Origin of the sequence: Anaerococcus tetradius (genome assembly GCF_947087635.1) — a bacterium.
Lineage (GTDB): Bacteria > Bacillota > Clostridia > Tissierellales > Peptoniphilaceae > Anaerococcus > Anaerococcus tetradius.
This window is the reverse complement of record NZ_CAMUDP010000001.1, coordinates 57,672-115,342: the sequence shown is the minus strand read 5'-3', so window position 1 is coordinate 115,342 and position 57,671 is coordinate 57,672. Positions and strand designations below refer to the sequence as shown.

General features: G+C 35.2%; 53 protein-coding genes (2 of these 53 cut by a window edge). 23 read left to right on the top strand and 30 right to left on the bottom strand.

Translation table 11 applies throughout. The annotated features are described in order from the left end of the window. A protein-coding gene (locus P6936_RS00550) for a hypothetical protein (RefSeq protein WP_276880548.1) crosses the window boundary here: on the bottom strand, positions 1 to 1,115 show its 5' portion. Its footprint begins 49 nt before the window's first position; 1,115 of the gene's 1,164 nt are visible here — the first part of the coding sequence; it begins with the start codon at positions 1,113 to 1,115; its stop codon lies beyond the left edge, outside the window. Between the two features lie 254 nt (positions 1,116 to 1,369). Between P6936_RS00550 and P6936_RS00545 the strand changes: the two genes are divergently transcribed. Further along, entirely contained in the window at positions 1,370 to 1,609 is a 240-nt protein-coding gene (locus P6936_RS00545; protein WP_004836527.1) for a YkvA family protein, read from the top strand. Between the two features lie 226 nt (positions 1,610 to 1,835). On the opposite strand, the gene P6936_RS00540 is transcribed toward P6936_RS00545, so the two are convergent. The 10 genes from P6936_RS00540 to P6936_RS00495 form a co-directional block, all read right to left on the bottom strand. Beyond that, positions 1,836 to 2,123 (bottom strand): hypothetical protein, encoded by a 288-nt coding sequence (locus P6936_RS00540; RefSeq protein ID WP_004836528.1) that lies wholly within the window; start codon positions 2,121 to 2,123, stop codon positions 1,836 to 1,838. 167 nt (positions 2,124 to 2,290) lie between these two features. Then, the gene (glmS, locus tag P6936_RS00535; protein ID WP_276880547.1) at positions 2,291 to 4,114 is read right to left on the bottom strand and encodes a glutamine--fructose-6-phosphate transaminase (isomerizing); all 1,824 of its coding nucleotides are present in this window, start codon (positions 4,112 to 4,114) and stop codon (positions 2,291 to 2,293) included. A 237-nt stretch (positions 4,115 to 4,351) separates the two neighbouring features. Beyond that, positions 4,352 to 4,540 (bottom strand): hypothetical protein, encoded by a 189-nt coding sequence (locus P6936_RS00530; RefSeq protein ID WP_004836530.1) that lies wholly within the window; start codon positions 4,538 to 4,540, stop codon positions 4,352 to 4,354. Continuing rightward, on the bottom strand, positions 4,537 to 6,156 hold the full coding sequence (locus P6936_RS00525; protein ID WP_276880546.1) for an oligopeptide/dipeptide ABC transporter ATP-binding protein: 1,620 nt from the start codon (positions 6,154 to 6,156) through the stop codon (positions 4,537 to 4,539). The genes P6936_RS00530 and P6936_RS00525 overlap by 4 nt, the downstream gene beginning before the upstream one ends. After that, positions 6,149 to 7,147: an ABC transporter ATP-binding protein gene (locus tag P6936_RS00520; protein WP_004836534.1), complete on the bottom strand. Its 999-nt coding sequence runs from the start codon at positions 7,145 to 7,147 to the stop codon at positions 6,149 to 6,151. Before P6936_RS00520 ends, P6936_RS00525 begins: the two co-directional genes overlap by 8 nt. An 8-nt stretch (positions 7,148 to 7,155) precedes the next feature. Beyond that, positions 7,156 to 9,120, bottom strand: coding sequence for an ABC transporter permease subunit (locus P6936_RS00515; RefSeq protein WP_276880545.1), 1,965 nt, complete (start codon positions 9,118 to 9,120; stop codon positions 7,156 to 7,158). A 1-nt stretch (position 9,121) separates the two neighbouring features. Next, on the bottom strand, positions 9,122 to 10,084 hold the full coding sequence (locus P6936_RS00510; protein ID WP_004836536.1) for an ABC transporter permease: 963 nt from the start codon (positions 10,082 to 10,084) through the stop codon (positions 9,122 to 9,124). A gap of 334 nt (positions 10,085 to 10,418) precedes the next feature. Continuing rightward, the gene (locus P6936_RS00505; protein ID WP_276880544.1) at positions 10,419 to 12,584 is read right to left on the bottom strand and encodes an ABC transporter substrate-binding protein; all 2,166 of its coding nucleotides are present in this window, start codon (positions 12,582 to 12,584) and stop codon (positions 10,419 to 10,421) included. A 375-nt stretch (positions 12,585 to 12,959) separates the two neighbouring features. Further along, positions 12,960 to 15,101 (bottom strand): ABC transporter substrate-binding protein, encoded by a 2,142-nt coding sequence (locus P6936_RS00500; RefSeq protein WP_004836539.1) that lies wholly within the window; start codon positions 15,099 to 15,101, stop codon positions 12,960 to 12,962. 324 nt (positions 15,102 to 15,425) lie between these two features. Then, a complete protein-coding gene (locus P6936_RS00495) occupies positions 15,426 to 17,180 on the bottom strand; it encodes a peptidoglycan amidohydrolase family protein (protein ID WP_276880543.1) in 1,755 nt (584 codons plus the stop codon). A 236-nt stretch (positions 17,181 to 17,416) separates the two neighbouring features. Here P6936_RS00495 and P6936_RS00490 point away from each other — a divergent pair, with 236 nt between their 5' ends. After that, entirely contained in the window at positions 17,417 to 18,325 is a 909-nt protein-coding gene (locus tag P6936_RS00490) for a hypothetical protein (RefSeq protein ID WP_276880542.1), read from the top strand. Positions 18,326 to 18,365: 40 nt separating this feature from the next. Here the strand turns inward: P6936_RS00490 and P6936_RS00485 are convergent, their stop codons facing one another. The 15 genes from P6936_RS00485 to dnaA all read right to left on the bottom strand — a co-directional run bounded on the left by P6936_RS00485 (position 18,366) and on the right by dnaA (position 34,554). Further along, entirely contained in the window at positions 18,366 to 19,661 is a 1,296-nt protein-coding gene (locus tag P6936_RS00485; RefSeq protein WP_276880541.1) for a type IV secretory system conjugative DNA transfer family protein, read from the bottom strand. A 13-nt stretch (positions 19,662 to 19,674) separates the two neighbouring features. Further along, positions 19,675 to 20,427 (bottom strand): hypothetical protein, encoded by a 753-nt coding sequence (locus P6936_RS00480; protein WP_276880540.1) that lies wholly within the window; start codon positions 20,425 to 20,427, stop codon positions 19,675 to 19,677. Beyond that, positions 20,412 to 21,539, bottom strand: a complete 1,128-nt coding sequence (locus P6936_RS00475; protein WP_276880539.1) for a hypothetical protein — start codon at positions 21,537 to 21,539, stop codon at positions 20,412 to 20,414. The genes P6936_RS00480 and P6936_RS00475 overlap by 16 nt, the downstream gene beginning before the upstream one ends. A gap of 9 nt (positions 21,540 to 21,548) precedes the next feature. Further along, complete coding sequence (locus P6936_RS00470) at positions 21,549 to 22,622, bottom strand: zinc-ribbon domain-containing protein (RefSeq protein WP_004836547.1); 1,074 nt, start codon at positions 22,620 to 22,622, stop codon at positions 21,549 to 21,551. Between the two features lie 144 nt (positions 22,623 to 22,766). After that, positions 22,767 to 23,066 carry a cupin domain-containing protein gene (locus P6936_RS00465; RefSeq protein WP_276880538.1) on the bottom strand — a complete coding sequence of 100 codons (300 nt, stop codon included), beginning with the start codon at positions 23,064 to 23,066 and terminating at the stop codon, positions 22,767 to 22,769. A gap of 179 nt (positions 23,067 to 23,245) precedes the next feature. Beyond that, positions 23,246 to 24,550: a DUF438 domain-containing protein gene (locus P6936_RS00460; protein WP_276880537.1), complete on the bottom strand. Its 1,305-nt coding sequence runs from the start codon at positions 24,548 to 24,550 to the stop codon at positions 23,246 to 23,248. A gap of 236 nt (positions 24,551 to 24,786) precedes the next feature. Beyond that, the gene (locus tag P6936_RS00455) at positions 24,787 to 25,554 is read right to left on the bottom strand and encodes a SigB/SigF/SigG family RNA polymerase sigma factor (RefSeq protein ID WP_060928923.1); all 768 of its coding nucleotides are present in this window, start codon (positions 25,552 to 25,554) and stop codon (positions 24,787 to 24,789) included. Then, positions 25,554 to 25,889, bottom strand: coding sequence for an ATP-binding protein (locus P6936_RS00450; RefSeq protein WP_004836555.1), 336 nt, complete (start codon positions 25,887 to 25,889; stop codon positions 25,554 to 25,556). Before P6936_RS00450 ends, P6936_RS00455 begins: the two co-directional genes overlap by 1 nt. Before the next feature lies 1 nt (position 25,890). Further along, positions 25,891 to 26,196, bottom strand: a complete 306-nt coding sequence (locus P6936_RS00445; protein ID WP_004836556.1) for an STAS domain-containing protein — start codon at positions 26,194 to 26,196, stop codon at positions 25,891 to 25,893. Beyond that, on the bottom strand, positions 26,189 to 28,633 hold the full coding sequence (gyrA, locus tag P6936_RS00440; RefSeq protein ID WP_276880536.1) for a DNA gyrase subunit A: 2,445 nt from the start codon (positions 28,631 to 28,633) through the stop codon (positions 26,189 to 26,191). The genes P6936_RS00445 and gyrA overlap by 8 nt, the downstream gene beginning before the upstream one ends. Before the next feature lie 8 nt (positions 28,634 to 28,641). Continuing rightward, positions 28,642 to 30,543 carry a DNA topoisomerase (ATP-hydrolyzing) subunit B gene (gene gyrB / locus P6936_RS00435; protein ID WP_060928920.1) on the bottom strand — a complete coding sequence of 634 codons (1,902 nt, stop codon included), beginning with the start codon at positions 30,541 to 30,543 and terminating at the stop codon, positions 28,642 to 28,644. A gap of 1 nt (position 30,544) precedes the next feature. Then, the gene (gene recF / locus P6936_RS00430) at positions 30,545 to 31,624 is read right to left on the bottom strand and encodes a DNA replication/repair protein RecF (RefSeq protein ID WP_004836559.1); all 1,080 of its coding nucleotides are present in this window, start codon (positions 31,622 to 31,624) and stop codon (positions 30,545 to 30,547) included. Further along, entirely contained in the window at positions 31,624 to 31,830 is a 207-nt protein-coding gene (locus P6936_RS00425) for an RNA-binding S4 domain-containing protein (RefSeq protein WP_004836560.1), read from the bottom strand. The genes recF and P6936_RS00425 overlap by 1 nt, the downstream gene beginning before the upstream one ends. An 8-nt stretch (positions 31,831 to 31,838) precedes the next feature. After that, positions 31,839 to 32,951: a DNA polymerase III subunit beta gene (dnaN, locus tag P6936_RS00420; protein WP_276862078.1), complete on the bottom strand. Its 1,113-nt coding sequence runs from the start codon at positions 32,949 to 32,951 to the stop codon at positions 31,839 to 31,841. 223 nt (positions 32,952 to 33,174) lie between these two features. Beyond that, positions 33,175 to 34,554 (bottom strand): chromosomal replication initiator protein DnaA, encoded by a 1,380-nt coding sequence (dnaA, locus tag P6936_RS00415; RefSeq protein ID WP_060928918.1) that lies wholly within the window; start codon positions 34,552 to 34,554, stop codon positions 33,175 to 33,177. Positions 34,555 to 35,267: 713 nt separating this feature from the next. On the opposite strand from dnaA, the gene rpmH reads away from it, so the two are divergent. The 5 genes from rpmH to jag all read left to right on the top strand — a co-directional run bounded on the left by rpmH (position 35,268) and on the right by jag (position 37,698). Continuing rightward, complete coding sequence (rpmH, locus tag P6936_RS00410) at positions 35,268 to 35,402, top strand: 50S ribosomal protein L34 (protein WP_004836563.1); 135 nt, start codon at positions 35,268 to 35,270, stop codon at positions 35,400 to 35,402. A 96-nt stretch (positions 35,403 to 35,498) separates the two neighbouring features. After that, positions 35,499 to 35,849 carry a ribonuclease P protein component gene (gene rnpA / locus P6936_RS00405; protein ID WP_004836564.1) on the top strand — a complete coding sequence of 117 codons (351 nt, stop codon included), beginning with the start codon at positions 35,499 to 35,501 and terminating at the stop codon, positions 35,847 to 35,849. After that, a complete protein-coding gene (gene yidD / locus P6936_RS00400; protein WP_004836565.1) occupies positions 35,839 to 36,054 on the top strand; it encodes a membrane protein insertion efficiency factor YidD in 216 nt (71 codons plus the stop codon). The genes rnpA and yidD overlap by 11 nt, the downstream gene beginning before the upstream one ends. A 47-nt stretch (positions 36,055 to 36,101) precedes the next feature. After that, complete coding sequence (locus P6936_RS00395; RefSeq protein WP_004836566.1) at positions 36,102 to 36,836, top strand: YidC/Oxa1 family membrane protein insertase; 735 nt, start codon at positions 36,102 to 36,104, stop codon at positions 36,834 to 36,836. Then, on the top strand, positions 36,817 to 37,698 hold the full coding sequence (gene jag / locus P6936_RS00390; protein ID WP_276880535.1) for an RNA-binding cell elongation regulator Jag/EloR: 882 nt from the start codon (positions 36,817 to 36,819) through the stop codon (positions 37,696 to 37,698). Before P6936_RS00395 ends, jag begins: the two co-directional genes overlap by 20 nt. Positions 37,699 to 37,938: 240 nt before the next feature. Here jag and P6936_RS00385 read toward each other — a convergent pair whose 3' ends face one another. Further along, a complete protein-coding gene (locus P6936_RS00385; RefSeq protein WP_004836568.1) occupies positions 37,939 to 39,669 on the bottom strand; it encodes a Na/Pi cotransporter family protein in 1,731 nt (576 codons plus the stop codon). 184 nt (positions 39,670 to 39,853) lie between these two features. On the opposite strand from P6936_RS00385, the gene mnmE reads away from it, so the two are divergent. The 16 genes from mnmE to P6936_RS00305 all read left to right on the top strand — a co-directional run bounded on the left by mnmE (position 39,854) and on the right by P6936_RS00305 (position 55,559). Next, the gene (gene mnmE, locus P6936_RS00380) at positions 39,854 to 41,221 is read left to right on the top strand and encodes a tRNA uridine-5-carboxymethylaminomethyl(34) synthesis GTPase MnmE (protein ID WP_040349376.1); all 1,368 of its coding nucleotides are present in this window, start codon (positions 39,854 to 39,856) and stop codon (positions 41,219 to 41,221) included. Next, complete coding sequence (gene mnmG, locus P6936_RS00375; RefSeq protein ID WP_040349378.1) at positions 41,211 to 43,097, top strand: tRNA uridine-5-carboxymethylaminomethyl(34) synthesis enzyme MnmG; 1,887 nt, start codon at positions 41,211 to 41,213, stop codon at positions 43,095 to 43,097. Before mnmE ends, mnmG begins: the two co-directional genes overlap by 11 nt. Further along, on the top strand, positions 43,090 to 43,722 hold the full coding sequence (gene rsmG, locus P6936_RS00370; RefSeq protein ID WP_004836571.1) for a 16S rRNA (guanine(527)-N(7))-methyltransferase RsmG: 633 nt from the start codon (positions 43,090 to 43,092) through the stop codon (positions 43,720 to 43,722). The genes mnmG and rsmG overlap by 8 nt, the downstream gene beginning before the upstream one ends. A 146-nt stretch (positions 43,723 to 43,868) precedes the next feature. Beyond that, positions 43,869 to 45,077, top strand: coding sequence for a CinA family nicotinamide mononucleotide deamidase-related protein (locus P6936_RS00365; protein WP_276880534.1), 1,209 nt, complete (start codon positions 43,869 to 43,871; stop codon positions 45,075 to 45,077). Continuing rightward, on the top strand, positions 45,055 to 45,921 hold the full coding sequence (locus P6936_RS00360; protein WP_004836573.1) for a ParA family protein: 867 nt from the start codon (positions 45,055 to 45,057) through the stop codon (positions 45,919 to 45,921). Before P6936_RS00365 ends, P6936_RS00360 begins: the two co-directional genes overlap by 23 nt. Position 45,922: 1 nt before the next feature. Continuing rightward, the gene (locus tag P6936_RS00355) at positions 45,923 to 46,780 is read left to right on the top strand and encodes a ParB/RepB/Spo0J family partition protein (RefSeq protein WP_040349380.1); all 858 of its coding nucleotides are present in this window, start codon (positions 45,923 to 45,925) and stop codon (positions 46,778 to 46,780) included. Further along, positions 46,773 to 47,312, top strand: a complete 540-nt coding sequence (locus P6936_RS00350) for a cyclodeaminase/cyclohydrolase family protein (RefSeq protein WP_004836575.1) — start codon at positions 46,773 to 46,775, stop codon at positions 47,310 to 47,312. Before P6936_RS00355 ends, P6936_RS00350 begins: the two co-directional genes overlap by 8 nt. Beyond that, complete coding sequence (locus P6936_RS00345) at positions 47,312 to 47,782, top strand: DUF4446 family protein (protein ID WP_004836576.1); 471 nt, start codon at positions 47,312 to 47,314, stop codon at positions 47,780 to 47,782. The genes P6936_RS00350 and P6936_RS00345 overlap by 1 nt, the downstream gene beginning before the upstream one ends. A gap of 77 nt (positions 47,783 to 47,859) precedes the next feature. Further along, entirely contained in the window at positions 47,860 to 48,846 is a 987-nt protein-coding gene (gene pta / locus P6936_RS00340; RefSeq protein ID WP_276880533.1) for a phosphate acetyltransferase, read from the top strand. 394 nt (positions 48,847 to 49,240) lie between these two features. Beyond that, positions 49,241 to 49,732, top strand: coding sequence for a DUF1538 domain-containing protein (locus P6936_RS00335; protein WP_004836578.1), 492 nt, complete (start codon positions 49,241 to 49,243; stop codon positions 49,730 to 49,732). Positions 49,733 to 50,192: 460 nt separating this feature from the next. Further along, positions 50,193 to 50,330 carry a hypothetical protein gene (locus P6936_RS00330; RefSeq protein WP_248596431.1) on the top strand — a complete coding sequence of 46 codons (138 nt, stop codon included), beginning with the start codon at positions 50,193 to 50,195 and terminating at the stop codon, positions 50,328 to 50,330. 8 nt (positions 50,331 to 50,338) lie between these two features. Then, positions 50,339 to 50,641, top strand: coding sequence for a thioredoxin (gene trxA / locus P6936_RS00325; protein WP_004836580.1), 303 nt, complete (start codon positions 50,339 to 50,341; stop codon positions 50,639 to 50,641). Between the two features lie 11 nt (positions 50,642 to 50,652). After that, complete coding sequence (locus P6936_RS00320) at positions 50,653 to 51,510, top strand: NAD(P)/FAD-dependent oxidoreductase (protein WP_338079159.1); 858 nt, start codon at positions 50,653 to 50,655, stop codon at positions 51,508 to 51,510. 227 nt (positions 51,511 to 51,737) lie between these two features. Beyond that, a complete protein-coding gene (locus P6936_RS00315; RefSeq protein WP_004836582.1) occupies positions 51,738 to 52,217 on the top strand; it encodes a MarR family winged helix-turn-helix transcriptional regulator in 480 nt (159 codons plus the stop codon). Beyond that, complete coding sequence (gene ftsH, locus P6936_RS00310; protein WP_276880532.1) at positions 52,210 to 54,177, top strand: ATP-dependent zinc metalloprotease FtsH; 1,968 nt, start codon at positions 52,210 to 52,212, stop codon at positions 54,175 to 54,177. The genes P6936_RS00315 and ftsH overlap by 8 nt, the downstream gene beginning before the upstream one ends. 242 nt (positions 54,178 to 54,419) lie before the next feature. Next, entirely contained in the window at positions 54,420 to 55,559 is a 1,140-nt protein-coding gene (locus tag P6936_RS00305; protein ID WP_004836584.1) for a CD0519/CD1768 family membrane protein, read from the top strand. Between the two features lie 205 nt (positions 55,560 to 55,764). On the opposite strand, the gene P6936_RS00300 is transcribed toward P6936_RS00305, so the two are convergent. The 3 genes in view from P6936_RS00300 to P6936_RS00290 are tightly spaced (each overlapping or abutting the next) and all read right to left on the bottom strand, a layout consistent with a single transcriptional unit that may run on beyond the window. Then, a complete protein-coding gene (locus P6936_RS00300; protein WP_276880531.1) occupies positions 55,765 to 56,475 on the bottom strand; it encodes an ABC transporter ATP-binding protein in 711 nt (236 codons plus the stop codon). After that, a complete protein-coding gene (locus P6936_RS00295; protein WP_276880530.1) occupies positions 56,468 to 57,427 on the bottom strand; it encodes a FecCD family ABC transporter permease in 960 nt (319 codons plus the stop codon). Before P6936_RS00295 ends, P6936_RS00300 begins: the two co-directional genes overlap by 8 nt. Next, positions 57,420 to 57,671, bottom strand: partial view of an ABC transporter substrate-binding protein gene (locus P6936_RS00290; RefSeq protein ID WP_276880529.1) — the end only. Its footprint extends 972 nt past the window's final position; the window shows 252 of its 1,224 coding nt (coding positions 973–1,224); its start codon lies off the right edge, out of view — the gene reads right to left on this strand; it ends in the stop codon at positions 57,420 to 57,422. The genes P6936_RS00295 and P6936_RS00290 overlap by 8 nt, the downstream gene beginning before the upstream one ends.

Sequence of the window (57,671 nt, the reverse complement as noted above, 5' to 3'; positions counted from 1 at the left end):
TTGCCATCCCGTAAGTGTTTTTCATCATAGGATTGGTAATCGCCTGCAATAAGCTCCTTTTCTAGATTTACCACGAAGTCTTGGACATTGGTCACAAGGCTTCTTACAGCTATTTTGTCTCTAGCACTAGATACCTTTCTTACAGCATTTTCTGTAACATCTACTGTAAATAAGAACACTGGGATTAGCTTGCCATTTTCATCTATCTTATAGCTTGAAGCTGTTTCAGCAGTTGATGCTGAATGAAGAGTCGTTGCCAGACATATGATTAAATCAGCCTCATCAGTTTGTCTTTTAACATTATCCAAAGACTCATAAACATTTCCTGTAACCTCTGGAAGGGGTCCATCATCTCTAATTGATCCTGCAAGAGTTATAGGAACACCTAGCCTCTTTAGGGTCTTAACAAAACCATCACGGACCTTGCCCCTATTTATAAATTCATCAATGGAGCCAAGCTTTCTTATAGCATTTAAGGTATCCAGATGATTGTAATGACCTAAGGGATCAGAAATTTGTGTATATATATCTTGACCCAAGGCAGTATTTAAGTAACCTCCCTCTAGGTCGTGGGTTGCCATGGCATTTCCACCAAGAAGAGAATTAACATAACCATTCTCAGCAAGTTTTGATAGAGCATTTCTAGTATCATAATCAAAAACTACTGCAGGGCCTAAGACCCAGCAAATATTTCCCTTATTAGCCCTTTTTTTCTTCATTAACTCATAAAGAAGTTTGTAATTAGAAGTATTAGAAGCTTCGACAAAATCACCACCATGATTTATAACTTCATCAGAAAAACCTTCTGGGTATTTTAATACCCCTTCTGAACCATCGCTAGACCTTGCTACAACGACCCTATCTCCCTTCCTAAGATTTCTAAATTCTCTTATACGAATCTTTCCTTCTTCAACAACTGCTAGGCAATCTTGGGAGCTTCTATCAGGAATTTGCCACTTACCATCTACTTTGTAGTAGGTTGGCATATGGCTTGTCAAATAAAATCCTTGTGGGCTTACCCCGTCCTTCTTAACTTCTACTGTCGAAACATCTTTAGAAGAAGCGTATTTCTCATCTGAAAAATCAGGTGGGGTAAATAGTAAGTCTTCTCTCATTTCTTCCTCCTGCTTATTAAACAAAAAACTCTTTATATTATGATAGTGGATAATAATTAATAAGTCAATATCCTTAATATTCTTATTAATTTTGTGACTTTTCCTTTATCTTCTTTCACTTTTGTAATCTTAATTAAAAACATTTCATGAACTTATTTTAAGTATAATTTTATATAATTAATTTGACATAGTAATATTTCAAGTATAATTAAGATACACATAAAGATATGTGAACTTTCTACAAGGAGTTTATAATGAATAAATTGATAAAGATTAAAAATTTCATACCAAGATATCTAAGAGCTATGAAAGATAAAGATACACCTCTTTTAGCAAAGCTACTAGGCTTATTTGCCATAGCCTATGCCATAACACCTTCGGATATGATTCCCGACTTTATTCCCTTCCTAGGAATTTTAGACGATGCCGTAGTTCTTCCTTTTCTAATCTATCTAACAAGCAAGATGATTCCTGAAAAAGTCTATCCTAATTAAGGATAGGAAATTAAAATAAGTAAAATCAAAAAAATGATAGGTTTTCTCCTTCTTAGAGAAACTATCATTTTTTTCTTAATGAAAATCTAAGTCTTTGTATTTTTCCTTTGATCTTTGGGTAAATAAAAAACCTAGATTTCTGCAAGAATCGCTTAATAATTTTTAAGTCTCACTTAACATTCATAGCTTCATCTTCTAATAAAGCTTAGTTAAGTCCAATAAGCGATTAGAGCCAACCTAGGTTAGTCAATACATCAGAGACCATATCTTTATTTACTCCTAAATTAATATTTTCATCAAAGACCATGTGTCCATCTCTATTCAATTTTAATCTATCCCCACAAGCTAGCTTGCCAATTGCATCCTTCATAGCTAATCTTTGCCTAAAAGTAATCTCTGAGTCTAAGTGAGATTCAAAATCGGATGAGAGCCTATCCATTCTTCCTTTACATAGATAATAAACTCTAGGACAAGTATCGTATGGGGTTTTTCTAAACGATTCGAAATCACCCATCGGACCTTCCTCCTTGATTGTATTAGAATGATTAATCTTTCTTGTTATTTTATTACCCCCATATTTATTTTCTAAACATCTTTTTTAGTTTTTTATGGATATTTTCCAAAAAAATATCGCCATCTACAAAATAAATGACGATATCTTATTAATATTTACAAATTTTCTTATTCAACAGTTACAGATTTAGCTAAGTTTCTTGGCTTATCTACATCAATGCCCTTGGCAAGAGATGTGTAGTAGGCCATAAGCTGGCAAGGTAGGGCTGTTAGGAGAGGATAGAGTATATCCAAGGTCTTTGGAACTACTAGGATATTTTCAGTAATTTTTTCCATTCTTGTGTCTTTGTGGGATGCGATTATAAAGACATTAGCTCCTCTTGCTACAACTTCTTCTACATTAGATAGGCACTTGCCGATTAAATTTTCTTGGGTCATTATAGCTATTACTGGGGTTTTATCTTCTATTAGAGAGATTGTTCCATGCTTTAGCTCGCCTGCTGCGAAGGCTTCTGTGTGAATGTATGAAACTTCCTTGAGTTTGAGGGCTGCTTCAATAGCTGTTGCGTAGTCAATACCACGACCTATATAAAATAGACTCTTTTGATTTTTAATCTCTTCGGCAAAGCCTTTTATAAGTTCATCGCAAGCTAGGATTTGATCGATCTTTCCTGGAATTTCCCTCAAATTTTCTATGATGTTTTTATGGTAGTTATCATCAATTCTTCCTAGTTTCTTAGAAAAATCTAGAGCTAGGAGATAGAGATTTAGAACTTGGCTGGTATAGGCCTTAGTGCTTGCTACGGCAATTTCTGGGCCTGCATAGCAATAAATAGACCTATCAGCTTCCCTATCCATAGATGATGCCAAGGTGTTTGTTATAAGAAGAGTCTTAGCCTTTTTCTCCTTGGCAAGTCTTAGGGCCTTGAGGCTATCAGCTGTTTCTCCTGATTGAGAGATAAAGATAACTAGGCTGTCCTCATCAAGAAAAGGATCATTATATCTAAATTCTGATGCTAGATCACAAATAACAGGAATCTTGGCTAGCTTTTCTATGGCTACCTTTCCTATAAGACCAGCATGGTAGGCTGTTCCACAAGCTACTATATAGATTCTTTTGAATTTTTCTATTTCTTCTTTACTAAAAGAGTCTCCATCAAAAACGACATCATTATTTTTGATATTTAACCTTATAAGCTCATTAATTACTGAAGCTTGTTCGTTAATTTCCTTAATCATAAAATGATCGTAGCCAGCCCTAGTTGCTGCATCAACTGACCATTGAATCTTTTTAATCTCCCTTTCAACCTTCTTGTCATTTTCATCATAGATAGTGTAGCCATCATCAGAAAAGTCGATTATATCTCCATTTTCAAGATAGATTACATCCCTAGTATATTTTAAGATTGAAGGAATGTCGCTTGCCATGATATAAGAATCATCCATAATTCCTGCAACAAGTGGACTTTCAACCCTAATTCCTATAAGTCTATTTGGTTCATCAGATGAAATTATTCCACAAGCAAAGGCTCCTTCTAGTCTTTTTCTTACTTCTTTTACAGCCTCTAAGAGATCTCCATCATAATATTTTTCTAGCATTACAGCTATAACTTCTGTATCTGTTGATGATTTAAAGCTATAGCCTTCTTCTTCCAACTCCATCCTAAGTTGTCTGTAGTTTTCTATAATTCCATTATGAACTACAGCAATCTTGCCATTATTTGAAAGATGAGGATGGCTGTTTACATCGTTAGCTTCCCCATGAGTTGCCCATCTGATATGGCCTATACCAATATTTCCATCTATAGGATTTTCCTTCAAAGCCTCTTCTAAGTTCTTGAGTTTTCCTGCTCTTTTTACACAAGAAATCTTACCATCTTCAATCACAGCTATACCTGCTGAGTCATAACCACGATATTCTAATTTTTCTAGACCATCGACAATTACATCTCTTGCATCAAGCTTTCCCTTATACGATACTATTCCGCACATAGTAACCTCCTATTTATTTTTATGAGGCCACTGTATCTTCTCTGTCCATAGGATTACTCCCATGTTTTGTTAGATACTAGGGCTGTGAACCCAGACAGCACCCGCCGAATTTTCGATAACTGTCTTCCTCGTCATCCCCTAAGGGATCTGGCGCTTCTTATTTTTTTGCCTCATCTATTTATTATACTTCTTAAATTAGGCTAAAACAAAATCCCCTACAATTGCAGGGGATTTAAGTCATATTAGTAAAGCAAAGATTATCAGTGGTGAAAGTATTAGTAAGAGCCAAGGCAAAAACACCTTCATCGCTGCAAGAAACATGGCTAATTGATCGTTCTTATCGAGATTATCCCTATCTAGGAGTCTCTCTTTTTTATAGATTTCTTCCAGACTTTTTCCCTTAAATCTATCTATAGGAGCTTTCATATAGCACTCATTTCTTCCAATTCTTCTTCTTTTTTAGCTTTTTCTGCTTTATTTTTTTCGTAAGCCTTTTGTTTTTCCTCTTCGCTTACATCAAGTAAGTGGCAGGCAACAAAATGGCCTTCTTCTCTTTCTTTAAGCTCTGGCTCAAAGTGGGCACAGATATCCATAGCATATTCACATCTAGTATGGAACCTACATCCCTTAGGTGGTTTTACTGCTGATGGTATATCTCCCTCAATTATTTGAAGCTCTTGACCTTGATCTACGTCCGTTCTAGGAATAGCACGAAGTAGGGCACTTGTGTAAGGATGGAGAGGGTTCTCAAAGATTCTTTCTGATTCGCAAAGTTCTACCAGCACACCCAAGTACATTACACCGATTCTATCAGATATATATTTTACTACTGACAAATCGTGGGTGATGAAAAGATAGGTTAGGTTGTTTTCATCCTTTAGGTCTTGGAGAAGGTTAATGATTTGCGATTGGATAGATACATCTAGAGCACTTACTGCCTCATCACAAACTATAAAGCTTGGCTTTAAGGCAAGGGCCCTTGCTATACCAATTCTTTGTCTTTGTCCACCAGAAAATTGGTGAGGATACCTATGGAGGAAGTATGGAGCAAGTCCACATTTTTCCATAGTTTCTCTTATATATTCGTTATAGCCCTCTTCTTTTCTACTCTTAAAGAGCTCATGACCCAAAACTCCTTCGCCGATTATATTTCCAACAGTCATCTTAGTATCAAGAGATCCATATGGGTCTTGGAAGATCATCTGTAGGTCTTTACGAAGGGATCTCATCTCCTCGTTGTTAAGTTCTGAAAGGTCAATTCCATCATCACGAAGAGCTTCTAGCTCATCAAATTTATCCTTAGACTCAAGAGTTTTTCTAAAGTCTTCAATAATAGCATCCTTCGCTTCAATTTCTTTACTTTTAGCTTCTTTTTGATTTTGAAGCTCCTTGTATTTTGGATTTTTTTCTAGATAAGCATAGTATTCATCCCAAGTTCTAGATCTCATCTGAGTTTTTTGCTCAATTTCTTCTAGGCTTGTTAGGACAGCTGCTCTTTGCTTTAGGATGTCATATTTTTCTTTTAGCATTGAAGAAACCTTGTTTAGATCATCGCTTGCCAAAAGACCTCCAGCAATTCTTATCATATTTAGGTAGTCTTCTTCTATCTCACGACGCTTAAACATAGCTTTTTCATTTAGCTCTGCTCTTTTTTCGTCTGTATCAGCTTCTTCCAAGCCCTTGTAGATTTCATTAAGTTCGTCAAGTTCCTTGTGGTATTTAGGAAACTGGCTAGGGATTTTCTTAATCATATCAGCCATGTAGGCAGGAGCTGTTTGTTCGATTGTCTTGCCATAATAAAGGGTAGTTCCTTCTGTTTGGTCATAAATTTGTAGAAGGGTTCTACCAAAGGTAGACTTACCACAACCAGATTCTCCTACTAGACCAAGGGTCTCACCTTGATAGATATCTAGGCTTATAGACTCGTTGGCGTGAACATACTCACCAGGTCCCCTATCAAATAAGGATTTTTTCTTGAGAGGGAAATATTTCTTTAGATTTCTAATCTTAAATAAGACTTTTTTCTCTTCTTTATTACTCATTTTCCTCCCTCTCCTTTCTATTTGGATAATGACATCTAATCTTTTGATTTTCGTTAATTTCAACAAGATCAGGCATTACTTCTATACATTTTTTTGTAGCATACTTACACCTGTCGGCAAACTTACAACCCTTTGGTAGGTTAAGTGGATGTGGCACGCTTCCAGGTATGATATCAAGTCTTTCATTTCTATCTGAAGTTATAGATGGAATTGAGTTAAGAAGGGCTACTGTATATGGATGGTTATAATCTGTAATATCGTGTTTGAAGATAAACTCTACTGGAGATTGCTCAACAATTTGACCACAATACATAACCGCAACTTCATCTGCCATTTGGTTGATTACACCAAGGTCGTGGGTGATAAAGAGGATGGATGTCCCAGCTTTTTCCTTTAGGTCATTCATAAGCCTTAGGATTTGGGCTTGGATTGTTACGTCTAAGGCTGTTGTAGGCTCATCAGCTATTAGTAGCTTTGGCTCACAAGCAAGGGCCATGGCAATCATCACTCTTTGGTTCATTCCTCCAGAAAGCTCGAAAGGATATTGCTTAGTTACAACATGTGGGTTAGGGATTTTTACAGCAGCTAAAAGCTCTTCGCACCTGTGGGCTGCTTCTTTCTTGTTCATTCCCTTATGGAGCATAAGAACTTCTGAAATCTGTTTTTCTACAGTAAAGACTGGGTTAAGGGAGCTCATTGGCTCTTGGAAAATCATAGAAATCTTATTCCCTCTGATTTTTTCCATTTGGCTAGTCTTGTAGGAAGAAATCTTTTCTCCATCAAATATTATTTCACCTTCGTAAATCTTTTGGTTAGCTTCAAACAACTGAAGGATACTCATAGCTGTTTGGCTCTTACCTGATCCACTCTCTCCAACAAGACCCAAGGTCTTACCAGCATCGACTGTAAAAGAAACATCATTTACAGCCTTGATAAGACCACGTCTTGTTTCGAAGTAGGTGTGTAGATTTTTTATTTCTAATAAACTCATATTATCACCTATCTCTCATTTGCTCTTGGGTCGATGGCATCTCTTAATGCATCACCGATTAGGTTTACAGAAAATGATGTCAAAAATACTGCAAGTGCTGGGAATACCCATCTCCACCAGTATGTATTAAGTACATCTGATGATTGAGCAGCAGTTAGCATATTACCCCAAGAAGGAGTTGGTTCTTGAACACCAAAACCTAGGAAGGATAGACCTGACTCTGTTAATAAGTTTCCTGCATAGCCTATTGTAGCATTTACTATAACTATTGATAAGATATTTGGGAAAATATGCTTGATCATTATTGACCAGTTCTTAACTCCCAAGGCCCTAGCAGCTGTAATGTAGTCACGTTCTCTTTCTGCTAAGATTTGACCACGAACAAGTCTTGCCAGACCCGTCCATCCCAAAAGACCTAATAAAATCATTACCATAGTAATTCTTTGCTCTTGGCTTGCCCCTGGTGGCAAGAGGGCAGATAGAGAGATAAGCATTGGGTAGAATGGGAATGAGGATACAATCTCAGAAAATCTCATCAATACGTTATCAATCTTTCCTCCAGCAAAACCAGATATCATACCAATTAGTACACCAAGGACAATTTGTATAACAGTAGAAATCAAGGAGATAACCATAGTCATCTTTCCACCATGGATAAGCCTTGTAAAGATATCACGACCTTGATCATCTGATCCAAATCTAAATCCATTAAGACCCCAAGTTTCTACTTTTCCTTCTTTATTTACTGCGTAATTGTTAAAGTATGAAGAATAAATTTGATCAAATTCTCCTTCAGGAGTCTTTAGCTCGCCGTAGTTTTCCTTACCCCATTGATAAATTTTTCCTTTTTCATCAAGGGCAGTGAAAACTGAATCACTCGCTTTGATATCTACAATATTTGCATCGAATTTTGGTAGATATTCTCCAGAGACTTGATCTCTTGATGGGCCCCATACATAAAGCTTGCCATCTTCTGAAAGAGCTGCTGCAGATGAGCTCGTTAGGGCAACCTTCTTAACCTTAACCTTGCCGCTTTTAAGCTCGGCAGGCATTTGGGTATCAATTTCTGCCCCCATAACTCCTAATAATCTTATTGAGCCATCTTTCATGATAGCTAAGATATTGATAGGATTTGTAGCAAAATCAACAACCTTTCCCTTAATATCTGAAGGAAGAAGGTTTAGTCTACTTGCAAGAGTAGAACCCCAAACTACCAAATTATCTTTGTTAGTTAGAATTACAGAATATTGCACTCCTGCACCAAGTTTCTTGATTCCCTCTTCTTTAATCTTAGATTCTTCCATTGGAGGAGTTTGGGTTTGTTGGAAGGAATTATTTCCCCAACCATATATTTGATTATCTTCAGTAGCAACAATAATGTGTCTATCACCTGCTGCTATATCCTTAACTTTGCTATTTTTGAAGGCTTCCTTTGCCTTATCTGGTATTTGTAAAACTTTATCCTCATTGTCTGAGCCCCAAACATAGATATTGCCTTCTTTGGTAAGGCCAGCTGAGAAAGTATTACCGATAGCAATTTTTTCAACTCCTTCTTTTTCAATAGCAGAAGGATAATTCATATATGCCCCACCTGGAGCTACATTTGTTAAGTTACCTTGTGAGTAATATTGATTAAAAGGAAGAACCTTGCTTCCTACAAAAACTACAAGAACAATAGCTAGGAAAAGAACAAGTCCAATTATACCTAGAGGGTTTCTAAAGTAGTTTCTTATAGCAACCCTACCAGGTGACATGATAGCTTCTTCTTTAAACTTGTCATTCTCATCTTCTTTTCTTGGTCCATTGTCTATGTTCTTGTTATCTGAGTGAAGAAGTTCATCTTCTCCTAAATTTCTATTAGAATCAAAATCTCCTTCAAACTCCTCTCCCTTAGAGAAAGTAAAGGCCTTAAAGAAGAAATTTTTCAAGAAATTTCCATATGATTTAAAAGATTTTTTAACTATTGCATTCATCTTAGGCCTCCAATTGTACTCTTGGGTCTACTAGGGCATAAGCCACATCCATAAGTAGGTTTCCGAGAAGTGTTAGGACTGCGTAAAACATTGAAAGAGCAAGGATTACATTGTAATCTTGAGCCATTACTGCAAGTATCAACTCATTACCAATTCCCCTAAAAGAGAATATTCTCTCTGTTATAGCTGATCCTGAAAACATACCAAGAATAGCCCATGTGAGGGCGGTAACTACAGGAATTAACGCATTTCTAAAGGCATGTGAATAGACAACAGTCTTCTCCTTTAGACCCTTGCTTCTTGCAGTTCTAATATAATCTTGGTCTAGGGCATCTAGCATAGAGTTTCTTACATATCTTGATAAGGATGCAAGAGAACCTATGGTAAGAGTTGCCGTTGGAAGCACCAAATATCTTACCCATTCAGAGAAAGTATTTTCTCTAGGCATACCATTGGCAGGGAATAATCCTAGCCTAAAGGCAAAAACAAATATCAATATAAGTCCAATAAAGAATACTGGAATTGATAAACCAACTAGGGTTAAAGTCTGGAAGGTCTTATCAAAAAATCCTCCCTTGTGCGTAGCCGACCTAATTCCTATCAAGACCGAAAGGACAAATGATAAGATAGTAGAGCCTATATTTAGAAAAATTGTATTTTTCAAAGGTTCTGCAAGGTATTCAGACACAGGTCTTCTAACCCTTGTAGACTCTCCCAAATCTCCCTTGAGAGTTCTTCCTAACCATCTTACATATTGCTCTGGCAAAGATTTATCAAGCCCATATCTTGCTTGAAGAGTGTGGTATAACTCTTCTTGCTCTGCTTTAGTCATTCGCCCTGTAGTTGGCATCATGGCTTTGATTGGATCTCCAGGCATAGCCTTTGAGAAAGCAAAAAGCATAACAGATATAATTAGAGCAACTGGTATTAGATTTATTATTCTCTTAACTATATAACGAAACATATTTTCCCTTCCTATTTTGTGACTTGAAACTGATTATCTAGCTAAAGTGCACTGATAATTATGTAGTATTTTTAAAAAAGATTAAACAATCCCAAGTTAATAATTTTTATAAGTTATATGTTATAATATTAGTCGCCTTTTGTCAACCATGACCATTACTTAATTTGTAAATAAAAATCATATAAAGATTTAAGGCTCGGCGAAATTACGACATTATTATTCAATATTTTTTAATATTTTTATGATTATTCAGTATTTCATCTAATAATTAATGTATATATTTATATCAAATAAAAAGGCTCACTCACGTGAGCCCCAAATTATTTGTTAATTATTATTTGTTTTCTAGTTTGATAGCATTGATTTGATCTTCTGATTGCCATACTGGTGTGTTAACATCAAATCCTTTAACTCTCTTTGTATAACCTGTGTGATATTGGTTAGAGTAGAGTGGGATTTCTGGTAGATAATCATTGTACCAAATTTCGAATTCTTCCCAAGCGTCTAGGTATTCTTCCTTCTTATCTGGTGCTACTCTACGAAGTTTTGTTGTTAACTCATCAGCCTTTGGATCTTTAACTTTTGAGTAGTTGTAAGGTCCTTGTGAGTTGTATTGATACCATGGATCAAATGGTGTACCGAAGTTTGTACCCATGTTGAATGCTGTATATTGTGGGTTTTCTTCTGGGTAGTAGTAGTAGTTTAGTAGGGTTGCGAATGAACCAGCTGTTACATTGTATTCCATACCAACTTGTTTAGCATTGTTTGGTACTTGGTTAGAAATTAATGTAGTAATTGGTGATTCATCTGAACCATATTGGTTAACTACAAGTTTTTCACCTTTTTCGTTGTATCTATAGTAGTCGAAACTATCAGCATTTGCCTTGAATGCTTCATCAGCTTTCTTCTTATCCCATGGAGTCTTACCATCTTTTTCGAACTTGTAAGGTGTTTTGTCAAGAAGGGCGTTAGCTTGGTCAAGGTTCATTTGATAGTTGATTAGCTTACCTTCTAGGTCTGCTCCTCTTTCCTTATACATCCATTGGCTTGTACCATACATACCATTTGTTACTACACCGTAACCACCAGCGAATGATTGTACGAAGCTGTTTCTATCCATCAAGTGAGCGATAGCTTGTCTTACTTCTTTGTATTTTGTTGTTCCTCTGTCTGTTAGGAATTGAACGTTACCATAACCATTTCTTTCGAATGTGTTATAGCCACCGATTTTTCCCTTATCTTTAGCTGCTCTGATTCTGTCAATTGCAGCACCATCAGATTCTTGTTCCCAAATATCGATGTCTCCATTTTCTAGTAGGTCAGCAGCAATCTTGTTGTTTACAGTTTGAAGAATTACATGTGGGATAGTAGCTTTATCACCCTTGAAGTTTCCAGCGTAATTTTCATTTAGGCTTAGTTTAACCATGTTGTTTTCGAAAGAATCGAACTTGTAAGGTCCTGTAACAACTTCTGGTTTAAGTCTGTATTCATTTACTTCTTTAAGCATAGCTTCATCGATAAGTTGTTGAGTAGGATCTACATCACCGCTCTTACGAGATTCAAGGTCTTTGATTGCTTCTTCGTGAGCTTTCTTAGCTTCTTCGTAAGCCTTCTTGTCTTGTTCATTAGCCTTATCATCTGGAGCTGGGTTGTTAGCTTTGAAGTCTTCGTTTTGCTTTTTGATTTGAGCATCAATTCCTTCAACGTATTTCTTCTTTTCTTCATCACTTGGCTTATATCCATCTTTAGCAACAAGTTTGTTACCTTCTTTAGAAACAGCTAAGTTTTCGTTTAGATAGTGCATTGGGTGTGGAGTAAATGCTAGTAGAGATGCTTCTTCGAAGTATGGAAGGAATGATTTATCTATAGTAATCTTAAATGTATAGTCATCAACCTTTTGGAGTCCTTCGAATACATCCTTATCACCCTTCTTATAAGCTTCATAGCCTTTAAGTGAATCAGAACCTGGGTTTGTTGAAGCTGTTAGCTTAGCATATTCTGGATGAGTGTGAAGTAGTGCACCAAATAGGTAGTCATCTGCTGTTACAGGCTTACCATCAGACCATTTAAGATCTTTTTTGATTTTGAAAGTAACAGTCTTAGAACCATCTGCATTATTTTCAGATACAGGATCACCATCAAGAACTACTGGGTTGTTTACCCAAGCACCAGATTCATCTTGAACTACTGTTTGGTAACCGTTGTTTCCTTCGATACCAAGATATCTTCTTACCTTAACATCTCCAGCGTTGTTGGTCCAACCAGTGTAGAAGTCTCCATTAAGCTCACCAAGACCTACTACTAGAGTATCGTCTGAGGTTTGTTTTTGGAAATTTTCAGCAGTTTGTTCACCTTCTTTGGCTTCGCCTTTATCTTCCGCTTTTTTATCAGCTGATTTGTCATCGGCTTTCTTGTCTTTGTTTTCTCCACCGCCACAAGCAACTAGTGTACTAGCTAGTCCAAGTGCCATCAATGAAGAAAAAACTCTTTTCATTTTCATTGGTTTTCCCCCTAAAAAAATTAAGTAACTTTTATATTTATATATTTTAACTTAATAAATGGATTTTGTCAAGCTTCCTCATTTATTTTATACATCATTAGGTATTTTTATTCTTTAAATATCCTCAATTTTGGCTATTGTTGCAAGGGTCTTTGCAATATAATTCAGACTTTTAAGCCCCAATAAAGCGATGATATCCTAAATTTCAACGTTTTCCCACATTCGAAAAAAATATAAATGTTTTTAGAATAAATAATACTTGTATTTTTATTTTTTTATTGATAAGGCCTATATCTTGCAAAATATAAAATATTCAAAAAAACTGGATTAGTTTGTTAACTAGTCCAGTTTTTGTAATAAGTTGAATAACAATATTTATTTTTCAAGAGTCATAGCGTTAATTTGATCACTTGCTTGCCATACTGGTGTAATAACATCAAAACCTTTAATCCTGTTTGAATATCCTGTGTGGAAGACATTTGAATATAGTGGGATTTCTGGTAGGTAGTCGTTGTACCATTTTTGGAATTCTTCCCATTTGTCTAGGTAGCCTTTTTTGTCAGATGGATCGGTTTTTCTTAGCTTTGCTGTTACTTCATCAGCCTTTGGATCGTTGACCTTGCTTCTGTTAAATGGCCCTTGTGATGAATAGTAAAACCATGGGTCAAATGGTGTTGAAAAGTCTGAAGCCATTGAGAAGGCTGTGTATTGGGCATCATCTTTTGGGAAACTTAATAGATCCATTAGGGTTGAGAAGGAACCTGCTGTTACGTTATATTCCAAACCAGCTTGTTTAGCATTTGGAGGAAGTTGATTGGATATTAGACTTGTTATTGGAGATTGTTCTGCTCCATATTGGTTAACAACAAGTTTATTTCCCTTATCGTCATATCTATAATAGTCAAAGCCTTCTTGGTTTTTGCTAAATTCATCCAAGGCTTTCTTCTTATCCCAGGCAGTCTTACCATCTTTTTCGAACTTGTAAGGGGTCTTGTCTAATAACTCGTTTGCCTTGTCAATATTTAAAACCCAGTTTGTAAGTTTTCCTTCTAGGTCTGCTCCTCTTTCCTTATACATCCATTGGCTCGTGCCATACATACCATTTGTTACAACTCCATAACCACCGAGGAAGGCTTGAACAAACTCATTTCTATCCATTAGACTTGCTATAGCTTGTCTTACTTCTTTGTATTTAGTAGCTCCCCTATCTGTTAAGAAGATTATATTTCCATAACCATTTCTTTCATAAGAAGATAATTGGATTTTCCCTGCCTCTTTCGCTTTTTTGAGTTGGTCTATTTTGGCACCATCAGTTTCTCCTTCCCAAATGTCAATATCGCCATTTTCTAGAAGGTCTGGACCTATATTTCTATTTACCAATTGTACGATTATGTGAGGTATAGTTGCTTTTTGACCTTTGAAGTTACCCTTGTAATTCTCATTGAGGTCAAGTTTTACCATGTTATTTTCAAATTTATTGAATTTGTAAGGCCCACAAGTAACCTTAGGATTAAATCTGTAATCACTAGTTTCTTTTATCATAGCTTCTTCAATTAGAAGTCTTGTTGGATCAACATCGCCAGCTTTACGAGCCTCTAAGTCTTTTTCTTTTTTGTCTAACTCTTCTTTGGCTTTCTTATAATCATCGCTGGCCTTATCAACTCCTTCGTTATCTTTGTCAAAGCTTTCTTTTAGAAGGGAGATTTGCCTATCTATAGATTTCTTATAATTTTCTTTATCCTTATCGGTTACTTTGTATCCATCTTTGACAATAAGTTTCTTACCATCTTTTGCCACAGCTAAATTTTCTCCGATATAGTGAATAGGAGTTGGGCCAGCATTTGATAGGGCTTGAACTTCAAAATATGGCAATTGAGAAGCATCAACTGTAAGGGAAAATGTATAATCATCTATCTTGTTAAGTCCTTCGAATGAATCTGTATCGCCATTCTTGAAGGCCTTATATCCCTTGAGGGAATCAGCACCAACATTCAAAGAAGCTGTAAGAGGATTAAAATCCTTGTCAGATTCTAGGAGGATTCCGAAAAGGTAGTCATCAGCTGTAATAGGCTCGCCGTCAGACCATTTCAAATCTTTTTTGATGGTGAATTTAGTAGTTCTAGACCCATCTTCATTCATAGTTACTTCAGGCTCTTTTTCAAGGGCAGAAGTATTAGCTTTAAACTGTCCATACTCATCTACAACATAACAATTATAGCCATTATTACCTTCAATACCCATGAATTTTCTAACATTTACATCATTCGCATCATTATTGTAACCTTGGATGAAGTCTCCATTGATAGTACCAACACCTAAAACGATGGTATCATCAGCTGTTTGCTTTTCAAAATCATCAGGACTTTGTCCTTGATCATTTTTAGAATTTTTACTTTCCTCTTGTCCACTTGTTTTCTTTCCAGTATCCTTAGTAGAATCCGTCTTAGAACCACAAGCAGAAAGACTTAGGGCTAAGGCCAAAGCCATTAGGGATGAATAAAGTTTTTTGTTTTTCATACTAACCTTCCTTATAATCTATGTAGATTATTTAATAAAATTTTCTACACTCTACCTCCTTTATTCATTTCAGTCAAAGATTTTTGTATATATATTAATTTCCTTTTTTCAGTTTAATAGCTTTCTAGATGTCGTACTATCAGCCTAAAGGACTTTTTAATCCCTGTATTTTTTCTTTTCCTAAAGTAATTATATACATATATTATTCGCATTATTGTCTTCTTACTTAGAAAATTAACTTCTATATAAATATATTTATGTATATCTTTTAATTTTTAAACAAAAAAAGAGCCTACTAGCTAAGCTAATAGGACTCCTATAGTTTTATTTTTCACTTTCATATAGATTGTTTGAACCTGCTCCAATAAGTCTATAATATCTTACTGGTAGGCCTGAGCTATCTCCCATGTATCCTTTTCTAGGAGTTATAGCAACCCCATCTTGACCATAAGACATGTGGATTATAGTGTCATTTGCTCTATTTAGGATAAAGCCTGTATGGCCACCAGCTCCACTACTTTCTCCTGGAGTTCCAGCCACGAAGATATCTCCATATCTTATTTCTGATTCTTTTACTTCATACATTATCTTGCGTTCTCTTCCCATTTTAAAGAGAGTTTCAGTATTTCCTATGTAACTACCTTGTTTTAGGAAGCCACCATATATTAAGGACCTATATACTGCTGATGAACAGTCGGCTGCCTTGTCGGAAACCCTGTTTTTCCAATGCATATCGTACCTTAGGCCTGCTTTTCTTGCTGTAAGCATCCACTCTATAACCTTATCTAGGTTCTTTTCACCATCTATATTGTTATCGACTGGTTTTGCTATACCATTAGCATCTACCTTATATACAACTCCTTGTTGAACAACTTCAGCATTTCCTTGAAGACCATTAGATGTAAAATAGTAAAGTTTTCCATCAATCTTCCATACACCTTCTTGAACATAGCCATTAGGGTTGGTGTGGTATTTTTTACCATTGAAGTTTATCCAAGCATTTTTAGGGTTATTTGCTACACCCCTGCTGTCAGTGTTGTAAAATCTACCTTGAGACATTATGCCTTTGTTTTTAGCCATTACCCCGTCTTTATCAAAGACATAGGTCTTGCCTTCTATGTTGTTAGCCCCAGTAAGAATTTTTCCATCCTTACCAGTCCTATAGGTTTTTCCGCCAATATTTGCCCAGAAGTTCTTTGGATTGGAAATCTTTCCTAACTTATCTGTCATATAGATCATATCGTCTTTGATTTCCTTTATATTAGCTTGAAGAACTCCTTCGTCGCTAAAATTATAAAGATCTTTGCCGATTTTAGATATGCCCTTTAGGATGTTTCCCTTATTATCAGTGCGATAAACTTTTTTATTAACATTTACCCAAGAATTAGGTTTTTGGCTTAGGATTCCCCTATCATTTGCCTCGTAGTAGGAATTGTTGGTGATTATTTTTTTATTAGTTTGAAGAACTCCATCCTTGTCAAAGTAGTATTTCTTACCTTCTATTTCACTAAGGCCCTTGCTAAGGCTACCCTTATCGTCCTTGTGATATACTTTAGAGTTTTCTTCATACCAGTTAGTTTTACTAGCTTGTCTTTCTTCTTTGGAAGCTCCCCTGCTAGAACTTGGTAAGTTTGCCTTTTGTGGCTTAGTTTTTGCTTCTTTATAGATTTCATCTAGTTTAGAATTATCATAATAAACTATATCTTGGTAGTTAGTGTTCTTGGCATCCTTAGGACCCTTATCTCCAGATATTTCTTTAATAGAGATTTCTTCTTGTGTAGGAAGATTTTGCTCTTCTTTATTGATAGCTTTTGTTGATTCTATTTCTCCCTTACCATCGCTAGCCTTATCGCTTTCGATTTCATTTAGGGCTTTTTCAAGGCCTTCATAATCATAGTTCACAGGCTCTTGATTATTTTCTTTAGTCGAATCAGAATCTGAACTCTCTTTATTTTGTGCTTGTGTCAAGCTATCATCTAACTTATAATCTTCTTGGGCATATGAGTGATTCGCTCCTGCAAATATAGAAGATATAAACAAAGTTGATGCAAAGAGTATTGTCTTATTAACCTTTTTCATCTCTACCTCTTTCACATAAATATTTAAATTACAATTTAATTACAATTTCTATAGTATTTTTTACTTTAATCCGATTTTTTGATATTTCATGACTATTATAGACCATTTTAAGATAAATTGCAACAAAAAGGTTACAATTTTATGAAATTTATGGTTTTTCTACAAAATCCCTCCAATAAAAGGTAGAATTATTAAAAAAATGCAAAAAGGGTATGATAGTAAAAACAGGAGGTTATATGAAAAGCAAAAAAATATTATTAGCATTTGCCCTAATACTAGGACTAAGTTCTTGTTCTAATTTAACAGGAAATGCCAAGGGAAATGTTTCTGAACAAACTATAGAAAAAGCACTAAAAGAAGATCCTGATAAGGATAATAATAAGGATCTCCTAGGCGATAAAGTAAAAGCAGATAAAGAAGATTCTGACAAGAAAGATATAGGAGATGCCCTTAACAAAATTGACTATGCAAAGATAAGACAGTACATAGTAGATATCGGACAGTTCAATCCAGCCATCCTTGATGAGTTAAGTGATGAAGATATCAAAGAATATTATGTCCGTGCCAAAGCTGCAAGTGAAAAGACTGGTTATTGGGATATAAAAGATTTTATTTTCCAAGAGCTTGCTAAGGATTACGAAAATTATTCAAACAAATTCCCGCTTGAATCTATCGAGACTCTTTACAACTGGCCAAAGAGTACAGATAAAGTTACTGATAAGTATGAAGATGAAAGAAAGGCTATGGCAAATCTAGGCTATGATGAAGATGAAATAGCAAAAATTTCTGACAAGAAATTGGAAGAAGCCTTCAAAAAGGCCTACGATAAGAAACCAGAAGGCCTCTACAATGATTATGTAGAACTAGCTGGAGAAGAATTATTTTCTAAAGATTCAAAGTCTAAAGATAAGACCCTAAAGTTTGGAGAAAAAGATAGCGATTACGAAGAATTCAAAAAATCCCTAGTAGATAATTATGAATTTAAGCAAGATGCCGTTGATAAAATGACCAACGACGATATTGATAAGGCCTATACTAGAGCCCAAAAGAAACTAGAACAAACAGGTTTCGGTGATATAGGACTAATAATCAACGAGCTTGCTAAAATGTATCCAGGCTCATCAACTATGTATCCTGGTGAATAAATACTAAAAGTCTCTCACATTTTGCGAGAGACTTTTTCTGTCATTTACTCTTTTTAAATTTATATAAAAATGGATTTGAATTAGCTAGACCTATGATGGCTTCTCCTACTTTAAGATTTGATATATTCCAATCCTCTACTACATTAGAATCCCTAACTTGCTCGACTATACCTCGATTTTGTATAGCTGAGATAAAGGTATCCTTCTTTCGATTTCTCCCATACAAGTCCTTGATAAACTTTCTAGAGCTTTCTTCGTTTACCTTAAAGCAAATCGAAGTTAAAAGACCTGAAAGGATTGACCTTGCCTGGTATTCCTTGTAGGAGTCATAGATTTGTTCTATGTTTTGAACGCCTATTATAAATTTAACTCCAAGACTTCTGCCGAAGTTTATGGCATCATTTAGGTGGGATAGGTTTGGTAGGAGGGAAAACTCATCTATAATAAAATAGACATTGCCCTGACTCTTTTTTCTCGATAGGGCTTGTTTTATAGCCAAATCAAAGAGAAGGGTATAGATTGGAGATAAGACCTTGCCACTTGCTAGGTCATATTCGACAAAAATTTTTCTTCCATCCTTATTTCTTACTGCATCTCTTATTGATAGAGAGCCTTCCTTTTTGAAGTTTCCTATCAAGATTTCCCTTACAGCTTGTTGAAGCTCGGATAAGACTCCTTGAGTTTGGCCGGACTTATCATTATCAATGTAGGAAATAAGATTAGCTAAATCCTCATGTTGGCTTAACATTTTTCTAATCAAGTCAGCTGAACCTATATCCAAAAATTCCCTAAGCAGGGCATTATTGACTTCGATTTTATCCCTAGACCTATAAAAATGAGTAAGGATTGCTGCAAAGATATCTTTAGCCGCCATAGGGAAAAATTTTTGTGGGGTAGAAGAAATTTTCCCCTCAAAAAAGGTGGATGCTATCTCCATTATGCTTTCTTCTAGCTTATCATGGTCAATTTCCCTAAATATATTCCAATAATCTTCACCATCACGTCCTGTCGCTGTTTCATCGTTAGAAATTACAATGTCACCAGCCTTATAGAAACTTTCGTAAAATTCTCCCTTGGTATCAAAAATTATTATTACATCGTCCTTCTTTATCCTTGAGCTTAACTGATCTAGGATTTGAAAGAAGACGTTAGTCTTACCACTACCTATATTTCCTAAGATTAGGACGTGTTTGCTTAACAAGTCTTGGCTTAGGGGAATGTTCATAGGATGGCCTAGGAAGCTTTCACCAAAAAGATATATAGAATCATCAGTATTTTCGATAAAATTGGGGCTGAAAGAAAGCTCATCTCCTTCAAATACTTCTATTTTCTTCAATTAATTCTCCTCATCATAGAGCGATATCATTGTTAATACCCTCTTCATTCTTGTTAGTCTCCTTGCTAGATGAATTATCCATCAAAGCAAAATTTTTAAGTATTGATGTAGTCCTAATGCTCTCAAGTAGGGCTTTTTGGGCGATATTTGGATCTTCTGGCTCATAGGAAAAATCAAAATCGAATTTTTCGCTATTTTCTGACAATAGTCCTAATGTTCCACTTTGTTCTAGTTTGAAATCCCCAACTTTTAAGGCGAATTTATTAGATGCTTCTAGGTCATAATCATCTTTTTCATTATCAGAAGATAGATTCGGGCTTTTAAGGGCAAGGCCCATGTCCTGACTAAATTTAACCTTCTTATCTTTTGATTCTACTATAGTTTGTGAGATGCTAAGCTTTTGTTTATAGAAACTATGTTTGCTTTTTAGAGCGAATTTATCTGATATTTTTGCTTTAGTTCCTATGGAAATAGCATCTTCTGGTGAATCAATTAATTTTTCATGGTCTAAATCGATCGAAGCTTCTGTATTACCAAGCTTAAACAAATTATATCCACTTGATTTCCCCAAGAGAGAAACTGATTCTAAGTTAGGTGCATTTTCTAAAGACTTTGTAAATTCCTCTTCAAACTCATTTCCCTTGTTCTGTTTAAGCTTATCTTCGTCAATAGCAAAGCCTAAAGCATTAGGGATAGTATAGGATTCAGGCTTAAAATAATTTTCAATATTAAATTTTTTTCCTTGTTCCTTTAGATATTCTTCCATTTTTCGATACCATAATCACCATGAGATTGGATATCTGAAATTAGACTTCCCAATTCCCTAATTGCCAATTCTGTATCTCTGGCTGGAACTACATAATCAAAACCTGTATTAGTTCCACTTGCATCTGATATAAGACCGAACATTTTCTTCTCTCTCTTTCTCATATCTATAGCTGGAAAAGAAGACCTGGTATTTATAGATAAGGTAAGATTTGGCACTTGAGCAAATGCCCAAATCCTTAGAAAAGTATAAATCAAGGCAAAAAACGCTATTATACCAAAAATAATTAGCTTTAGTAGGGCTGTTTGGCGAGATTCAAAAGTCATCATTGATGTTAAAGCACCAACTCCACCCGATAAAGTCGCTCCTGCAAGGATGACATTTGATGCCAAAAGAGATAGAATATTGTTATTTTTTATCATTATGCTGGATATAAGTCCAATAATAATGCATAAGATACCCATAATGAAGCCACCGCTATCATAATTTCCACCACCCATAGTTACTAATATAGTATTGATAAAAATACTTATGATAAGCCCTAGTATAAACTTAAAAGGGTTAGGTATATATTCGCTTACAAGACTAATTCCTGCTATATCACTTAAAGAAAACTCATTTTGGAAATTAAGATTTCCCTTTATATCCCTTCCCCTAGCAGATAGGAGCACCCTCTTGTTAGTTACCAAAAGCTTACAATTAGCCTTAGAGTAAGTTATAAAGCCCATGAGCATATTCTTAAAGGTCGCTATATCATATTGTTTTACGCAAATCTCCCCTTCACTCGCATTAATAAGGCTAGGAATAACAACATCATCGTTGTAGGAATTAATTTCTTCATTCATCTTCTTGAAATCGTCGACCTTTTCCTTAAAAGATGCACCTAGCTTATCTTGGAATTTACCTTGCCAATAACTTATATCATCAATGATGTTCTTATCATCTGAATGTGAACTTGAAGTATTAGAAGCACTATTAGAATAATCATAGGTCCTATTTTCTTCAGCCCTAGCAAAATCTTTTTTATCTAATTTTTCAGTCTTATTTTTTTGACAATCACAAACTTCGCCTTCTTTTAAAGGCCTACCGCATTGATTACAAAATTTCGCCATGAAATCCTCCTAATTATATTCTCCTGTAAATAGCTTGGTTGATACCCAACCGCTACCTATATAACACCAGTATCTTTCACCATCACTAACGCAATCTTCTACATAAACTACATCACCCTTATAGACTTTGCCTATTGCCTTAGAATTCAAGCTGTGGCCTTGTCTAACCATACCTACATCAGTCATGACCCTAAAACTCTTGTGGAGGAAGTCACTTTCCTTATAAATATCTGTATATTTAGGGTTTCCATTTTCACCATAAGAATTATTCCTTCTAAGCTCGTCCAAATCTACTAATTCATCATTGGATACTTCGCTATTTTTTATATTAGCTTCTTTCTTAGCCTGATTGCTTTTTTCATTATCTTTGATTTTTTTCGACTTTTCTTCATTAGTCTTTTTGATTTGCTCACTAGCTTTTAAATTAATATCCCATATATCTTGACTATCAGGCATTAGGCCCAAATAAGAATCAGATAAGTCTTTGGCTTTTGCATAATCCTTAGCTTCAATGTACTTATTAAGCTCTTCAACTATATCCATTTCAACTTTTTTCTTCTCACTAAGGGCTAGCTTATAATCTTTGCCAGCACTTGCTGGAATCTCATCTATTAAAGATAAAGCCTTCTCATAGTCCTTATCTACAATTGCCTTTCTCGCATCAGCTAACTTATCCTTATAGATAGATTTCTCGTCTTTAGCTTCCTTATCCTCGCTACTGATATTTTCTTCATGCTCGCTAATATCATCACCAGCATTTTTACTATAATCAGAAAAAAAGGCAGACTTAACAACTATGGCAAGAAGAATTATAATCAAAACCCCTACAAGCCCATACAAAAACAACTTCTTCTTATCTCCACCATCACTAGAATCTTTACTATAAGCCTTATAGCTGTTCCTAGCTTGGCTTTCATAAGAAGGCTTAGGAGAAGAAGATTGGTAACTTCTCCTATAAGAATCCATATCCTCATTCAAATTTAATTTTTCAGTAGGACTATCATCCCCATCAAGTTTCGCTCCACAATTTTCGCAAAACTTGGAATCATCCTTGTTCAAATAACCACATTTTTTACAAAACATAACAAGCTCCTTTAAGATACTTTTATCATATCCTTATTCTTTTGTCAATAGATAACAAAATAATTTATCAAGTAAATTCATTAAAATAAATACTGTAAGTTTTATCTAGCTAAATACTTGTAAAGATTATCAAATAACTATCCTTTATTTTACAAAAAGGCAAAACCAAACAGCCTTATCCTGGCCTATGACCCTATGCCTAATGCCTTTTTCTATAAAAAGAAAATCTCCCTTTTTCATTTCTATAACTTCTCTGTCAGTCTCAATAGAAGCCTTGCCCTCCATCAGAACAACAAACTCATCCTCATCTTGGATCATAAAGTCTGTAACTTGATCAAGGGACATAGTCCTAAGAACTCTAACTTTCTCATCTTCATAAACTTTCTCTTCAACTTCTTCTTCCTTAGAAAACTTCAAATTATCCAATAAATTAAAAACTTCCACTACTTCCTCCAAGTATTATAACTAATATCTATAATGTGTAATAAAGATTATTGTATTTTTCATAAGTTTCAAATGACAAATCATCAATGACTTGGATTTATATATATAAGTCTTGATATTTAAATTATATCACAAGGCTTATATATGAAAAAAGCGGAGTATTTTTTCCTCCGCAAGATTTATTTATTTAGATATTCCTTATAGAAGCTTAAATCTTGGACTATTTCTAGGACTCCCTTGTAGTTTTCTTCCTTGTCCCTTACTGCGTAGTAGGAGATGGCAAAGTCCTTACCAGCTATATTTTTTATTAGTTTGAAGGAGTCTTTCTTTTTGTCTTTGAAGTCTTTTATGAGGCCTCTTACTATTGGCTCAACTTGAGGTGGGTGGCAGGTGTAGACTTCTCTTCCTAGTGAACTTGTCGGTCTTTTAAAGACTTTTGATCCCTTGTGGTCGTTGTAGTAAGTGTTTATGTCATTTTCATCGACAAAGGTTATTTCAAATTCCATGGTATCTAGCATGGCTTCTATTTGGTCGATTCTTAGTTTGCCTTTCTTGAAGTGGATGTAATTATCTTCGTTAGTCTTATCTTCGACTAGCTTTTCTTTTCCGTAGGCTATTAAGTTGTGATCATAGTCTTCTAGGTCTTGGTAAAGAAGCTTTAGGTCTTCTTCGCTCAAGTTATCACTTACTAGGGGATAGAGGATATTTTCTTCCTTGTAGGTCATCTCCTCCGCTCTTTGTAGGCTTTCATTTAGGAGTTTTTCCTTATTTTCTTTGAGTGCTTTTTTGAGATTTTTCCCTATTTCAACATCTACTGCCCACATCACTTCTGATGGGCCTGGTTTGTTATATTTTACCTTGAGAATTGGATAGATGAGGTCTCCCTTTTTCTTGTAGTGAGATCCTATGTTTTTTATGGTTTCTTCTATTTCTTCTCCAATTTTCGCTTTTTGGATAAGTTCTTTTATCTTGTCATTTTCTCTTGCCATATAGGAAATGAAGGGGTCTGTGTAAGTTTCTTTGTTTTTTTCGTTTTCCGTCATTCCATGAAAGAGAGCTGAGTGAACGTCACATAATTTCCTTACTTCTTCCTTATCTACTCCTGATTCTAGCAAGTCTTCTTCGGCATCCATTATTTCAGATGAGGATACTCCATCGAAGTTTTTTACAAAGTCTTTTCTTACTGTTTCTAGGTCTTCGCCCGAGGTCAATCTGTTGATGTAAGTTTTTATTAATTCTTTTCTTTCTTTAACTTCAGGATTTTCTGACCCATCTATTACCTCGAAGCCCGCTTTTTCTAGTTTTTCTTTTATGTTTTCTATGCCTAGCATCTTTGCCCCACGTTTGATGGACATTTTCTTTGCCATGGTGTTAAACATTATAGGGTTGGATAGGGGCTTAAAGCCTAAGTCTATAAGTCTATCTTTTATTTGAGGGTTTTCTGTAACTAGGTCGTAGACATTTTTATTGATATCAATTTTCATAGCTTACCTCCATATGTCTTTTTTATTATTATATAGCTTTTGATAATAATAATCAGTAACATTTGTTACAGGAGAAAAGAAAAAGGGGCTGTTGCAAAATTATGAATAATCATCGTCCCATCATTAGAAGGTTCTCTTAGGAAATTTTTAGTGGTGCCTGCCGGCTGATGGAGGCAAAATTTCCGTGGAGGTTCTTCTAATGATATTGGGACGATTTATTCATTCTGCAACAGCCCCTATTTCATCTTTTCTAGCTCTATGCTAAATTTTTGTAAGATTTTTTTCTCAATTCTAGATACTGTCATCTGGCTTATATCCAAACTATTAGCTATGTCAACTTGGGTTCTTCCTTCGTAGTATCTTAGTTCCAAGATTTCTTTTTCTAGGTCATTTAGCCTTTCCATTGATTTGTCTATTAGGTCTTTTAGCTCTATGGAATCGAAGTTTTTGTCTTCTTCTCCTATCATATCGGATAGGTCGACAGCATTTTCTCCTTTTTGGACTTGGTATTTCATATCCAAGGATTGAGGAGTGTAGACCTTACTTGCTTCCATGGTTTCAAGGATTGTTTCCTCATCTTCTCCTAGATAGTCTGCTATGTCAGCTACTGTAGGGGTTCTCTGGAGTTCTTGGGGTAGGATTTTTTTTGCAGTATTTATTTTCTTATAGAGATTTTGTATTCTCCTAGGTACTCTTATTACCCAACCCTTGTCCCTAAAGTATCTTTTTAACTCGCCCATTATGGTTGGGGTTGCAAAGGATGAGAAGGCAAAGCCCTTAGATGGGTCGTATCTTTCGATTGCATATATTAGACCGAGACTTGCCACTTGGTAGAGGTCGTCTTTTTCGATTCCCTTTCCGACATATTTGTTGGAGAGGATATCGACTATATACATATGTTCTTCTATAAGCTCATCTCTTAGTTTTTTGTCCTTGGTTTTGTAATATTGTTCAAATTTTTCCTGAAGAGCTTCTTTGTGCTCTTTTTTGCTTTCTTTAGACATTATTCTGCCCTTATTGTCATAACTATCTTATCTTCTGAGATAGAAAGTTCATCGCACAATTCTTTAAGGATTAGGTCTCTCATAGCTAGGGCCTTTTCGTTTAAGTCCCTATCTTTTCCTATGACTTCAACTTTGAGCTTTTTTCTTTCTGCAAAGAAGTTTATCTTTATGTCATCACCCTTTAGCTTATAGTTTAAGGCTTCGGATACGACAACTCTGATATCTTCTACTTCTTCTATGTTAAATTCCAAGTCTGATGCAAGGCTTGCAGCAAAAAGCCTCATAGACTTAATGTAGAGGCTTTTTGCTGGGATTTTTATGCTTATTTCTTCCATATTACACCATCTCGAATATTTCTGTAAGCTCAGTAATCTTAAATAGTTTTAGGATATTTTCTTTTGGATTTATTATCTTAACTTTCTTATCTTTTTCCTTGTTTATCTTATATATTTTCATAAACATACCGAGACCTGTCGAGTCTAGATAGTCAAGATCTTTGATATCTATTACTATGTCTTTATCAACTGAGCTTAGGTCATCTTCTATTAGATTTTTGAATTCTTCTTCTGAATAAACATCTAGGTCGCCAGAAAGTTCTAGAACTAACTTGTCTTCTGCTTGACTAATATTTGCTTTAAACATCTTCTTCCTCTTCTTCCAAAGTGCTGTATTTAGTTACTGAAACAATTCTGTCTTTGTCATCTGTAAGGTTTTTGAGTTTTACACCTACAGTATTCCTACCAGTGATGGATATATCTCTGACACTTAGTCTAATCATATCGCCTGATAAGGATACCATCATTATATCATTATCTAGGTCTACTGGTAAAGTATCCACTACTTTTCCAGTTTTTTCTGTAACCTTGTGGCATTTTACACCCTTGCCTCCCCTATTTTGGTTTTTGAAGTTGTTAAAGGAAGTTTTCTTTCCATAGGCATTTTCTGTAACAACCAAGAGGTAGGTTTCTTCACCCTTGATGTTCATTGATACTACTTCATCATCCTTATCTAGCTTGATTGCCTTAACCCCTTGAGCAATTCTACCCATAGAACGAAGGTCTTTGGAGTTAAATTGGATAGTCATACCATTTTTGGTAGATATTAGGAGTTCTTCTTCCTTGTCTATCTGTCTAACTGATATTAGCTTATCATTTTCTTGGAGAGATATGGCTATTATTCCATTTTTCCTTATGTTAGCGAAGTTTTCTGCATCAGTTTTCTTTATGGTACCATTTTTGGTTTGAAGGACTATTTGGCTATTTTTGTGTAGGTCTGAAAGAGTCATCATTTCTGTGATTCTCTCGCCAGATTCAAGATTTAGGATGTTAATTATAGCTTGTCCCCTTGATGTTCTACTAGCTTCTGGAATCATGTAAGCTTCTAGAGAAAATACCTTACCCATAGATGTGAAGAATAAGAGCTCTTCGTGGGTATTAGTTGTGATAATCTTTTTGATGAAGTCACCCTCTTTGGTATTTCCTGCCGCAATTCCCTTACCTCCCCTATTTTGTACCTTGTAGGTGTCGATAGGAAGTCTCTTGATGTAGCCATCCTTGGTTAGGGTTATTAGGATATCTTCTCTTTCAAATAGCTCTGATATTTCTATCTCTCCCTCATCTGGTACTATTTGTGTCCTTCTATCATCGGCGTATTTTTCTTTAATTTCTGTCATTTCGTCGATTATTAGGTTGATTAGGGTTTCTTCAGAGTTTAGGATTGAAAGTAGGTAGTCAATCATCCTAGCAAGTTCGTCATTTTCTGCATTTAGTTTTTCAATTTCTAGTCCTGATAGGCGTTTTAGTTGCATATCTAGGATGGCTTGAGATTGAACTTCTGTTAGCTTAAATTTATCATAAAAAATTTTCTTGATTTGATCGTTGTCATAGGATGATCTTATTATTTTGATAATTTCATCTATGTGGTCAATGGCTATAATTAAACCTTCTACTATGTGCTTGCGATCTCTTGCCTTTGATAGGTCAAATGTAGTCCTACGAGTTACTACTTCCTTTTGGTGGTCAACATAGTATTCGATTAGCTCTTTTAGGTTTAATATCTTTGGCTCGCCAGCTACTAGGGCTAGGTTTATAATACCGAAAGTATTTTCTAGTTGGGTGTATTTGTAGAGGTTATTTAGGACTATATTAGGGTTGGAATCTCTCTTGATTTCAACTACTATCCTCATTCCCTTTCTATCTGATTCATCTCTTATGTCAGATATACCATCTACTCTTTTTTCTTTTACAAGGTCAGCTATTTTTTCTATTAATCTTGCCTTGTTTACCTGATAAGGAATTTCTGTTATGATTATTCTTTCTCTATTTTTCTTAAAGGGTTCAATTTTTGCTACTGCCCTTTGCTTAATCTTGCCCCTACCAGTCTTATAGGCTTCTTTTATGCCGGACTTGCCTAAGATTAGGGCGCCTGTTGGAAAGTCTGGTCCAGGTATTATTTCTATGAGATCATCTATGGATATTTCTGGATCTTTCATGTAGGCTATGCATGCGTCTATGGCCTCACCTAGATTGTGAGGAGCCATGTTTGTCGCCATACCTACAGCTATACCATTTGACCCATTTACAAGTAGGTTTGGAAATCTTGATGGAAGGACTGTTGGCTCTAATTCTTCTTCATCGAAGTTTGGCATAAAGTCAACTGTGTCTTTGCCTATATCCCTTAGCATTTCCTTGGCAATCTTACTCATCCTAACTTCTGTATAACGCATGGCTGCGGCAGCATCCCCGTCTATGGAACCGAAGTTACCTTGACCTTGGGCAAGGGGATATCTGGTTGAGAAGTCTTGGGCAAGTCTTACTAGGGCATCATAGATTGCTAAGTCACCATGAGGGTGAAATTTACCCATTACATCTCCGACTACCCTGGCTGATTTTCTGGTTGGTTTATTTGGATCAAGGCCTAGAAGTTGCATATCATAGAGGATTCTTCTATGAACTGGTTTTAGACCATCACGCACATCTGGTAGGGCTCTTGCTACTATTACAGACATTGAGTATTCAAGATAAGATGATTTCATCTTGCTCTCAAGGTCTATATTCATTATATTCTGATTTTCTGTCATATTGCCTCCTATACGTCTATGTCTGTAACGTACTTGGCGTTTTCTTGGATGAAGTTACGTCTAGGTTCTACCTTTTCTCCCATTAGAAGGGCGAAGGTGTCATCAGTTGTGGTTGATTCCATATCTTCTACTACTCTTAGGAGAACACGTCTGTCTGGATCCATGGTTGTTTCCCATAATTGTTCTGCATTCATTTCACCAAGACCCTTGTATCTGTTAATCTTGTAATTATCTACTCCAAGCTCTTTGATTACCTTATCTCTTTCATCATCTGAATAAACGTATCTTTCCTTCTTGCCTACGCTTATCCTGTATAAAGGTGGAAGGGCTACATATACATGGCCCTTATCTATTAAATCCTTCATATATCTGTAGAAGAAAGTTAAAAGTAGGGTTCTGATGTGGGCACCATCAACATCGGCATCGGTCATGATTATGATTTTGCCATAGCGAAGTTTTTCTAGGTCAAATTCCTTGCCTATACCTGTACCAAAGGCTGTAATCATATTTTTTATTTCTTCTGAATTAAGAACCCTATCAAGGTGGGCTTTTTCTACATTCATTATCTTTCCTCTTAGAGGAAGGATAGCTTGAATCCTGTTATCCCTACCGCCTTTGGCAGAGCCTCCCGCAGAATTACCCTCGACTATGAAAATTTCGTTTTCTCCTATATCTGTCGATTGACAATCTGCAAGTTTTCCTGGAAGAGTTGCTGAATCAAGGATTGATCTCTTACGGGTTAGATCTCTTGCCTTTCTAGCAGCTTCCCTAGCACGTCTACTTGCAAGGGCCTTATCTATTATGGCCTTGGCAGGCTTTGGATTTTCTTCAAGGAAGTTTGCCAAATGTTCTGAAATAAAGGTATCTACCGCACCTCTTACTTCGGAGTTACCGAGTTTGGACTTGGTTTGGCCTTCAAATTGAGGATCAGTTATTTTTACAGATATTATGGCTGTAATACCCTCTCTGATGTCCTCACCCTGGAGGTTATCTTCGTTGTCTTTTAAAAAGTTATATTTTCTGGCATAGTCATTTACAGTCCTTGTTAAAGATGACCTAAGCCCTGCCAAATGGCTTCCTCCTTCTGGAGTTTGGATGTTGTTGGCATAGGATAGGATATTTTCGCTATAGGCATCTGTATATTGGAAGGCAAATTCTACCTCAGTATCTTCTTGGAAGCCATCAAAATGAGGAATCATCTCCATTATTGGATCCTTATTCCTATTTAGATAGGCTACAAATTCTGAAATACCTCCTTCAAATTTGAAGCTAGTTTTGAAGTCTTCTCTCTCATCTTCAAATTGTATCTCCACTCCCTTATTGAGGAAGGCCATCTCCCTAAATCTATTTTCAAGGATTGTCCTGTCATATATGGTAGTATCAAAGATTTCTCCATCTGCCTTGAAGGTGATTTTTGTTCCAGTTTCTTCCGTATCGCCTATTACTTCTATGTCTTTAGTTACCTCACCTCTAGCAAATTCCATCTTGTAGATGTGACCATCTCTTTTTACTTCTGCTATTAGGTATTCAGAAAGGGCGTTTACTACTGAAACACCTACACCGTGAAGACCACCTGATACCTTGTAGGCTGAATCGTCAAATTTACCACCAGCATGAAGGACGGTTAGGACTGTCTCCAAGGTAGATTTGTGAGTTGTTGGGTGTTCTTTGACTGGGATTCCTGATCCGTCATCTTCTACACTTACAACATTATCCTTATCAATAGTAACTTTTATGTAGTCACAACGTCCTGCTAGGGCCTCATCTACCGAGTTGTCTACTACTTCATAGACTAGGTGGTGGAGTCCTCTCTGACTGGTTGATCCTATATACATACCAGGTCTTAGACGAACGGGTTCAAGCCCCTCCAAAACCCTGATATTACCAGCATCATAATTATTATCTTGCATACTATTCCTTTCTAATCTTTCCATCAAAGATATATGAAATCTTATCTTTGTCTATATATTCCAAGCTCTTGGTGTTGGTCGCAGTAATTATAGTTTGATAACCATTAAGGTTTTCAAGTAAAAACACGGACCTTTTTTCATCAAGTTCTGAAAATACATCATCAAACAAAATGACAGCCTCATCACCTGTCACCTCTTTGATTAATTTAACTTCCGCAAGTCTTATGTTTAGAATTGCCGAACGCTGTTGCCCCTGGGAAGCAAAGTTTTTTGTATCCTTGCCATTTATAGTAATCTCAATATCATCCCTATGGATGCCCCTTTGGCTGGTCAAATATTTTAAATCCTTATCCCTTGAGGTAGCGAAAATTTCTTCATATTCTTCTAAATCTTTTGGACTTATATCTGCTAGATAACTTAACCTTAATTCCTCTTTAGAAGAAGTTAGGGATGAGTGAAAATCTCTAGCATACTGGTCTATTATTTTTATAAATTTTAATCGACTCTTATAAATCCTATATCCGAGCTTACTTAGAGACTTGTCAAAAGCAGCAAGCTGTTCTTTAAAATATTGGGATTTAGTATTTTTCAGGAGTTTATTTCTCTGATATAAAATCTTATCGTAATCCCTCTTGTATGACTTGTAGGATAAGTCTATCCCTTCTATAATCTTATCAATCAAATCACGTCTAAGGTTTGGCCCATCCTTTATGATTGCCAAATCTTCAGGTGTAAAAAGGACTATCTTAAACAAAGATTTTAAATCTTTGCTCCTATCATACTTTACTCCATTTACAAAAATACTCTTATCCTTATCATTAACTTCTATAAGAACTTCCTTAAAAGACCTTCCTTTTCTAACGGTTCCAGCTAATTTCATCTGACTTTGAGAAAATCTAACAATGTCCTTATCTCTAATTTTCTTAAAGCTCCTTGCATTAGCCAAATAATAAACACTTTCCAAAAGATTGGTCTTACCCTGGGCATTATCTCCGATGAAAATATTTGTATCTTTGTTAAATTCCACACTTTCATAAAAATAATTTCTAAAATTATTTAATTTTAAGTCTTTAATCCACATTATACAATTGTAATTTCAAAATCATCAAATACTACTAGGTCTTTTTTGTGAAGTTTCTTGCCTGGAATATGGCAAAGCTCACCATTGAGGAGGACTCCCTCATCTTTTATGATGTTTTTCGCAAGTCCACCCGTTGGAATTATATTAGTAGCCTTTAGTAGATCTTTAAGGCTTATTTCTTCTGCATAAAATTCTATCTTTTCCATATATACCTCTAATTAGCAAGCCTTACTGGTAAAACAAGATAGGTGAAATCTTCATTTTCATAGGATGAATTTTCAGGATAAATTAAACATGGATTTAGGGCTGATTTGAAGTTTAGCTTGATTTTTGTAGAATCGCAAGCCTTGACACCCTCTTGCATGTATCTTGCATTGAAGGCTATTTCAAGATCAGGGCCTTGTTGATCAACATCTATAGCTTCTCTTACATCCCCTATTTCAGAATTTGATTTTATTAACATAATCTTATCAGAAATTTCTATCTTTATTAGGTTTGCCCTGCCAGGATCTGCTAAAACTTGAGCACGGTCTAGTGAATTTATAAGCTCTCTTTTATCAACGATTATGCTAGTTTCTGAAATATCATTAATAATATTTCTATAATCTATAAAATTCTTATCTATTACCTTGCATTGCATAGTAGTATTTTCACTTACAAAAATCAAATCATTTTCATTCTTATAGAGTTTAGTTTTTGTATCGTCAGAAACTATCCTTGACCATTCTAATAGGGATCTTTTTGGGATGATATATTCACTATCTTCATAGTCTGTAGGATATTCGAGTTTTACTTTTTTTAGAGAAACCCTGTAACCATCCAAGGCAACCATATTTAGGAATCCATCTTTAAATTCAAAAAGAATTCCTGTTAGGGCAAGCTTTGTTTCGTCAAGACTTGTTGCAAATTCAGTTTGACTTATTGATCTTTTTAGGACATCATTATCTATTTCTATAGCCAAAGTATCTGGTATGGATAATTCATTTTTCTCAAAATAATCAAAGGCTAAAAGGTTAAAGTTTGATGATGAGCACTTGATATTTATTTTTCCATCCTTATTTTCTACAATTACAATATCATTAGGTAGTTTTCTTACTATATTTGCAATAAGGCTTGCCTTAACAGCCATCTCACCTTTTTCATCAACTACAGCATCTACTTTTGTTTTTATAGCTATTTCGCCATCAAAGGCTTTGAGGAAAAGACTATTATCAAAACACTCGAAGTATATTAATTCGTGAATCTGTATATTGGTACTTTTTGAGACAGCTTTCATAGCAATATTTATAGCACTCATTAAATCTTGCTGACTAATTCTAAATTTCATTGTTACTCCTTAACTTAAATATATACTTAGTAGTATTATTAGTAGGGCCTGTATAAATGTGGATAAGTCTCTTAAAAGTTTATATCTAGCTTAAAAGTCTTATTGATAACTTGTGGGTAGAAAAAGGATAAGATAGCTAGTTTTCCACATTATCCACAAGCGTGAAGCAAGAAAAAATCACATCCTACTTATCAACATACTTATCCACAGGCTTATTAACATTTTACTCTGTTATCTCCTTTAGGAGAGCATCTATTTCTTCTTTGAAGCTATCATCTTCATCCATTTGTTTTTGAATTTTATCTATACCATGCATGACAGTTGTATGATCCCTATCAAAGGCATTAGATATAGTTACTAGAGAATCTTCTAGGATTTCTCTGGCTAAAAACATGGCTATTTGTCTAGGATTTACAATTTCTTTCTTTCTAGATTTGCCCTTTAGCTCAGATAGCTTGACTCCATACTTATCTGCGACATATTTTTGTATATCATCTATACCAACACGTTTTTTCTTATCCTTAACCCTAGTTCCTACACCCTTTATAGCATCTTCCATAGTAACAATTTCTCTATTATCACTTTTAGCATAGGCTATGGCAGTAGACAAGGCTCCTTCCAAATCTCTTATGTTGGTATCAATATTTTCTGCTATATAAAACAAGATGTCATTTTCTATATAAGCTCCTAATTGGTCAAGCTTTTTTTGAAGGATTGCTACCCTAGTTTCAAAATCAGGTTTACCAATATCGACTATAATTCCCCAGGAGAACCTTGAAATAAGCCTATTTTCTAGGTGCTTTATCTCCTTTGGTGGCCTGTCTGAGGATATTACTATTTGTTTACCTGTGTTATAAAGGTCATTAAAGGTGTGGAAGAACTCCTCTTGAGTTCCTTCTTTACCTGCAATGAATTGAATATCATCTATAAGAAGAATATCAACTGACCTATATTTTTCCCTAAATTTTTCATTTTTTGTCGACCTTAGGGCTGAAATCATCTCGTTGGTAAATTTCTCGCTTGATAAGTACATTACATAAGCATCATCCCTATTATCAAGGATTTCGTGGGCTATTGCCTGCATCAAGTGGGTCTTACCTAGGCCACTTTCCCCATAAATAAAGAGAGGATTGTAAAGTCTTGCCTGAGATTTGTTAGAAATATTTTCTGCAACAGCCTGGCTTACCCCTAAGGCATATTGGTTAGATTTGCCTTCTACGAAATTTGCGAAAATATTTTCTTCTTCTAGTTGGGGTCTAGGGAAGGATGAAACTTTATTAAGTCTCATCTGTCCGTCAGGATCATAGTCCTTACCGAGGGTTAAGACCTTGTTGTAATTGTCTCCATCTTTTGCAACAACCTCAATAATTAAATCTTTACCAGTTTTGCTTTTGATATTATCAAGGGCAATCTGGAGTTGAGGAGCCCAAATCTTATCATAAATAAAAAGTGTATCCTTCTTAGGCACTTCCAAATAAAGGGTTCCATTGTACAAATTAAGGGGTTTTAGAATGCTAATCCATGTGTCAAATTGCTGACTATCGGTTACATGCATTTTCATTTCATTTTTTAATTCATCTGTAATGTATTCTAGATTCGTCATCCATCCTACCTTCCTTCCTCTAAAAGTTATACACAGTCTATAAAGCCCTAAAATTTAAAAATAAGAAAGAAAAATAAGACTTATCCCCAAAAATTGGATAACTTGTGGATAACTTTTTTGTTGATAAAATTTTCTTCTGAATTTTAAGCTTTAAGCCTAGAAAATTTTAGAAAGCAAGGATAATTTCCAAATTTATCCACACAAAAAGTAAAAATCCAGATAAAAAACATAGTTTTGCATATACTTATACACTCTCAATTATACTATAATCATGCGATTCAAGCAACTTATCCACATTTTTTATTTATTTTTTGGGAAAACTTATTTTTAAAAATTTAAAACTTTTGGAAAAAGGGTGGATATGTGGATAAGTCTGTGTATTTATTTAGTCTTTCTCATAAAATTTTCATAAATTGACTAGATAAGCCAAAAAAAATTATAATATGAGATGATTTTACAAAATTATTCATGGAGATTTTTTGTTTAAAAGTTGTGGATAGAAATTTTATCAAGAAAATTATCCACACTGGAAATTTATTCCGAAAAAACTGATATTAGTGGAAAAATATTCTGCTTAAATTGAAATTATATTCAAGGCTATTCTTTAGAGCCTAGTTTTTTACAAAATATTATTTTTTTACTCAAAAATCTTGACAGATTAGCTTTATTTCAATATAATAGTATGAGTCAAAAAAAGAGTAGGAGGTGTAAGCATGAAAAGAACTTATCAACCAAATAGAAGAAAGAGATCAAAAGATCACGGCTTTAGAAAAAGAATGTCAAGCCCAGGTGGTAGAAGAGTACTAAAAGCTAGAAGAAGAAAAAACAGAAAAAGATTATCTGCTTAAGCTAGAAAGTATTAATTGTATATAGATTAGGAGGGGCCTTATATAAGGCTCTTGTTTATATTTTTTACTTTTCTACAAATAGTTAAGAAGTGTTTAATGGAAAAAAGAATTAGTTTAAGAAAAGACGCAGACTTTCAAAGAGTATATAAAAGAAACCAAGCTTTCTACAATAGGGATTTCACTGTTTTAGTGAAAAATAACGGTCAAAAACATCCTAGATTTGGTTTTTCCATAAGTAAAAAGATAGGTAAGGCTAATGTTAGAAATTCTCTTAAAAGAAAGCTTAGGGATATTATTAGGATTAATTACGGATCTATTAATGCTGTAGATGTCGTAATTATCCCAAAGAAACATACGATAGATTTTACTTACGATGATTTAAAAAAATCTCTGGGTCATGTTCTTAGTAAAGCTTTTAAAAAGAAGATGATTTTTTATGTTAAATAAATTATTCATTGCAATAATTAAGTTTTATCAAAGATTTATTTCTCCACAACTAGGATATTCAAAGTGTAAGTTTCAACCAACTTGTTCCCAATATGCCCTGGAGGCTTTTAGGAAGCATGGATTCTTGAAAGCGTTTTTTATGTCTGTGTGGAGAATTTTACGATGTAATCCATTTTCTAAGGGAGGTTATGACCCAGTTAACTAAACTTTTCTTTAGGAAATATAAGAAAATACTGAAATAATGGAGTTTATATGATTAAAGTACTAGCCGGTATTTTAGGCCAACTGATGAGATGGATCTATGATAGCTTGCAAGCTAATTTCACAGAGCCTACAAATATTAGTTTTTATGCCATAGCTATAATAATTATGACTTTGCTTGTAAGTCTTTTAATTATACCAATGACCGTTAGCCAACAAAAACAAGCAGAGAGAACAAAGATTTTCAAACCAAAGATGGAAGAAATCCAAAAAAAATATAGTTACGACCAACAAATAATGCAAAAAAAGATGCAACAACTTTATAAGGAAGAGGGAGTAACTCCTGGTATTTCTGGTTGCCTTGTAATGATTATCCAAATTATGATTCTTTTTGGATTGTTTAGGATGATGGGAGATACTACAAAGTATGTATTCCCTGAAGGCTTAGATAATGTTAGGACAAATTTCTATTGGATATCTAATCTATTAGATAAGGACCCTTATTGGTTTGCTCTTCCACTACTTACAAGTTTATCCCAAGTTGCCGTTCAACTTTTCTCAATGAAAACAAACCCTCAAATGCAACAGGGTGGAGCTATGGGAAATATGAACAATATGTTTTTGATAATGCCTTTGATGTATTTTTTCATATTTAGGGGTCTACCAGCAGGTTTGCCACTTTATTACACCCTAAGTTCTGTATTCAGACTTGTAATTATGGTAATTATGCATTTTTATATGAAAGCTAATAAAACGGAGTTAGAAGATGAAAAAGTCAATAATTAAGAGTGCTAAAACTAAAGATGCAGCTATCAAGCTTGCTCTTGATGAAATTGGTAAAAGTAGAGATGAAGTAGAAGTAGAGATTATCGAAGAAGAATCTAGTGGCTTTCTTGGTCTTATTGGAAGTAAGGATGCTGTTGTTAGGGTAAGTTATGAAGAAGACATCAAAGAAGCCCTATCAAACCTAGAAAAAGAGATTGAAAATACAGAATCCTTCGTCAAAGACTATGATTATAAAGAAGAAGAGCCTGTAAAAATCCCAGTAGATGATGTTTTAGAAGAAAAATTAGAGCTAAGCGAAGAAGGCTCTCCAGAAATCGATGCTGAAACAAAAGAAGCTAAAGATCTAGATGACGAAGAAACAAAGCTAAGTGTTGATTATGGAAAAGCTAAGCAAAAGGCTGATATAGATAAGTTTTACGAAGCAAAGGACCTATTAGAAAGTATCCTAAAGGCCATGCATTTTGAAAATGTAAGTGTAATAGGTGATTTGGAAGATAATATTATCAAACTTGATGCTAGGGTTGACGAGAAGGATACAGGAATTGCTATAGGCAAGGCAGGTTCTACCCTAGATGCCATAGAACTTATTGTTAGAAAAGCAGTTGATTCTAGAAGAAATAATGTAAGAGTTAATGTCGATATCAACTCTTATAAGAAACGCAGGGATGAAAAGATAGTTGAACTTGCTAGAGATACTGCTAGAAAGGTTCAAAAAAGTAAGAAGAGCTGGAATTTAAGATATATGAATTCATACGAAAGAAGACTAGCTCACGAAGAAATATCCAAACACCAAAATGTATCTAGTCACTCAGAAGGTTCTGAGCCTAGAAGATATGTGGTAGTTGATTATATAGAAGATTAATTAAAGAAGCTTTTGCAGATTCAATAAGACCCTTATTGATTATCTGCAAGGGCTTTTTTTGATATTCATGTAAAAGACAGGATAAAAAAAGGGACTGTTTAATTTTATGAATAATCTCCCAGCAATCACAAGATGATGTTCTTAGGAAATCTAACAGTCCCTAGGGTCCTAATTAATTTTTCCGAGGAGTTCTAATGATTTAGGATAATTATTATTTCTTAAACAGCTCCTTAATTGAAATTAGTTTATATGTTTTTCAATTTTATCATAGGCTTTTATAATTTCTTCATCTCCATCTTCAAATTTGCGGTGAGATAAAGTATCGTGTATTTTAACAGGTTCCATTGTTATTCTTGCGATATTGTAAGCATGATCCCCGATTCTTTCCATAGTTGATAAGATATCGTTAAATACATAAGAGGCTATGGTTGTCATATCCTCACCATTTGCAAGTCTTTTGTAGTGGGCCTTTCTTAGATTTGTTTCCATAAGGTCTAAGGCTGCCTCATCTTCACCTAATCTTCTAAAGAGGACTTCATTTTTGTTATTAAAGACTTCTATGGAATTTACGAAGTTGTTTATTACAAGATTGTAAATATCTTCAAGGTCTGAGAGAGCTTCTTCATTATAGCTTGCTCCAGATTCGTATATCTCTTCGTAGTATTCGCCTAAATTTTGAGCCAGGTCTGAGGTTCTTTCAACGTTGATTTGAATTTGTAGGTAATTTTGAACTTCAGCTTCTATATCCATATGACTTGAATTTTGGGCAATAGATAGGAGATAGGCTTGGATTTTAGTGTCCATGTCATTTACAATTGATTCTGCTTGATTAGCAGTTTCTAGGTACTTTCTATCTTTTTCGAGTAGGTATTTTTTGGTTTGCTTTATTGTTTCGAGGGCTACTTTTGATTCTTTTAGGATGGCAGATTCTATTTGATCAAGAGCTCCTACTGGGAAAGTTTCAATAAGTCTTTCATCTAATTCTAGGTTTCCAAGATCAGAAAATATTGAATCCTTACCAGGTATTATTTTATTTAGTGCCTTGGCTACATATTTTATTAGTGGTAGGAATATAATCATACCAATAAAGTTAAAGGTAAAGTGACCAACGGCTATGGTCATTAGCTTATTTGTGCCTAAAAAATCCGCTATGCTTCTTACTAAAGTTTCGTATGGATTTAGGAATAGTAAGAATATTAGAGATATCATTACATTAAATAGAACATGGAAGGTAGAAGTTCTTCTTGCTGATAGAGATCCACCCAAGGAAGCAAGGACAGCGGTAATGCAGGTACCTATATTTGCTCCAAACATAAGACCCAAAGCTACACTTAAATCAATGGCTCCAGAGGCAAATAAAGATTGGATAATACCAATAAAAGCTGATGATGATTGAATTAAAGCTGTCAATGCTGCACCTATTAACACAGCTATGATTGGGTTTTGAGCCATGTTAGCGACGATTTTGTCAAAACCATCTATGTTTTTTAGCTCAGTTAGAGATCCACCCATCATTTCGAGTCCTATAAATAATAGGCCAAAACCTAACATTATTTCTCCGACATATTTATTTCTTCTTTTTGATGAAAACATCGTAATAACAACACCTATTAAGGCTATGAAATACGATAAGTATCCTAGGTCGAAACCTATTAATATAGACGTAACGGTCGTACCAATATTTGCTCCAAGTATTACTCCAATAGCTTGCTCTAGGCTCATTACGCCAGCCCTAACAAAGCTTATGGCAATTACTGTTGTTGCAGATGATGATTGAATTAAACCTGTTATAACTATACCAACCAAAACTCCCATTATTGGATTGGAAGTGTACTTCTCTACATATCCTCTAAGCTTGGGGCCGGCAAAACTTGTCAAAGCTTCCCCCATAAGGGAGATACCGAACAAGAATATTGCCAGACCTCCTGCTATAAGATTCCATTGCAGAGAGCTTAATGATTGTAGTTGCATAATCCCTCCAAAATATTTTATTCTGTATCTAATATAACATATTAATCGAAATCTACAAATTTTTTCTACGAATTTTTAAGTAAAGCGGAGACAGTCAGGATTAAATGTTGACAAATTCAGTTTTTCCACTATAATTCTTATGTTACAAACCACTAGTCAAAGTAGTGTATATAAAGGAGTAAATATGGAAGAGAGAACAATTGCTGCGATTTCTACACCGTCTGGGACTGGTGGTATATCCATAGTCAGGATGAGTGGACCAAAAGCCTATGAGATAGTTAGTCAAATATTTAGACCGATTATGGGAAAGCCACTCGATAAGAATGACGATAATAGAAAGATGCGCTATGGAAATATTATAGATAATCAGGGAGAAATAATTGATGAAGTAATGGTTTGCTTTATGAAGGCTCCCTTTACTTATACTAGAGAAGATATATGCGAAATAAATTGCCACGGCTCTTTTGTTTCCGTAAAAAAAATTCTCAATCTCTTGCTTGATAGGGGTTGTGATTTAGCTGAAGCTGGAGAATTTACAAAGAGGGCCTTTCTCAATGGCAGAATCGACCTATCTCAGGCAGAAGCCGTTCTTGATATTATTAACGCGAGAAATGATTTGAGCCAAAAAGAAGGCATAAATCAATTAAATGGAGCCTTGAGAGAAAAGATTAATTCTATCAGACAGGAGCTTCTAGAAGCCTTGTCAAGATTGGAATATTCTATTAATTTCACAGAGGATGGAGAAGACCTTCCTAAAGATGAAATTATTGTCTACATGGACAAGGCTAAGGACATGATTGATAAGCTACTAAATACTTCCAACAAGGGAAAAATAGTAAGAGATGGTATCAACACAACAATAATTGGCAAACCTAATGTGGGTAAGTCTTCCTTGCTCAATAATCTATTGAATGAGAATAGGGCTATAGTAACCGATATTCCAGGTACTACAAGAGATCTTATTACCGAGTACATTTCTTTCGGTGATTTTACACTTAAAATCAATGATACCGCAGGAATTAGGGAGACTGATGATGTAGTCGAAAAAATCGGAGTCGATAAGTCCATAGAACTTATAGACCAATCAGATTTAATTATTGCAATTTTTGACTCATCTAGAGATTTTGACCAAGAAGATAAGAAAATCATGGATTTAATCGAAGGCAAAAATGCTATAATAATTTTAAATAAAACAGACCTTAGTGGAAAGTTTGATGAAAAAATCTTAAAGACTAGTCTACCTATAATCAGGACCTCAATGATAAATGAAGAAGGTATTGATAAATTAGAAGAGACTATAACTGAGATGTTTAATACCAAGGAATTAAAGAGAGAATCAGTTCTTATAACTAATACCCGTCATGAGAGGCTCTTGAATATGGCAAGTAAGAAGCTTACTTCTTCACTATATGATATCAATAGGGGAATCCCTATAGATGCTTGTGAAGTTGATTTAAGGGGCGCCTATGACGATTTGGGTCTTATTATTGGAGAATCTGTTTCTGATGAGATAATGGATAAAGTATTTAAGGAGTTTTGTGTTGGAAAATAAATATAAAGCAGGAAGCTATGATGTAATAGTGGTAGGGGCAGGTCATGCTGGTTGTGAAGCAGGGCTTGCTGCTTCTAGGCTAGGCCTAAAGACCCTCATTCTAACAACTAGTATGGAATCAATCGCTGATATGCCTTGCAATCCTAATATCGGTGGAACTGGTAAGGGACATATAGTTAGAGAGATAGATGCCCTTGGTGGACAGATGGCTATAAATATTGACAAGACCTTTATCCAATCAAGGATGCTAAATACTAGCAAGGGTCCAGCTGTCCATTCTTTAAGAGTTCAAGCTGACAAAAGAGCCTATCATGACGAAATGAAGAAAACTTTAGAAGACGAAGTTGATCTTTTCGAACAAGAAGTAGACAAGATAAATTATAAGGATGGAAAAATTGTTTCATGTGAAACAGTCCAAGGTGCAATATTTGAATGTAAGGCCTTGATAATCTGTACAGGAACATATTTGAATGGAAAAATCCTTATTGGAGAATATGAAAAGGTATCAGGCCCTCACGGCCTATCTGCTGCGACTTTCCTTTCTGATTCTTTAAGGGAAATGGGTTTTGAACTTAGAAGATTTAAGACAGGAACACCAGCAAGGGTTGATAGAAAATCTCTACATCTAGAAAAAACAGAGGTTCAAAAAGGTGATAAGGAAGTTATTCCTTTTTCATTTTTAAACGAGGGAGAGGATTTCTCTCATAGGCATCAAGAAGATTGCTATTTAACTTATACTAGACCTGAAACTAAAGAAATAATTATGGAAAACTTATATAGATCACCTATTTATGGTGGTCATATAAAAGGAATTGGTCCAAGATATTGCCCTTCCATAGAAGATAAGATGGTAAGATTTCCAGATAGGGATGTCCATCAAGTATTTATAGAGCCTGAAGGTCTAACAACGGATGAAATGTATATCCAAGGTGTATCCTCATCCCTACCCCAAGAAGTGCAATTTGATTTTTACAAAACCATCGTTGGCTTAGAGGATGTGAAAATAATGAGGCCAGCCTACGCTATTGAATATGACATGATTGATACAAGAAAACTTTACAGAACACTCGAGTCAAAGGATTATGAGGGTTTGTATTTTGCAGGTCAAATCAATGGCTCTAGTGGTTATGAGGAAGCAGCTGGTCAAGGCTTAATAGCAGGCATTAATGCTGCCCTAAAGATAAAAGGTGAAAAGCCTCTAATCTTAGATAGGTCTGATGCTTATATCGGTGTCTTGATAGATGATTTGGTAACTGAGGGAACAAAAGAGCCTTATAGGATGATGACCTCAAGATGCGAATATAGGTTGACCATGCGTCAAGATAATGCTGATCAAAGACTTACTAAACTTGGCTATGACATAGGCCTTGTAAGTGAAGAAAGATATCAAAAAATGTTGGCTAAAAGAAATGCTATAGACTGCGAAATAGAGAGGTTAAAATCAGTAAGCCTAACACCAAAAGCTGAAACAAACCAAAAACTTGAAGAGTTAAACACCTCACCACTAAAAAATGGCATTAGCTTATATGACCTTCTAAAAAGGCCAGAAGTTGATTATGATATGCTAGAAGCCTTTGACCCTGATAGACCTCAATTACCAAAGTTCCAACAAATCCAAGTCCAAACAGAAATTAAGTACGAAGGCTATATCAAAAAGCAAATGGCTGATATAGATAAATTCAAGAAATTGGAAGGAAAAAAACTAGCCAAAAATATAGACTATTTTAAGATTCCTGGTTTAAAGAAAGAATCGTGTGAAAAACTTAACGAAATTCAACCAGAATCCATAGGTCAAGCTTCAAGAATATCAGGCGTTTCACCTGCCGATATAAATGTACTTTTGATTAGACTAAAGACAGGTGAATTAGATGGATAAAGCTTATCAAATCTACATGGATTACCTGCTAGAGGTAAATGCTCATACCAACCTTACAGCCATAACCAATCCTAGAGAAATCGAAATTAAACATTTCAAGGATTCTCTAACAGTATTATCCTATATTAAGGAAAAAGATAAGGTACTTGATATAGGGGCAGGTGCTGGCTTTCCAGGTCTTCCCCTAAGGATTGAAAAAGATTTCGACTTAACTTTAATCGATTCTGTAAATAAAAAAGTAGTCTTTATGAATGAAGTTATAGAAAAGTTAGGACTTAAAAATACCAGGGCCATCCACACTAGGGCAGAAGATTATGCTAGGGAAAAAAGGGAAAGCTTTGATGTTGTTGTATCAAGGGCTGTAGCAAATATGGCTACCCTTTCAGAATACGCCCTACCATTCTTAAAGATAGGTGGTTTATTTATCGCCCTCAAGGGACCAAAGGCAGAAGAAGAACTAGAAGCTAGCAAAAACGCATTAAAGATACTAGGTGGAAGAGTAAAAGAGATTAAAGCTTTTGACTTGGATGGCAATGAAAGAGTTAATATAGTAATAGAAAAAGTTAAAAAGACTAAGGACAAATATCCTAGGGGCAAAAATCTCCCTAAGAAAGAACCCCTATAATGTTTCATATGAAACAATGATAAAAAAATTAAGTGAGCTTTTGTTGTTTGAAAATGTAAAAAAATTATTCTACATTTCATTTTGCAAGTGCTCCTTTTTTTATGGTAAAATATTCTATATGAATACAATCATAAGGAGTGTTATGTATGCAGGCTTTAATTTGTTCTGTAGGAACAGAAATTTTATTAGGAAATATTGTAGATACAAATTTACAATACATAGCTAGTCATCTAAAGGAGATGGGAATAGATGTCTATAAGATGGTAACGGTAGGTGATAATTTTGATAGGCTCTATAAGGTCTTGAGTGAGGCAAACGGACTTTATGATTATATTTTTCTAACTGGTGGTTTGGGACCAACAGCTGATGACATAACTAAAGAAGTTGTAGTTAAAGTATGTGGCAAAGAAAATGAGCTTGTTGTTGATCCTGATTCTATGAAGGCCTTAGAAGAATATTTTGAGAAGAAGGATAGGGCAATTAAAATAAATAAGAAGCAAGCTATTTTTCCAAAGTCTGCTACTATACTTAAAAATCCAAAAGGTACAGCACCGGGCTGTATCATAGAATCAAAAAGTAAATTCATCCTCTTGCCAGGTCCCCCTCATGAGATGACCTATATGTTTGATAATGAATTACAACTTGTCAAAGACTCTATAATAAAGACAGTTACTGCTAAGACGGCACTTTTAGGTGAGTGGGATATGGCAAGTAGGGTTGACCTAACAGGTTCTAACCCGACTATTAGTCCCTATGCGACTGACTATGGTTGTATTTTAAGAATAACTGCAAAAGCAGAAACTGAAAAAGATGCTGACAAGCTTTTAGAAGAAGGAAAGAAAAAAGTTAAAGAAGCTCTAGCCAAATATCTAATAACTTTTGAGGATAAGAGGAAAGAAGAAATTTTAATCGACTTGCTTAGAAAGAAAAATGAAACACTTGCAAGTGCTGAATCAATTACAGGCGGACTTATTGCAAGCTCTATCATAGATATTCCAGGTGCAAGCGATGTTATACATGAGTCCTATATCACTTATTCAAACGAAACAAAGAATAAGCTTTTAAATGTTTCATATGAAACAATAGAAAAATATGACGTGGTAAGTAGGCAAGTCCTCAAAGAGATGTTAGATGGACTTTATGAGAAGAGTAAAGCGAATTTGTGTATAGCCACTACAGGTTACGCCCATCTGGGTCATGTTTTTGTTGGAATCCTTTATAACGGCAAATACTTACTTAAAGAATTCCAATTTAATGGAGATAGGAATAGGGTAAGACTTAGGGCTAAGAATAGGGCTATAGATTTATCAATAATATTTATAAGAGGTGATTATGAAGAAAATCTCGATTTTTAACCAAAAAGGCGGGGTGGGCAAGACTACAAGTGTAGTAAATCTTGCTGCCAGTTTAGCTAAAGAAGGAAAAAAAGTTCTGGTGATAGATATGGATCCCCAAGCTAATACTACAACAGGACTTGGCCTAGATAAATACGATGGTGAAGATTCTATTTATGATTTATTTAATGAAATAAATTCTCAAATGAATGACGAAGAAGATGCCAAAGATGAAGGTGAAGATACCAAAGATGAAGAAGCAGTTGACTGTGAGCTTCCTATAACAAAAGAAATTAATAAAGATATAGAAATTACTAAGTATATAAAAGAAACAAAGTCAGGAGTTTTTTTAATAAAATCTGAAAGTGCCTTATCAGGTCTTGAGGTGGAGCTAGTTAGTTTAGATCCAGTTGAAAGAACAGAACTTTTAAAGAGAATTGTTGAGAAAATCGACGATTCATATGACTATATATTTATTGATTGTCCACCTTCCTTGGGACTTTTGTCTATAAACGCTCTAGTTGCGAGTGGTTCAATTATAATTCCTATCCAAACTGAGTATTACGCCCTTGAAGGAGTAAGTGAATTGATGAAAACTTATGAATTAGTTAGGGATTCTCTTAATAAGAACTTACAAATAGAGGGAGTCTTATTTACAATGTTTGATAAGGCGAATAGTCTTTCTTACGAGGTTGTAGAAGAGGTTAAGACCTATTTTAAGGATAAGGTCTTTAAGACTATGATACCTAGGGATGTAAACTTGGCAGAAGCTCCTTCCTATGGCAAGCCAGTTCTTGCCTATGAAGAAGGCTCTAAGGGAGCTAAGGCTTATAAGTTATTAGCGAAAGAATTAATAGGTGAATAAGATGACAGGAAAAAAGACATTGGGTAGGGGATTGTCAGCCCTTATACCAGAAACAAATAGTAAGGAAGTTAGGGAAAGTATAGAACAAATAGACCTAAGCCTAATTGATCCTAGGGATGACCAGCCTAGAAATATTTTTGATGAAGAAGCTATTGAAGGGCTTTCTGAATCCATTAAGGAATACGGCTTACTTAATCCTATTGTGCTAACAAAAAAATGTGAAAGATACGAAATACTTGCTGGTGAAAGAAGATATAGGGCTAGTATTAAGTTAGGCCTAAAGAAAATTGATGCCATAGTAAGGGATTATACTAAGAAAGATATAGATATACTTTCCTTAATTGAAAACATTCAAAGGGAAGATTTAAATCCCATAGAAGAGGCTAGGGCCTATAAAAAAATTAGTGATGACTTTTCAATGACTCAAGAAGAAATATCAAAAACAGTTGGCAAGTCCAGATCATATATTGCCAACTCTATGAGACTTCTAAAGTTAAACGAGAGTGAAAGTAGAGCCTTACTAGAAAAAAAGATTACTTCTTCACAAGCAAGAACCCTCTTATCAATAAAAGATGAAGATGAGAGAAAAAAGGCCTTGGATGATTTTATCAACAAGAAATTAAAGGTGAGGGATGCCGAAAAGATAGGAAATAAAAAGGATAAGGATTCAAAAAAAACACAGAAGAATGGTCTTAGTGATATAGATAAAATCCTATTAGAGGATTATGAAGAAAAATTTATGGAAAGAGTTGGGTCAAAAGTTAAAATAGATAAGACTGGAGATACCTACAAGTTAATAATTGATTGTTTCACAGTTGAAGACATTGAAAATATATATTGGAGACTAACTGATGATTAATATGACTGTAGGAGAGCTTCTCCATCAAATAAAAAAGCCGACTGCAAACCCAGGGGGTGGAGCTGTAGTTATCTTCGTCGCTAATATGGCAATTAATCTCATTAGAATGATGGATAAAAAAATTGACTCTTTAAATGTTTCATATGAAACATTAGATAAAATAAGCGAAAAGCTCAACCTCCTAGCTGATGAAGATATAAAAAGAGCAAATGAATTGATTAGTGAGTTTAAAAAGAAGCGAATAATCGATCGAGGATTTTTTATTAGAGCAGCCGAGCCACAAATAGAAATGGTCAAACTTTCTCTAATAGCACTTAAAAATTTCTCCCCTATTCTTCAATATGGTAGGAAAGAAACCCTTAGCGATGGAGTTATAGCTAATAATATGCTAAAGGACGCAATAATTAACGCTCTTCCAACCATAAAGATTAATTTATCTGCAATTGATGAGTTTTATGACTATGAGGCAACTGTTAGCGAGTGTATGAGTATATATAATAGTAACATAGAAATTATAGAAAGAAGGAAATAATGACAGGAATTTATGTGATTTTGGCGATCCTTATTGTAATAGTGATAGCTGAATTTGCCCTAATAAAATCAATTAATAATAAACTTAGAAGGCAAAAACAAAGATATGACCATCTTCTTAGGGGTAATATCGATATGAACCTTGAAGAGCTTTTACTATCTATCAATGATAGGATAGAAAGTTCCAATAAAGAAATAAGAACTATTGATCAGAGGGCAATAGAGGCCAAGGACACGACCATGGGAGCAATAAGTAACATGGCGATTATTCATTTCGATGCTTTTGATGGACAGACCAACACCTTATCCTTTAGCCTATGTCTTTTGGATAATTTCCATAATGGAATAGTGCTAACTAGCCTATACTCAAACTCAGGCTCTACTGTTTATGTAAAAGAAATAGTTAAGGGCTCAAGCGATAAGGACCTATCGAAAAGTGAGTTAGAGGCTTTAAATAAAGCAAAAAGTTAATAAAATAACTAAGCTTCACTTTGAAAAATATTGGGTATAGTTATAGTATAATTAACGAATTCCACAAGGAGGATTAAATGCCAAAAGGTATATTAGAAAACGCAAGAGAAGCAATAGAGGGAAAAAATTTAAAAATCGTTTTTCCAGAAGGTAGCGATCCAAGGATACTTGCTGCTGCTTTAAGACATAAACAAGAGGGACTTCTTATCCCAATAGTTTTGGGAGATCAAGGCGAAATTCAAAAAACAGCTGACAAGCTAGGATTAAAACTTGGTGATTTAAAAATAATTAACCCACAATATTCAGAAGATTTTGATAAATTAGTTGAAGGCTTTGTAGAGGCTAGACGTGGCAAAACAAGCAAAGAAGAAGCGGAATTCTTACTAAAAACTAATGTAAACTATTTTGGCGTAATGCTAATTAAAGAAGGCTTTGCAGACGGAATGGTTTCAGGTGCTATTCATACAACAGGAGATACCATAAGACCAGCTCTTCAAATTATCAGAACAAAACCAGGTGTAAATAGAGTATCTGGTGTAATGGTTATGATAGGACCAAAAGGCAACCAACTTGTATTTGCTGATACAGCAGTAAATATCACCCTAGAATCTGATGAACTTGCAGAAGTTGCAGTAGAAACTGCAAAGAGTGCTAAATCATTTGGTATGGATCCATATGTTGCCCTTCTATCATTTTCAACTCATGGTTCAGCCCACCATGATTTGGCTACAAAAGTGGCTAAGGCAAAGGCTAGAGCCTTAGAAATTGATCCTGATATTAAAATAGAAGGAGAAATCCAATTTGACGCAGCAATCGACCCTGAAACTGCAGCTCACAAGGCTCCAGGATCAAAAGTAGCTGGTAAATGTAATGTATTCATCTTCCCAGACCTTCAAGCAGGAAATATTGGTTATAAGATTGCACAAAGACTTGGTGGATACAAGGCCCTAGGCCCAATATTACAAGGATTAAACGCACCTGTTAATGACCTTTCAAGAGGTTGTTCAGAAGAAGATGTTTATGAAATAGCAATAATTACAGCTTCTCAAGCATTAAATAGATAATTAAGCTAATAAGAAAAAGAGACAATCATGAGATTGCCTCTTTTTCTATAAGAAAAATGATGTGATTAATATTTTTTTGAGCAAATAAAAAACAATGCTAAAGCAGTTGTTCTTATTGCCCTTTTGGTTTTGATTTTAAACTTTAAGTTAGAAAAAGATGAGTTGGGGCTGTTGCAGAATGAATAAATCGTACCATTATCGTTAGAAGAAGCTCCACGGAAAGTCTCATAACGCCGACGGGCTAAATGCCTCCATCAGTCGGCAGGCACTAATATGCCCACCGGCAAGGAGAGGTAAAATTTCCTAAGAGAACCTTCTAACGATGGTACGATGATTATTCATAGTTTTGCAACAACCCCTTATTATATTTCTAACATCTGTTTAGGCAGGTTTTATGGAACTTGCAAGAGTTATGGGTGAAGCCTTGAGGGATTCTAAACTCTTAGCCCTAATAGCCTTTATCCTAGGTCTTCTTGTAGTCTTGGCAGAACCAGCAGTAGCAGTCTTAGCCGAGCAGGTAGAAGATGTTACAGGAGGATCAATTCCAAGAAAACTAATCCTAAGGGCCCTATCAATAGGTGTTGCCTTTGCGGTTATGCTTGCAATATTTAGGATAAAGATAGAAGGATTTTCTCTGTGGATGGTAATAGTTCCAGATTTTGTGATTTCCTTATTATTATCTAGGAAGGTTCCTCAAATATTTGTTGGAATAGCCTTTGATTCAGGTGGAGTTGCCTCGGGGCCAATGACAGCAACCTTTATATTAGCCTTTTGTCAGGGAGTTGCTGGAAATGTAGGAGATGGACTTGGAGTAATCGCCTTCGTTGCCTTGATGCCTGTTATTACCATTATGATTCTAGGAACTTTGTTTAAGGGGAGGAGTTAATGCAATATATTAGGATAATTCTGCCAGGCGGCAAGGGAAGCGAATTTATGAAATAACTAAAAGCTGAAGGTGCTTTTGCCATAGCTTGTTTTTATGGAGAAGGCTCTGCCCCAAGCGAAATACTAAATAAGCTTCACATAGATAAGAGAAAAAAAGAAATAGTAACAGCTTTATTTGATGAAGAAAAAGCAAATATATTATTTAATAAAATAGAGGACAAATTAAGGGGTGTAAATACGGCAATAGCTTTTTCTACAGCTCTTGATGGAAAGGATTATAGTATGGAATATGTATGTCTATATGTAATAGTGGATAGGCATCTTGGTCAAAAGGCTATCCACATAGTCCAAGCTAATGGGCACGTGGCGCAACTCTAATTCACGGCAGGGGATCTGGAAAAAACATAAAATCACCAATATTTTTCAATATGACCATAGAGCCAGAAAAGGATATTGTCTTAATGCTCATAAAAAAAGAATTAGAAGAGACGATAAAGGGTAAAATATATAAGGAGATGGAACTTGAAAAAGAAGGAAGGGGTATAATCTACTCCCTTCCAGTAAATCAAGTTTCAGGATTAGTAGAACAAAATAGTTAGGAGATATTATGAAAAAACTAAACTCAAATGAATTCAGACAAGAAGTAGAAAGTGGTAAGGGCTTGATCCTAGTTGATTTTTCAGCAACTTGGTGTGGACCATGCAAGATGCAAGCTCCTATTTTAGAAGAATTAGCAGGCGCTTATACGATTTATAATATAGACGTGGACGAATCTGAAGATATAGCAAGTCAATACAATGTAAATGCAGTTCCTTCCTTGATGATTTTTAAGGACGGTGTCCTAAAAGAAAATCTAATAGGTTTCCATCCAAAAGAAGCAATAGTTGAAAAAATGGACAAATACCAATAATGAGATATGATTTGGCGATAATCGGCGCAGGTCCTGCTGGACTTAGCGCCGCTTTAAATTCAAAAGTTAGAAATAAATCAGTTATTGTCTTTGGTGAAGATTCACCCTCCCTTGTTAAGACTGAATCAATCAAAAACTACTTGGGTTTTGAGGATATAAGCGGAAAAGAATTAAATGAAAGATTCAAAAAAAGCTTAAAATCTTATGAAATTACCTTTTCCAAAGAGAAAATTCAGACAGTTTATGCCATGGGCGAGTATTTTGCTCTAGCCCTCAAATCAGGAGAATTTATTGAAGCAAGATCTACAATAATAGCCTGTGGTATAGATAGGAAGAAGGATTTGATAAATGAGGAGAAATTTTTCGCCAAGGGCATAAGCTATTGTGCAACTTGTGATGCGGCCCTATATAAGGGAAAGGAAATAGTTGTAATTGGTTATAATGAAGAAAGCATAGAAGAAGCAAACTTTGTAGCAGAAATAGTAGGAAAAGTAAGCTTTGTAAATATGTACAAGAAGGATATCTCACTAAATCCCAAAGTAGACCTAATAGATGATGAAATAGCTTGGGGCTTTAAGGGAAAGGATAGAGCAGAAGTCTTGGAATTTAAGTCGGGAAGAGAAATCAAGGCGGACGGTTTTTTCGTAATAAAAGACTCATCCAAGCCACAAAGATTAGTCCCTTCCATAAAGCTTATCGACAATCACATAGAAGTTGATAGAAACATGGCTACTAATATCAAGGGACTTTTTGCCGCAGGAGATATAAGTGGTAAGCCTTACCAGATAATGAAAGCAGTAGGCGAGGGTCAGCTTGCAGGCTTAAATGCAGTTAGATATATCAACAATATTAAAAAATCAAGCAAATAACCAAGGGCTTTCGAGAAAATCACCATCTCGAAAGTTTTTATCTATATATTTATCTGTATAAGAAAAATTAAATTCTAAAATTGACCCTAGAATAAAAAATAGTAATATAAATAAGTCAAATATCCTTATAGTATGTAAAAGTATATTTGAAATATAGATATCAAATATTGAAAAAATTTAACTTATATGTAAGATAATAGTGTAGCACAATTATTTCAGGAGGAAATATGACAGAAAAGCATATTGATTTTTTTGAATTTAATAATTCCATATTCTCAATGATAAGAGAAATTTCACATAAAATTGATTTGTTGTTACAAGATACTGCAAATGAACTAGATATAACACCATTACAATTAAAGATGATTATTACCCTTTATTCAAATAGAGAAAAAGCCATATCCATTGGTAGCCTCGGCAAGGCCATAGGTATAACAGGTGGTAATATTTCTAATATATGCAAGAGACTAGAAAAACAAGGCTTCGTAAAAAGAGTTAGAAGCGAAGAAGACGAAAGAGTTGTAATTGTAGTCCTTACCGAAAGTGGTGAGAAAGCTGCTCACATGGTTGATAGATATTTCCAAACTATAAGGGATGATATTCCAGAGGAAGGAATAGATGTCAACCTAAAAACAATAGTTGAAGAATTAGAGGCCTTAGAAGCCCTGCTTGATAAATACATAAACAGGAGTGGTTTAGATGTTTAACCGAAATGAAGGCAAGAAACCCCTATTATATTATTGGTTGATTGCCATAGTAATTTTCATAGTAATAAGATTTGCCTTAAACCCCATCGCTAAAGATGAGAGTGTTAAGGAAGTATCCTACAGTCAGTTTGTAGAGATGATCAATCACGATCAAGTAACTGAAGTATCAAAAGATGATCAAAAATACACCTTCAAAGCCAAGGTGGATGGAGATGAAAAAGTCTACGAAACAGGTTTATGGCAAGACAAAGACCTTACAGAAAGGCTTCTAAAGGCAAAAGAAAAAAACGACAAACTAGTCTTTAGACAAGAGATAGAAACCAAGATGAATCCTTATCTATCCTTGTTCTTGACAAGTGTTTTGCCTTTGGTATTTATCTGGGTAATCTTCTACTTTGCATCAAGATCACTAACCAAAACCATGGGTGGCCGTGGTGGCGGAGACTTCATGAATTTTGGCAAATCTAATGCCAAAATCTATGTAGAAAACAAAACAGGCAAGACCTTTAAGGATGTAGCAGGCCAAGAAGAAGCCAAGGATTCCCTAAGCGAAATAGTTGACTTCCTCCACAAACCTGGAAAGTACAAGGAAATAGGAGCTAAAGTTCCTAAGGGAGTGCTTTTGGTAGGCCCTCCAGGAACAGGAAAAACCCTTATGGCCAAAGCCGTAGCAGGTGAGGCTAATGTTCCATTCTTCTCTATATCAGGTTCTGAATTTGTTGAGATGTTTGTAGGTATGGGGGCAAGCAAGGTTCGTGACTTGTTCAAGCAAGCCAAGGAGAAGGCACCTTGTATAGTATTTATAGATGAGATTGATGCTATTGGTAAAAAACGTGATGTTTCTGGTTATTCTGGAAATGATGAGCGTGAACAAACCCTAAACCAACTTCTTAATGAAATGGATGGTTTCGATGCGACAGAAGGAGTAGTTCTTCTAGCAGCAACCAATAGGCCAGAAATCCTAGACCCTGCCCTAACTAGACCAGGTCGTTTTGATAGGCAGGTACAAGTTGAACTTCCAGACCTAAAGGGTCGTGAAGACATACTAAAAGTTCATGCAAAAAACATAAAACGTGAAGATGACATAGACTATGAAGAAATTGCAAAAAGAACTGCTGGAACAAGTGGTGCCGACCTTGCAAACATAGTTAATGAAGGAGCCCTTCGTGCAGTAAGGGAAGGACGTAAAAAGCTAACTCAAGAGGACCTAGAAGAATCAATAGAGACAGTAATAGCTGGTCAACAAAAGAAAAATGCTGTAATAAGCGATGACCAAAAGAAAATAATAGCTTATCATGAAGTAGGACATGCTCTAGTTGCAGCTATCCAAACTCAAAAGACACCAGTAACCAAGATTACCATAGTTCCAAGAACTGGTGGAGCCCTAGGTTATACTATGACTGTGGATAAGGATGAGAAATACATCATGACCAAGCAAGAACTATTCGATGAAATAGTAACCTTCGCTGGAGGTAGGTCTGCAGAAGAGTTAATCTTTAATACCAAAACTACCGGAGCAAGTAACGATATCGAAAAAGCAACAGCAATAGCAAGGAATATGGTAACTATCTATGGTATGGATGATGAATTTGACTTTATGCAATTAGAACAAATCCAAGGAAGATACCTAGGCGGTCAAAGGGCTATGATAGTTTCTGACGGAACCGGCAATAAAATCGACGAGAAAGTTGCCAAAATCATATCCCAAGCCCATATGAGAGCTATCGAAATCCTCAAGGATAATCTAGACAAACTTCACGAAATTTCTGATTTCTTGCTCAAAGAAGAAACCATAACAGGTGAAGAATTTATGGCCATCCTAAATAAAAAAGGATCTGATCAGGCTGAGGTAGAACTTGCTCATGAAAGCAAAGAAGAAAAAAATAGTGAAGATTCTAAGCTGGAAAACGAAGAAAAAACAGAAGATCCTATCGAGGGCGATAAGAATAATATAGATTAAAAATTAGTCTCAGCCTTTATGGCTTGGGACTTTTTTTGATAAAATTAATAACAAGAAATTTATCCTTGATAATTGACTATATTCTTGGAAAAGATAAAATTTATCTAAGATTTAATAAGCAGATCTAAGCTTATAATTAATTACAATCTAAGAAAAGCTTTAAGTAAATTGCAATAATTTAAGGCAGAGCTTTTTGACTAAACAAAAATAAGCCACTAGTTGGTTAAAATACAGGAGCGTATATGAATAATGGATACAAGAAAAATATTAGCCTTGAAAACTTTATATTTATATTGATATTTTTTGGTAGTTTTGGCTGGATTGGATCTATTATGGGTCCTACAAATATGCTATCAACCGTAATGAACACAGCCTACAAACTCTTGATGGATACCTGCTTTTACATAATGGGTATATCCGTTGTGGCGGGTGCCTTATCTAGCCTATTTTCTGAATTTGGCTTTATTGCCCTAGTAGACATTCTCTTATCCAAGGTGATGAAACCTATCTATAATTTACCAGGAGCTTCATCCTTGGGGATTCTTAACTGTTATCTTTCAGATAATCCAGCTATCCTAACCCTTGCTGATGAAGATAACTTCAAAAAATATTTTAAAAAATTCCAAATGCCAGCCCTTTGTAACCTGGGAACATCTTTTGGAATGGGCCTTATAGTAACTACAACAATGTTTGCCCTTCCTATACAGGGAGCTGTCAAGGCAGCTTTAATAGGAAATCTAGGAGCTATAGTAGGCTCTATAGTTTCTGTAAGACTAATGCTTAGATTTACAAAAAAATTCTATGGAACAGAAGATATGGTCGAAGTAGACAAGGTCGTAAGCGTTCCAGAAGGTCATAGGATAATTAGGTCAGGCTCTGCCGGATCCCGTGCCATAGAAGCAATCCTCTATGGTGGTAAGAGGGGAGTAGATATGGGAGTTGCTATAATTCCTGGAGTAATTACAATTTGTACAGTTGTAATGCTTTTAACTAACTCAGCACCACCAACAGGCTACACTGGAGAACTAAACCAAGGGGTGGCCTTTCTTCCTTGGCTTGGAGAAAAACTCTCCTTTATTCTAAGCCCTATCTTTGGATTTTCTAACGAATCATTCATAGCAGTACCTATCACAGCCTTGGGATCTGCTGGGGCAGCCCTTGGTGTAGTAAAAGAATTCATAAACTCATCAACAGTAACAGGTAATGACATAGCAGTATTTACAGCAATGTGCATGTGTTGGTCAGGCTATCTATCAACCCATATAGCTATGATGGATGCCCTAAAGACAAAAGAAATGACAAGCTCAGCGATCCTTTCCCATACCATAGGCGGTCTTTTCGCTGGCTTTGCAGCCCATATCTTTGCTATGCTTCTAATCTAAGTAAATAGCTAAGATCTTTAAATAAGCTCATATAAAAATAGTTAGTGAAGTGGGTATATTTAGGAGAGAAAATTTAACTGAAAAAATTTGGGCGAATTAATAAACAGGTACTATAATAAATTTCTAAATATTTAAAAAGTGTAAAAAAACAGAAGAATAACCCGAATTCTCTTTGTTGAGGCTCGGGTTATTTTCTTCTGTTTTTCTATTTGAAATATATGTGTCTATTACCATCAAAATCTCGGATATCAGTTTCCATGCCGAATATATCCATAAACATCTTCTCGTCCATTACTTCTTTTGATGAACCTTGTCTGTAGATTTTTTTGTTATTTATTAGGATGATATTGTCGGCGAATTTTTCTATCAAGGCTATTTGGTGGAGACTTATTAGACTTGTAAGTTTGAGTTTATAGGTCAAATCTTTTATTATTCTCATTATCTCATATTGATTTTTGAGGTCTAGGGCACTTACTGGCTCGTCCAAGAGGAGAATCTTAGGCTTTGCTACTAGGGCTTGGCCTATAAAGACTTTTTGGACTTCTCCTCCTGATAGCCTGTTGATGTATTTATCCCTATATTCTCTAATATTTAGTAGGTCTAGGATCTCTTCTACATCTTTTCTGTCTTCTTCGGTTATTCTTAGGGAAAGATTTGCTACCTTGCCTAACAAGATAGTCTCAAAAACTGTAAATTTGATTTTTGAGTTTATATTTTGGTTTAGATAGGATACCTTACCGTCAGTTTCAATTTCTCCTTGGTAGGATTTTATTCCACTTATTGCATTTAGGATTGTAGATTTGCCTGATCCATTTCTTCCCATCAATATATTTACCTTGCCTGCTTCTAGGCTAAAGGATATATCATCTATTATATTTCTATCATAAGAGATAGAGAGATTTTTTGCCTTAATCATTTTTACCTCCAAAGAAGAATATAAAGATTAGTGGTAGGCCTACTAGTGAGGCGATTATTCCTATTGGAAGGATTGCCCCTGGTTTTATAATCTTTGAGAGGGCTGATGAAAATACTAAAAGACTTGCACCTGTAAGGGTTGATCCAAGTATGTAGTATCTTTGGTCTTCTCCTAAGATTTTTCTTGATATATGAGGGGCTATAACGCCAATAAAACCTATTACACCAGCAAAACTAACTCCTATTGATGAAAGGATGGATACGAGCATGAAGGTTTTAATCTTTAGGCCCTTTACGTCAACTCCTAGGCTTTTTGCCCTATCTTCACCGAAGCGAAGGGTAGTTAGCTTGTGGCTATCCCTAATTATAATCACAAAGGCTATTAGGAAGGATATTAATAGGATTATAATCTGACTAGGTTTGGTATTTGATACCGAACCGAATAGCCAAAAGACTATGGATGATAGAGTTTCATCTGTTGATACATATTGCATAAGACTTGTTAGGGAGTCAAAGAAGAATTTGACTGCTATTCCTGCAAGAATCATGGAACTGGTGTGGGCGAAACTTTTCCTAGATATGATATAGACAAAGAGTATAGCCAAGATGGCGAAACCAATCGCTCCAAGGGATATAAAGTTTATCGAAAAACCGAGTATTAGGAAAAATGATGCACCAAAGCCTGCCGCAGAAGAAACACCTAGGGTGAAGGGACTTGCTAGGGGATTGTCTAGGATAGTTTGCATACAAGCACCAGCAAGGCCCAAGATCATACCGAGGATTAAGGCTGTAGTCATCTCTGGCATCCTTATCTTAAAAAGGATGGTCCTTTGTAAATCGCTTAGACTTAGGAGATCTTTTGGGGCTAAGTTGCCAACACCTATGAACAAATCAATTAATGAAATGGCTAGGGTGATTAGGGTAAGGATAAAAATTTTCTTATTTTTACTCATATTTAGCAAACCAACAGCCTTCGTACTTTATAGGCATAAAGTTTTGATAGAACTCTTCCATATCCTTGTCAGGATCGATATCTTTGAAAAGATCTGGGTGGAAGGCTTTAGCTAGGGCTTCATAAGAGTAAAAGTCTGACATATCACGAGCAACATTGTGACCTATTACGAAAAATTCTTTGTTTTTCATAGCTTTAAGGTTTGACCAACCGTCTCTTGTGTTGTATTTGGCGATTTTTTCTTC

Bases quoted from the DNA above. Each gene is read 5' to 3' on its own strand.
- P6936_RS00545 (WP_004836527.1), top strand. From the start codon at position 1,370: ATGAATAAATTGATAAAGATTAAAAATTTCATACCAAGATATCTAAGA.
- P6936_RS00540 (WP_004836528.1), bottom strand. From the start codon at position 2,123: ATGGGTGATTTCGAATCGTTTAGAAAAACCCCATACGATACTTGTCCT.
- glmS (WP_276880547.1), bottom strand. From the start codon at position 4,114: ATGTGCGGAATAGTATCGTATAAGGGAAAGCTTGATGCAAGAGATGTA.
- P6936_RS00530 (WP_004836530.1), bottom strand. From the start codon at position 4,540: ATGAAAGCTCCTATAGATAGATTTAAGGGAAAAAGTCTGGAAGAAATC.
- P6936_RS00525 (WP_276880546.1), bottom strand. From the start codon at position 6,156: ATGAGTAATAAAGAAGAGAAAAAAGTCTTATTTAAGATTAGAAATCTA.
- P6936_RS00520 (WP_004836534.1), bottom strand. From the start codon at position 7,147: ATGAGTTTATTAGAAATAAAAAATCTACACACCTACTTCGAAACAAGA.
- P6936_RS00515 (WP_276880545.1), bottom strand. From the start codon at position 9,120: ATGAATGCAATAGTTAAAAAATCTTTTAAATCATATGGAAATTTCTTG.
- P6936_RS00510 (WP_004836536.1), bottom strand. From the start codon at position 10,084: ATGTTTCGTTATATAGTTAAGAGAATAATAAATCTAATACCAGTTGCT.
- P6936_RS00505 (WP_276880544.1), bottom strand. From the start codon at position 12,584: ATGAAAATGAAAAGAGTTTTTTCTTCATTGATGGCACTTGGACTAGCT.
- P6936_RS00500 (WP_004836539.1), bottom strand. From the start codon at position 15,101: ATGAAAAACAAAAAACTTTATTCATCCCTAATGGCTTTGGCCTTAGCC.
- P6936_RS00495 (WP_276880543.1), bottom strand. From the start codon at position 17,180: ATGAAAAAGGTTAATAAGACAATACTCTTTGCATCAACTTTGTTTATA.
- P6936_RS00490 (WP_276880542.1), top strand. From the start codon at position 17,417: ATGAAAAGCAAAAAAATATTATTAGCATTTGCCCTAATACTAGGACTA.
- P6936_RS00480 (WP_276880540.1), bottom strand. From the start codon at position 20,427: ATGGAAGAATATCTAAAGGAACAAGGAAAAAAATTTAATATTGAAAAT.
- P6936_RS00475 (WP_276880539.1), bottom strand. From the start codon at position 21,539: ATGGCGAAATTTTGTAATCAATGCGGTAGGCCTTTAAAAGAAGGCGAA.
- P6936_RS00470 (WP_004836547.1), bottom strand. From the start codon at position 22,622: ATGTTTTGTAAAAAATGTGGTTATTTGAACAAGGATGATTCCAAGTTT.
- P6936_RS00460 (WP_276880537.1), bottom strand. From the start codon at position 24,550: ATGAAAATTGATATCAATAAAAATGTCTACGACCTAGTTACAGAAAAC.
- P6936_RS00455 (WP_060928923.1), bottom strand. From the start codon at position 25,554: ATGTCTAAAGAAAGCAAAAAAGAGCACAAAGAAGCTCTTCAGGAAAAA.
- P6936_RS00450 (WP_004836555.1), bottom strand. From the start codon at position 25,889: ATGGAAGAAATAAGCATAAAAATCCCAGCAAAAAGCCTCTACATTAAG.
- P6936_RS00445 (WP_004836556.1), bottom strand. From the start codon at position 26,196: ATGTTTAAAGCAAATATTAGTCAAGCAGAAGACAAGTTAGTTCTAGAA.
- gyrA (WP_276880536.1), bottom strand. From the start codon at position 28,633: ATGACAGAAAATCAGAATATAATGAATATAGACCTTGAGAGCAAGATG.
- gyrB (WP_060928920.1), bottom strand. From the start codon at position 30,543: ATGCAAGATAATAATTATGATGCTGGTAATATCAGGGTTTTGGAGGGG.
- recF (WP_004836559.1), bottom strand. From the start codon at position 31,624: ATGTGGATTAAAGACTTAAAATTAAATAATTTTAGAAATTATTTTTAT.
- P6936_RS00425 (WP_004836560.1), bottom strand. From the start codon at position 31,830: ATGGAAAAGATAGAATTTTATGCAGAAGAAATAAGCCTTAAAGATCTA.
- dnaN (WP_276862078.1), bottom strand. From the start codon at position 32,951: ATGAAATTTAGAATTAGTCAGCAAGATTTAATGAGTGCTATAAATATT.
- dnaA (WP_060928918.1), bottom strand. From the start codon at position 34,554: ATGACGAATCTAGAATACATTACAGATGAATTAAAAAATGAAATGAAA.
- rpmH (WP_004836563.1), top strand. From the start codon at position 35,268: ATGAAAAGAACTTATCAACCAAATAGAAGAAAGAGATCAAAAGATCAC.
- rnpA (WP_004836564.1), top strand. From the start codon at position 35,499: ATGGAAAAAAGAATTAGTTTAAGAAAAGACGCAGACTTTCAAAGAGTA.
- yidD (WP_004836565.1), top strand. From the start codon at position 35,839: ATGTTAAATAAATTATTCATTGCAATAATTAAGTTTTATCAAAGATTT.
- P6936_RS00395 (WP_004836566.1), top strand. From the start codon at position 36,102: ATGATTAAAGTACTAGCCGGTATTTTAGGCCAACTGATGAGATGGATC.
- jag (WP_276880535.1), top strand. From the start codon at position 36,817: ATGAAAAAGTCAATAATTAAGAGTGCTAAAACTAAAGATGCAGCTATC.
- P6936_RS00385 (WP_004836568.1), bottom strand. From the start codon at position 39,669: ATGCAACTACAATCATTAAGCTCTCTGCAATGGAATCTTATAGCAGGA.
- mnmE (WP_040349376.1), top strand. From the start codon at position 39,854: ATGGAAGAGAGAACAATTGCTGCGATTTCTACACCGTCTGGGACTGGT.
- rsmG (WP_004836571.1), top strand. From the start codon at position 43,090: ATGGATAAAGCTTATCAAATCTACATGGATTACCTGCTAGAGGTAAAT.
- P6936_RS00365 (WP_276880534.1), top strand. From the start codon at position 43,869: ATGCAGGCTTTAATTTGTTCTGTAGGAACAGAAATTTTATTAGGAAAT.
- P6936_RS00360 (WP_004836573.1), top strand. From the start codon at position 45,055: ATGAAGAAAATCTCGATTTTTAACCAAAAAGGCGGGGTGGGCAAGACT.
- P6936_RS00355 (WP_040349380.1), top strand. From the start codon at position 45,923: ATGACAGGAAAAAAGACATTGGGTAGGGGATTGTCAGCCCTTATACCA.
- P6936_RS00350 (WP_004836575.1), top strand. From the start codon at position 46,773: ATGATTAATATGACTGTAGGAGAGCTTCTCCATCAAATAAAAAAGCCG.
- P6936_RS00345 (WP_004836576.1), top strand. From the start codon at position 47,312: ATGACAGGAATTTATGTGATTTTGGCGATCCTTATTGTAATAGTGATA.
- pta (WP_276880533.1), top strand. From the start codon at position 47,860: ATGCCAAAAGGTATATTAGAAAACGCAAGAGAAGCAATAGAGGGAAAA.
- P6936_RS00335 (WP_004836578.1), top strand. From the start codon at position 49,241: ATGGAACTTGCAAGAGTTATGGGTGAAGCCTTGAGGGATTCTAAACTC.
- P6936_RS00330 (WP_248596431.1), top strand. From the start codon at position 50,193: ATGCTCATAAAAAAAGAATTAGAAGAGACGATAAAGGGTAAAATATAT.
- trxA (WP_004836580.1), top strand. From the start codon at position 50,339: ATGAAAAAACTAAACTCAAATGAATTCAGACAAGAAGTAGAAAGTGGT.
- P6936_RS00315 (WP_004836582.1), top strand. From the start codon at position 51,738: ATGACAGAAAAGCATATTGATTTTTTTGAATTTAATAATTCCATATTC.
- ftsH (WP_276880532.1), top strand. From the start codon at position 52,210: ATGTTTAACCGAAATGAAGGCAAGAAACCCCTATTATATTATTGGTTG.
- P6936_RS00305 (WP_004836584.1), top strand. From the start codon at position 54,420: ATGAATAATGGATACAAGAAAAATATTAGCCTTGAAAACTTTATATTT.
- P6936_RS00300 (WP_276880531.1), bottom strand. From the start codon at position 56,475: ATGATTAAGGCAAAAAATCTCTCTATCTCTTATGATAGAAATATAATA.
- P6936_RS00295 (WP_276880530.1), bottom strand. From the start codon at position 57,427: ATGAGTAAAAATAAGAAAATTTTTATCCTTACCCTAATCACCCTAGCC.